The sequence below is a fragment of the Xenorhabdus sp. NBAII XenSa04 genome (genome assembly GCF_963866145.1).
Classification (GTDB): Bacteria; Pseudomonadota; Gammaproteobacteria; order Enterobacterales; family Enterobacteriaceae; genus Xenorhabdus; species Xenorhabdus indica.
This window is the reverse complement of sequence record NZ_CAWMEB010000335.1, coordinates 1-57,671: the sequence shown is the minus strand read 5'-3', so window position 1 is coordinate 57,671 and position 57,671 is coordinate 1. Positions and strand designations below refer to the sequence as shown.

General features: G+C 42.8%; 43 protein-coding genes and 1 pseudogene. 28 read left to right on the top strand and 16 right to left on the bottom strand.

From position 1 onward, the window contains the following. Positions 1 to 47: 47 nt before the first annotated feature. Together dksA and sfsA are read right to left on the bottom strand one after the other, a co-directional pair. Positions 48 to 503 carry an RNA polymerase-binding protein DksA gene (dksA, locus tag AAC147_RS11995; RefSeq protein WP_038269417.1) on the bottom strand — a complete coding sequence of 152 codons (456 nt, stop codon included), beginning with the start codon at positions 501 to 503 and terminating at the stop codon, positions 48 to 50. Between the two features lie 194 nt (positions 504 to 697). Beyond that, positions 698 to 1,408, bottom strand: a complete 711-nt coding sequence (gene sfsA, locus AAC147_RS11990; RefSeq protein WP_047681322.1) for a DNA/RNA nuclease SfsA — start codon at positions 1,406 to 1,408, stop codon at positions 698 to 700. Positions 1,409 to 1,574: 166 nt separating this feature from the next. On the opposite strand from sfsA, the gene hrpB reads away from it, so the two are divergent. From hrpB to AAC147_RS11975, 3 genes are all read left to right on the top strand, one after another. Further along, the gene (hrpB, locus tag AAC147_RS11985) at positions 1,575 to 4,076 is read left to right on the top strand and encodes an ATP-dependent helicase HrpB (protein WP_047681320.1); all 2,502 of its coding nucleotides are present in this window, start codon (positions 1,575 to 1,577) and stop codon (positions 4,074 to 4,076) included. Positions 4,077 to 4,108: 32 nt separating this feature from the next. After that, entirely contained in the window at positions 4,109 to 6,574 is a 2,466-nt protein-coding gene (gene mrcB, locus AAC147_RS11980) for a bifunctional glycosyl transferase/transpeptidase (RefSeq protein ID WP_047681318.1), read from the top strand. Between the two features lie 143 nt (positions 6,575 to 6,717). Beyond that, positions 6,718 to 7,458, top strand: a complete 741-nt coding sequence (locus tag AAC147_RS11975) for a sulfite exporter TauE/SafE family protein (RefSeq protein WP_047681316.1) — start codon at positions 6,718 to 6,720, stop codon at positions 7,456 to 7,458. Between the two features lie 51 nt (positions 7,459 to 7,509). Here the strand turns inward: AAC147_RS11975 and hemL are convergent, their stop codons facing one another. Next, positions 7,510 to 8,793: a glutamate-1-semialdehyde 2,1-aminomutase gene (gene hemL / locus AAC147_RS11970; protein WP_047681314.1), complete on the bottom strand. Its 1,284-nt coding sequence runs from the start codon at positions 8,791 to 8,793 to the stop codon at positions 7,510 to 7,512. Positions 8,794 to 9,073: 280 nt separating this feature from the next. Between hemL and erpA the strand changes: the two genes are divergently transcribed. Continuing rightward, on the top strand, positions 9,074 to 9,418 hold the full coding sequence (erpA, locus tag AAC147_RS11965; RefSeq protein ID WP_047681311.1) for an iron-sulfur cluster insertion protein ErpA: 345 nt from the start codon (positions 9,074 to 9,076) through the stop codon (positions 9,416 to 9,418). Between the two features lie 107 nt (positions 9,419 to 9,525). On the opposite strand, the gene btuF is transcribed toward erpA, so the two are convergent. From btuF to AAC147_RS11950, 3 genes are all read right to left on the bottom strand, one after another. Continuing rightward, on the bottom strand, positions 9,526 to 10,377 hold the full coding sequence (btuF, locus tag AAC147_RS11960; RefSeq protein WP_081989006.1) for a vitamin B12 ABC transporter substrate-binding protein BtuF: 852 nt from the start codon (positions 10,375 to 10,377) through the stop codon (positions 9,526 to 9,528). Positions 10,378 to 10,851: 474 nt separating this feature from the next. Continuing rightward, positions 10,852 to 11,160, bottom strand: coding sequence for a hypothetical protein (locus tag AAC147_RS11955; RefSeq protein ID WP_047681309.1), 309 nt, complete (start codon positions 11,158 to 11,160; stop codon positions 10,852 to 10,854). 84 nt (positions 11,161 to 11,244) lie between these two features. Continuing rightward, a complete protein-coding gene (locus tag AAC147_RS11950) occupies positions 11,245 to 11,553 on the bottom strand; it encodes a hypothetical protein (RefSeq protein ID WP_047681306.1) in 309 nt (102 codons plus the stop codon). Between the two features lie 637 nt (positions 11,554 to 12,190). On the opposite strand from AAC147_RS11950, the gene AAC147_RS11945 reads away from it, so the two are divergent. Continuing rightward, on the top strand, positions 12,191 to 13,294 hold the full coding sequence (locus AAC147_RS11945) for a hypothetical protein (RefSeq protein ID WP_047681304.1): 1,104 nt from the start codon (positions 12,191 to 12,193) through the stop codon (positions 13,292 to 13,294). Between the two features lie 318 nt (positions 13,295 to 13,612). Here AAC147_RS11945 and mtnN read toward each other — a convergent pair whose 3' ends face one another. Then, the gene (gene mtnN, locus AAC147_RS11940; protein ID WP_047681301.1) at positions 13,613 to 14,311 is read right to left on the bottom strand and encodes a 5'-methylthioadenosine/S-adenosylhomocysteine nucleosidase; all 699 of its coding nucleotides are present in this window, start codon (positions 14,309 to 14,311) and stop codon (positions 13,613 to 13,615) included. A gap of 137 nt (positions 14,312 to 14,448) precedes the next feature. Between mtnN and dgt the strand changes: the two genes are divergently transcribed. Beyond that, a complete protein-coding gene (gene dgt, locus AAC147_RS11935; RefSeq protein WP_047681299.1) occupies positions 14,449 to 15,984 on the top strand; it encodes a dGTPase in 1,536 nt (511 codons plus the stop codon). Here dgt and AAC147_RS11930 read toward each other — a convergent pair. Continuing rightward, entirely contained in the window at positions 15,977 to 18,325 is a 2,349-nt protein-coding gene (locus AAC147_RS11930; protein ID WP_047681296.1) for an ATP-binding protein, read from the bottom strand. The genes dgt and AAC147_RS11930 overlap by 8 nt on opposite strands. A 53-nt stretch (positions 18,326 to 18,378) precedes the next feature. On the opposite strand from AAC147_RS11930, the gene rlmD reads away from it, so the two are divergent. The 6 genes from rlmD to AAC147_RS11900 all read left to right on the top strand — a co-directional run bounded on the left by rlmD (position 18,379) and on the right by AAC147_RS11900 (position 27,775). After that, positions 18,379 to 19,746, top strand: a complete 1,368-nt coding sequence (gene rlmD / locus AAC147_RS11925) for a 23S rRNA (uracil(1939)-C(5))-methyltransferase RlmD (RefSeq protein ID WP_047681293.1) — start codon at positions 18,379 to 18,381, stop codon at positions 19,744 to 19,746. Between the two features lie 9 nt (positions 19,747 to 19,755). Then, positions 19,756 to 21,996, top strand: a complete 2,241-nt coding sequence (relA, locus tag AAC147_RS11920; RefSeq protein WP_047681291.1) for a GTP diphosphokinase — start codon at positions 19,756 to 19,758, stop codon at positions 21,994 to 21,996. Between the two features lie 6 nt (positions 21,997 to 22,002). Continuing rightward, the gene (mazG, locus tag AAC147_RS11915) at positions 22,003 to 22,803 is read left to right on the top strand and encodes a nucleoside triphosphate pyrophosphohydrolase (RefSeq protein WP_047681289.1); all 801 of its coding nucleotides are present in this window, start codon (positions 22,003 to 22,005) and stop codon (positions 22,801 to 22,803) included. 180 nt (positions 22,804 to 22,983) lie between these two features. Next, positions 22,984 to 24,615: a glutamine hydrolyzing CTP synthase gene (gene pyrG, locus AAC147_RS11910; RefSeq protein WP_047681287.1), complete on the top strand. Its 1,632-nt coding sequence runs from the start codon at positions 22,984 to 22,986 to the stop codon at positions 24,613 to 24,615. Positions 24,616 to 24,705: 90 nt separating this feature from the next. Further along, complete coding sequence (gene eno, locus AAC147_RS11905; RefSeq protein WP_047681285.1) at positions 24,706 to 26,007, top strand: phosphopyruvate hydratase; 1,302 nt, start codon at positions 24,706 to 24,708, stop codon at positions 26,005 to 26,007. Between the two features lie 382 nt (positions 26,008 to 26,389). Then, on the top strand, positions 26,390 to 27,775 hold the full coding sequence (locus AAC147_RS11900) for an SLC13 family permease (protein ID WP_047681282.1): 1,386 nt from the start codon (positions 26,390 to 26,392) through the stop codon (positions 27,773 to 27,775). A gap of 84 nt (positions 27,776 to 27,859) precedes the next feature. Here AAC147_RS11900 and AAC147_RS11895 read toward each other — a convergent pair whose 3' ends face one another. Then, positions 27,860 to 29,341: an aldehyde dehydrogenase family protein gene (locus AAC147_RS11895; RefSeq protein WP_047681280.1), complete on the bottom strand. Its 1,482-nt coding sequence runs from the start codon at positions 29,339 to 29,341 to the stop codon at positions 27,860 to 27,862. Between the two features lie 401 nt (positions 29,342 to 29,742). Between AAC147_RS11895 and AAC147_RS11890 the strand changes: the two genes are divergently transcribed. Further along, entirely contained in the window at positions 29,743 to 30,093 is a 351-nt protein-coding gene (locus tag AAC147_RS11890; RefSeq protein WP_047681277.1) for a DUF6694 family lipoprotein, read from the top strand. A 111-nt stretch (positions 30,094 to 30,204) separates the two neighbouring features. On the opposite strand, the gene AAC147_RS11885 is transcribed toward AAC147_RS11890, so the two are convergent. Then, a complete protein-coding gene (locus tag AAC147_RS11885; RefSeq protein ID WP_047681274.1) occupies positions 30,205 to 30,714 on the bottom strand; it encodes a SprT family zinc-dependent metalloprotease in 510 nt (169 codons plus the stop codon). A gap of 109 nt (positions 30,715 to 30,823) precedes the next feature. Beyond that, positions 30,824 to 31,978, bottom strand: a complete 1,155-nt coding sequence (gene metK, locus AAC147_RS11880) for a methionine adenosyltransferase (protein WP_047681271.1) — start codon at positions 31,976 to 31,978, stop codon at positions 30,824 to 30,826. 369 nt (positions 31,979 to 32,347) lie between these two features. Between metK and AAC147_RS11875 the strand changes: the two genes are divergently transcribed. The 4 genes from AAC147_RS11875 to speB all read left to right on the top strand — a co-directional run bounded on the left by AAC147_RS11875 (position 32,348) and on the right by speB (position 36,846). Further along, on the top strand, positions 32,348 to 32,509 hold the full coding sequence (locus AAC147_RS11875) for a hypothetical protein (protein WP_156115355.1): 162 nt from the start codon (positions 32,348 to 32,350) through the stop codon (positions 32,507 to 32,509). Positions 32,510 to 32,661: 152 nt separating this feature from the next. After that, on the top strand, positions 32,662 to 34,566 hold the full coding sequence (gene speA / locus AAC147_RS11870; protein ID WP_047681268.1) for a biosynthetic arginine decarboxylase: 1,905 nt from the start codon (positions 32,662 to 32,664) through the stop codon (positions 34,564 to 34,566). A gap of 201 nt (positions 34,567 to 34,767) precedes the next feature. Further along, on the top strand, positions 34,768 to 35,355 hold the full coding sequence (locus AAC147_RS11865; protein ID WP_047681265.1) for a GrpB family protein: 588 nt from the start codon (positions 34,768 to 34,770) through the stop codon (positions 35,353 to 35,355). A gap of 564 nt (positions 35,356 to 35,919) precedes the next feature. Further along, a complete protein-coding gene (speB, locus tag AAC147_RS11860) occupies positions 35,920 to 36,846 on the top strand; it encodes an agmatinase (protein WP_047681262.1) in 927 nt (308 codons plus the stop codon). A gap of 386 nt (positions 36,847 to 37,232) precedes the next feature. Here speB and AAC147_RS11855 read toward each other — a convergent pair. The 3 genes and pseudogenes from AAC147_RS11855 to AAC147_RS11845 all read right to left on the bottom strand — a co-directional run. Further along, positions 37,233 to 37,877, bottom strand: a pseudogene (locus tag AAC147_RS11855) (IS110 family transposase); the annotation flags it as partial. 594 nt (positions 37,878 to 38,471) lie between these two features. Beyond that, entirely contained in the window at positions 38,472 to 40,007 is a 1,536-nt protein-coding gene (locus AAC147_RS11850) for an aminotransferase class V-fold PLP-dependent enzyme (protein ID WP_047681255.1), read from the bottom strand. 25 nt (positions 40,008 to 40,032) lie between these two features. After that, positions 40,033 to 41,070: a class I SAM-dependent methyltransferase gene (locus AAC147_RS11845; RefSeq protein WP_052189522.1), complete on the bottom strand. Its 1,038-nt coding sequence runs from the start codon at positions 41,068 to 41,070 to the stop codon at positions 40,033 to 40,035. 426 nt (positions 41,071 to 41,496) lie between these two features. On the opposite strand from AAC147_RS11845, the gene moeB reads away from it, so the two are divergent. From moeB to AAC147_RS11790, 11 genes are read left to right on the top strand one after another with little or no spacing between them, the layout of a single operon-like run. Continuing rightward, positions 41,497 to 42,663: a molybdopterin-synthase adenylyltransferase MoeB gene (gene moeB, locus AAC147_RS11840; protein WP_047681254.1), complete on the top strand. Its 1,167-nt coding sequence runs from the start codon at positions 41,497 to 41,499 to the stop codon at positions 42,661 to 42,663. Positions 42,664 to 42,673: 10 nt separating this feature from the next. Next, positions 42,674 to 43,081, top strand: coding sequence for a Mov34/MPN/PAD-1 family protein (locus AAC147_RS11835; RefSeq protein ID WP_047681251.1), 408 nt, complete (start codon positions 42,674 to 42,676; stop codon positions 43,079 to 43,081). A gap of 13 nt (positions 43,082 to 43,094) precedes the next feature. Next, positions 43,095 to 43,367, top strand: a complete 273-nt coding sequence (locus AAC147_RS11830) for a MoaD/ThiS family protein (protein WP_047681248.1) — start codon at positions 43,095 to 43,097, stop codon at positions 43,365 to 43,367. 45 nt (positions 43,368 to 43,412) lie between these two features. Further along, a complete protein-coding gene (locus AAC147_RS11825; RefSeq protein WP_052189520.1) occupies positions 43,413 to 45,089 on the top strand; it encodes a CoA transferase in 1,677 nt (558 codons plus the stop codon). Next, positions 45,086 to 46,750: a class I adenylate-forming enzyme family protein gene (locus AAC147_RS11820; RefSeq protein WP_052189518.1), complete on the top strand. Its 1,665-nt coding sequence runs from the start codon at positions 45,086 to 45,088 to the stop codon at positions 46,748 to 46,750. Before AAC147_RS11825 ends, AAC147_RS11820 begins: the two co-directional genes overlap by 4 nt. 6 nt (positions 46,751 to 46,756) lie before the next feature. Continuing rightward, positions 46,757 to 47,944, top strand: coding sequence for an MFS transporter (locus tag AAC147_RS11815; protein WP_047681245.1), 1,188 nt, complete (start codon positions 46,757 to 46,759; stop codon positions 47,942 to 47,944). A 16-nt stretch (positions 47,945 to 47,960) separates the two neighbouring features. Next, positions 47,961 to 49,028 carry a hypothetical protein gene (locus AAC147_RS11810; protein WP_047681242.1) on the top strand — a complete coding sequence of 356 codons (1,068 nt, stop codon included), beginning with the start codon at positions 47,961 to 47,963 and terminating at the stop codon, positions 49,026 to 49,028. Between the two features lie 20 nt (positions 49,029 to 49,048). Beyond that, positions 49,049 to 49,888, top strand: a complete 840-nt coding sequence (locus AAC147_RS11805; RefSeq protein WP_052189516.1) for a hypothetical protein — start codon at positions 49,049 to 49,051, stop codon at positions 49,886 to 49,888. Then, complete coding sequence (locus tag AAC147_RS11800) at positions 49,800 to 51,461, top strand: hypothetical protein (protein WP_156115354.1); 1,662 nt, start codon at positions 49,800 to 49,802, stop codon at positions 51,459 to 51,461. The genes AAC147_RS11805 and AAC147_RS11800 overlap by 89 nt, the downstream gene beginning before the upstream one ends. Positions 51,462 to 51,471: 10 nt before the next feature. Then, positions 51,472 to 53,985: an aminotransferase class III-fold pyridoxal phosphate-dependent enzyme gene (locus tag AAC147_RS11795; RefSeq protein ID WP_047681239.1), complete on the top strand. Its 2,514-nt coding sequence runs from the start codon at positions 51,472 to 51,474 to the stop codon at positions 53,983 to 53,985. A 38-nt stretch (positions 53,986 to 54,023) separates the two neighbouring features. Then, positions 54,024 to 55,190: an acyl-CoA dehydrogenase family protein gene (locus tag AAC147_RS11790; protein WP_047681236.1), complete on the top strand. Its 1,167-nt coding sequence runs from the start codon at positions 54,024 to 54,026 to the stop codon at positions 55,188 to 55,190. Between the two features lie 53 nt (positions 55,191 to 55,243). On the opposite strand, the gene AAC147_RS11785 is transcribed toward AAC147_RS11790, so the two are convergent. Both AAC147_RS11785 and AAC147_RS11780 read right to left on the bottom strand, forming a co-directional pair. Beyond that, positions 55,244 to 56,458, bottom strand: a complete 1,215-nt coding sequence (locus AAC147_RS11785) for an MFS transporter (protein WP_047681234.1) — start codon at positions 56,456 to 56,458, stop codon at positions 55,244 to 55,246. Beyond that, positions 56,448 to 57,479: a helix-turn-helix transcriptional regulator gene (locus tag AAC147_RS11780; RefSeq protein ID WP_047681231.1), complete on the bottom strand. Its 1,032-nt coding sequence runs from the start codon at positions 57,477 to 57,479 to the stop codon at positions 56,448 to 56,450. The genes AAC147_RS11785 and AAC147_RS11780 overlap by 11 nt, the downstream gene beginning before the upstream one ends. Between the last annotated feature and the right edge of the window lie 192 nt (positions 57,480 to 57,671).

Here is a 57,671-nt window from a genome sequence, read left to right as displayed (position 1 = left end):
GTTAAGGGAGTATACGGCGCCTTTCAGCGCCGTATTCAACCCATCAGTTAGCCAGCCATTTGCTTTTCGCGAATTTCAGCTAACGTTTTACAGTCAATACATAAATCAGCTGTAGGGCGAGCTTCTAAACGACGAATGCCGATTTCAACCCCACAGGATTCACAATAGCCGAAGTCATCATCTTCGACTTTCTTCAGCGTTTTTTCGATCTTCTTGATCAACTTACGTTCACGATCCCGATTACGTAATTCAAGACTGAATTCTTCTTCTTGCGCCGCACGGTCAACCGGATCAGGGAAGTTCGCTGCCTCATCTTGCATATGAGATACAGTACGGTCTACTTCATCCCTGAGTTGATTGCGCCATGCTTCCAGAATCAGCTTGAAATGCGTTAACTGGGCATCGTTCATGTATTCTTCGCCTGGCTTTTCCTGGTAAGGTTCTACCCCAGCGATGGCGAGAATGCTCAAGGACGAGGTTTTACGTTTTTGCCCTTCTTGCATAATGCTTCTCCTTACACACGCACTATCAAACGACCCCCCAACAGTAGGGGGAAAAAATAGGCCGCTATAAATAGCAGATGACTGCGAGGTTGGCAATTATTCCTACCATTAGTTTTGCAATGGTGTGAAGGCAGCCGTGTTTACTGCCTAAATATGTTGCAAAACTTACCTCATTAGCATGATCTGTTTACAAATCATCCTATTGATACAAAAGGCAATTTGTGACTTAGAACCATCCTGTTTTCTGTCATGCTGGCCCCGTAACAAATTACTTCGACCCCTAAATTGCATGCTTGTTCCAAAAGAAAAGCATAATCGTGGTCAATATGTTTTGCTGCCATCACTTGACTGATACCGGAATGTAAAACAGCAAAGCACAGGACAGCACGTTGTCCCTGTTGCGCTATCAATGATAGTTCACGTAAATGTTTTTGCCCACGAATTGTCACAGCATCAGGGAAATATCCTTTATTGTCTTGCAATAAGGTGACCGATTTTATTTCAATATAGCAATTAACTTTTTGTTTTGACTCTAACAATAAATCTATCCTGCTTTTCTCTTTTCCATAGCTCACTTCGCGGTTGATTTTTTCGTAGCCGGATAATTCTGAAATTAGATTTTTTTCAATAGATTGATAAACCAGATCATTAGCTCGCAGTGTATTCACGCAAATCCAATGCCCGTTTTGAGTTTGTGTCAGCTCCCAGCTATTGGGATATTTACGCTTAGGATTGTCTGATGTGGAATACCACACGGTATCTCCGGGAGTTGCACAGCCTGTCATCGCGCCGGTATTGGCACAGTGTATGGTGAGCGTTTCACCTTCTGGAGTGAGGACATCTGCCAGAAAACGTTTATAGCGACGAATTAATGTCGCAGGCTTCAATGGTGGAGAAAATTCCATAAACTTTCCTTTATAACTAACAGGTTCACTATCATTAAGTCATATGCATGAAGTCACTTGAGCATGAACTAAAATTAAACATGAAGATGAAATTAAACGTGAACTGAAATTAAAATCGCCAATGCTACAATGACAGCCCTTGAAAGTTAATTGCTATGGTGAGCCTTTGTTATTACCTATTTATGACGTTGTAGACTCTGTCATAACGCAGTTGGAGACCTCAAAACAGGTTTTATTACATGCTCCGACAGGCGCAGGAAAATCAACCGGATTACCGCTGGCAATCCTGAATAATACCCGGTTTAGTGGACGCATTATTATGTTGGAACCACGACGTCTTGCAGCGCGTAGTGTTGCTGAACGTCTGGCAGAGCAATTGAATGAACCAGTAGGTATGACGGTAGGTTACCGAATGCGTTCGGAGGCTAAAGTCAGTGCTTCCACACGCCTTGAAGTAGTGACCGAGGGGATCTTGACCCGGATGCTGCAACAAGATCCTGAATTGAGTGATGTCTCTCTCGTCATTCTTGATGAATTTCACGAACGCAGCTTACAGGCCGATCTTGCGCTGGCTCTGTTGCTGGATGTGCAGGAAGGGCTGCGCGATGATTTGCGCATTCTGATTATGTCAGCCACGCTGGATAATCAGCGCCTTTCTTCTCTGTTACCTGAAGCACCTGTGGTTGTATCAGCAGGCCGTAGTTATCCAGTGGTGAGAAGTTACCATCCACTTCCTGCCCATCTGCCTTTTGAACAAGCAGTGGCTTCCTCAGTATTACGTTTATTGCAGCAGGAGACAGGCTCCTTACTGCTATTTTTACCCGGAGCGGGGGAAATTCAGCGTGTATTGGCTCAGTTGGAGGGCAAAGTTAATAACGATACATTATTGTGCCCACTATATGGCGCTTTATCACTAGCAGAACAGCGCAAAGCAATAGCGCCTGCTCCGGCAGGAATGCGTAAGGTGGTACTGGCGACTAATATTGCAGAAACCAGTCTGACGATTGAGGGAATTCGTCTGGTGGTGGATAGTGGTCTGGAACGTACCAGCCGATTTGAACCAAAGAGCGGTTTAACCCGTTTGATTACCCAACGCATCAGTCAGGCATCAATGATTCAACGAGCGGGTCGGGCGGGCAGGTTGGAAGCTGGCGTATGTTGGCATTTATTTAGTCAAGAGCAGGCTGAGCGTGCTACAGAGCACAGTGAACCGGAAATTCTGCATTCAGATTTGAGTAACTTGCTGCTTTCTTTATTGCAGTGGGGATGTCGTGACAGTGGCCAATTACATTGGTTAGACAATCCACCACAAGCTGCCCTGGCTGTAGCCCAATCTCTGCTTACTCGATTGGGAGCATTGGATGATAAGCAACAATTAACTGCCCGTGGTTGGCGAATGACTGAATCCGGTTGTGAGCCTCGTTTGGCCGCTATTTTATGTCTGGCAAGAGAGTGGTGTTCGGATAAAGGATCATGTGCGGAGAAAGAATCGGCAGGAGATGCACTGGCAACAGCAGCGAAACTGGTTGCGATCCTTGAGGAGCCGCCACGATGGGGGCAACCGGATCTCGTCCATTGTCTCACCTCCAATCAGTCTCATTGGCAGCAACGGGCAAAACAGCTATTCAAAAGTCTGGTCAGAAGCCTGGCAGATAATACTGTTGCGGAGACTAACCACATTAATCTGGAGTATGTGCCTGAGTTATTGGTACAGGGTTTTCCTGACCGAATTGCGAAAAATCGTGACAATTTTGGGCGTTTTCAACTTGCTATTGGCTTGGGTGCTGTACTGGAGCGGGAAGAGTCGCTTTCAGGTGAAACATGGCTGATAGCACCGGCATTGCAGCAAGGTAGCAAAACACCGGATGCACGCATTCTGCTTGCCTGTCCGTTGAATATTGAACAAATAATCAGGCAATATCCTGCTTTGTTTACAGAACAGACAGTGATTGAATGGGATGATAATAAGGGAACGCTGCGTGCATGGAAGCGGCTGAAATGTGGACGTTTGACGGTTAAAGCACAGCCTTTGGCAAAACCTTCTGCGACTGAATGGCAGGAAGCCCTGCTGAATTGGGTTCGACAGGAGGGACTGGCAGCTCTGGCTTGGTCACAGGAAGCATCGCAGTTGCGAATTCGTTTGCAACGGGCCGCAGAATGGCTGCCGGAAATTGAATGGCCTGCTGTTGATGATGATGCTTTATTGGATTCTCTTGAACAGTGGCTGCAACCCGCATTGGAAATGGAACATGTGCAAGATTTGAAGAGATTGCGACAAATTGAGCTGTCATCAGCTCTTGTGACTCTTCTTGATTGGCAGCAGCGGCAAACACTGGATAATGAATTGCCTACTAATTACACTGTGCCAACTGGAAGCCGGATCAGCATTGAATATTTCTACGATAAGCCACCCGTATTATCAGTCAGAATGCAGGAAATGTACGGCGAGCAGCAAAATCCGGTTTTGGCGAAAGGGCGAATTCCTGTCGTTGTTGAGTTGTTGTCTCCGGCTCATCGTCCATTGCAGATCACCCAAGATCTCGCGGCATTTTGGCGGGGAGCTTATCGAGAGGTACAAAAAGAGATGAAAGGGCGTTATCCCAAGCACTTATGGCCAGATGATCCTGCTAACACAGCACCGACAAGGCGCGTGAAAAAATATATTTGATCGTTTAAAAACATTTAATTGGAGAATTCGGTATGTCTGATGATGATCGTCAGCCAATCGGACGTAAGGGTAAAAAATCGGGACATCGTCGTGGGCGTCAGGCGAATAAACGTCATCGGCGGGATGATTATGACTATGATGATTTTGAAGGCGAAAATGATAACGACGATGAGGATGGAGTCATGACGAAAAAAGGGAACAAATCCTCGCAGATAAAAAGGCGGGGAAAATGGGTCTGGCTGCTGCTATTGAAAATCTTTATTGTGTTGACAGTACTCATTGTTATATATGGTTTTTATTTGGATAACAAAATTCGCCATCGCATTGATGGCAAAGTTTGGGATCTTCCTGCTGCGGTATATGGCCGTATGGTAAACCTTGAGCCGGGCATGAATTACAGTAAGGCTGAAATGGTTCGGTTATTGGAAGGTATGCAGTATCGGCAGGTGACTAAAATAACCCGCGCAGGTGAGTTTGTGGTCAGGGGCAATGGTATTGAAATGTTGCGTCGGCCTTTTGATTTTCCTGATGGTAAAGAGGGGCAAATTCAGGCTCGTTTAACTTTCAATGACAATCACTTGGCCAGCATTGAAAATATGGAAAACCAGCGTCAGTTTGGTTTCTTCCGTCTTGATCCAAAACTGATCACGATGATGCAATCTGCGAATGGTGAGCAGCGCCTGTTTGTTCCGCGTTCCGGCTTTCCTGATTTACTGGTTCAGACATTATTAGAAACGGAAGATCGTTATTTCTACGAGCATGACGGCATCAGACCCCTTTCGATTGTTCGTGCAGCGCTGGAAAACCTGCTGGCAGGCCGTGCAGTTCAGGGGGGAAGTACCTTAACTCAGCAGTTAGTTAAAAATTTATTTCTGACTAATGAACGTACCTTAAGCCGTAAAGCCAATGAAGCCTTAATGGCATTATTGCTGGATGCACGCTACAGCAAGGATCGCATTCTTGAACTCTACCTGAATGAAGTTAACTTAGGGCAAAGTGGTAATGAGCAGATCCGCGGTTTCCCATTAGCGAGTCTTTATTATTTCGGTCGTCCGATTGATGAACTGAGTCTGGATCAGCAAGCATTATTGGTAGGGATGGTTAAAGGGGCTTCGTGGTATAACCCGTGGCGTAATCCTAAAACCGCACTGAAACGCCGTAATGTTGTATTGAAGATCCTCCAGAATCGAAAAGTGATTGATCAGGAGCTATATGACTTGCTAAGCGCTCGTCCACTCGGTGTAAAACCCAAAAGTGATGTAATAACACCACAGCCTGCATTTATGCAGATGGTGCGTCAGGAATTACAGCAAAAGCTAGGTGATAAAGTTAATGATTTATCCGGTGTAAAAATCTTTACTACATTAGATCCGGTTGCACAGGATGCAGCGGAGAAAGCAATAGAACAAGGTATTGCTGATCTGCGCAAGTCGCGTAATGTGCCTAATTTAGAGGGGGCGATGGTCGTTGTTGACCGTTTCAGTGGCGAAGTCCGGGCGATGGTTGGTGGCTCGCAGCCACAATATGCGGGTTTTAACCGTGCGATGGATGCTCGTCGCTTAATCGGCTCGCTTGCCAAGCCGGCAACTTATCTGACTGCATTGAGTGAACCCGATAAATATCGTCTGAACACTTGGCTGGCGGATGAACCTATCTCAATCCCTCAGGCTGGTGGTAAACCATGGGAACCGAGGAACTTTAGCCGTAATTTCAGCGAACGAGTGATGTTGATAGATGCGTTGGCACGTTCAATCAACATCCCGACAGTCAATTTGGGGCTGGATGTGGGGTTGGATCATATTGCTAATACCTTAGTGTTACTGGGCATTCCGGCTAAAGAAATCCAGAAAGTACCTGCAATGTTGTTGGGAGCTATCAACCTGACTCCGATGGAAATGGCTCAGGAGTTTCAGACCATTGCCAGTGGAGGAAATCGGGCTAAACTCTCCGCACTGCGTTCTATCATTGCTGAGGATGGCACCGTGGTTTACCAAAGTTATCCACAGGCGGAAAGAGCTGTACCTGCCCAAGCCGCTTATTTGACGTTATATGGTATGCAGCAAGTTGTTGCGCGGGGAACGGGCCGTTCACTGACCGGAAAATATGGCAAATATAATCTGGCGGGGAAAACGGGAACGACCAATGATCTGCGTGACACCTGGTTTGCCGGGATTGATGGTAAGGAAGTGGCGATTGTCTGGACTGGTCTTGATAACAACGGCCCGACCAAACTGACGGGAGCAACAGGAGCATTGAAGATTTACGAACGTTATCTGGCAAATGAAACACCATTGGCTCTGAATAACCGTCCACCAGAAGGTATTGTTGATATGACAGTTAATGAAGATGGCGCCTTTAACTGTGCTGGAAATGGTATCAGAATGTTACCGGTTTGGACGGATAACCCACAAGCGTTATGTCAGCAATCTGTGCAGCCGCCAATTGAGGAAGGTAAAGAAGAGGCACTGGGCTGGTTGCGTGAGATGTTTGGGCAATAACCTGTAATTGAGCAGTGTTAAAATGCAATTCCCCACTCTTGAGAAGTGGGGAATTGGAAAAATGAGCATGGTGATGTTGTTTTGTCGAAAAATAGATCTAAGGTTGATAATTGGGCGAGGTGATACTTAGTGGAAGCTAAGCTATGAATATTATTATCCTATCCCTGCTATTTATTACCGCTGCATTATTACATGGTATCAGTGGTATTGGTTTTCCTATTGCCAGTACAACCGCATTAAGTTTATTTATGCCTTTGAAAGAAGCAGTAGTCTTAGCATTATGGCCAACATTGTTGGTTAATGTGTTAAGTGTGATTTCAGGTGGAAAAATTGGCCCAATATTACATAAATACAGTTTACTGGCGCTCTTTTCATTATTAGGTAGTTTTATTGGGGCGAAACTTTTATTTCTGATTAATCCTGCCTATCTTCAATTACTGCTGAGTGGATTCATTGGGTTTTACATTATTAATAATGTACGCAGTGATAATTTTCGTTTACCTGCAAGTCCGATTATTTTGGCGCTATTTGGTTTGGTGGCGGGTGTCATTGGCGGAGCGACAAATGCTATGTCACCCATATTGATCATGTGTCTGCTGGCGATGAGCAATGATCTTCACGAAATTGCACGGGCAGCGAATCTCTGTTTTTTGCTCGGAAAATTCAGCCAATTGGTGGTATTGCGTAATGAGGCATTCGAATTATTTTCTTCGGATTATTTGTGGCCTGTACTGTTACTCATAGGGTTATCTGTCCTTTTTCTCTTTATTGGTACTCGCCTGAGAACACGAATTAGTGCGCAGCATTTCCGCTGGTTGATGCTCATTCTGTTAGGTGTATTGGCAGTAATGTCTGCAATTCAGGCGGTACGGGGTTTGGTGTAAGCAATAATCCATAACACCACAATATTATTGTCATGTTATGGAGGAAGCAGATTACTTCAATTTAGCAAAACAATGAGCTGCTGCATTCACGGTACGCTGGATATCTTCATCTGAGTGAGCGATGGACATAAAGCCCGCTTCAAATGCGGATGGAGCCAGATAGACGCCTTCATCCAGCATTAGATGGAAGAATTTCTTAAAGCGTTCAACATCACATTTCATCACATCTTGATAGCAGGTAACGCTTTCTGCGTCAGTAAAGAAAATACCAAACATACCGCCAACATGATTAATCACCAGAGGAATGCCCGCTTCTGATGCCGCATTTTTCAGGCCAGATGCTAATTTGTCAGTCAGTTCACTCAGACGCTGATGAACACCAACCTGGGCAACTTCTTTCAGGCAAGCCAGACCGGCAGCCATCGCGATAGGGTTACCGGAAAGCGTTCCGGCTTGATAAACCGGGCCGGTTGGTGCCAGTTTTTCCATGATTTCCTGACGGCCACCAAACGCACCTACAGGCATGCCACCCCCGATGATTTTTCCAAGAGAGGTGAGATCTGGTTCAACACTGTAATATTCTTGCGCTCCACCTAAAGCAACACGGAACCCGGTCATAACTTCATCAATAATCAGCAAAGCACCGAATTCATCACACAGTTTACGCAGTCCCGGTAAAAATTCCGGCTGTGGAGGAATACAGTTCATATTTCCGGCGACAGGTTCGACGATAATACAGGCAATTTCTTCCGGGTATTTTTCGAAGGCGGCACGTACTGAATCCAGATCATTGTAGATACAGGTCAGAGTATGTTTGGCAAAATCGGCAGGCACTCCCGGCGAATTGGGTTGCCCGATGGTCAGAGCGCCAGAGCCTGCTTTTACCAGCAAACAGTCTGCGTGACCGTGATAGCAACCTTCGAATTTGATGATCTTATCGCGCTGAGTATAGCCTCGTGCCAGACGAATGGCGCTCATGGTCGCTTCTGTACCTGAATTCACCATGCGAACCATATCCATAGAGGGAACGAGTTCTGTTACTAGTTTGGCCATTTCTACTTCGGCAGCCGTTGGAGCACCAAAGCTCAGGCCATGTCCAGCGGCTTCAATGACGGCATTACGAATGGCAGGATGGTTATGTCCGAGAACCATCGGCCCCCACGAACCAACATAATCGATATAGGTGTTACCATCGACATCATAAAGATAGGCACCATCGGCACGTTGGATAAAAACAGGTGTACCGCCAACGCCGTTAAAAGCACGTACCGGAGAGTTAACACCACCGGGGATGACATGTTTTGCCTGAGAGTAAAGTGTTTCGGACTGGCTCATTAATAAATGCTCCTGAAAGACGATGGGTATATGAAGCCGCCATTTTAAATGACCCCAATAGGTAAGCCAAATCATAAGACTAAATCATAGGAATAGAGTGGGGGGACATCGTGTATACCCTGCATCCTGAAATCCATAGGGTATATATGGCAAAAACTTGAACGAATCAGTCAGGTATTAGATAATCACCGTTAACTGATCAGAAGGTTTATACCTTTTCTATTGGGTATACAACAACTTTCCGAGAACTTTTACCGGAAAACCCGACTGGAGTAAAAATATGAGCGATGATGCTGCACTACCTTTGCAGTTTACTGATGCCGCAGCCAACAAAGTTAAGGTATTGGTTGCAGATGAAGATAACCCGAACCTGCGTTTGCGGGTCTATATTACAGGTGGTGGTTGTAGCGGTTTCCAGTATGGTTTCACTTTCGATGACCAAATCAACGAAGGTGATCTAACAATTCAGAAACAAGGTGTTGAGCTGGTAGTTGACCCGATGAGCCTGCAATATCTGGTAGGTGGTAGCGTCGATTATACCGAAGGATTGGAAGGTTCTCGCTTTATTGTCACCAACCCGAATGCAAAAACCACTTGCGGTTGTGGTTCTTCTTTTAGCATCTGATTTCACTATTTATTCATCAAATTTTATTCATCAAATCCAAAACATGAGGGCAATGTTTTCATTGCCCTCATGTTTATTGTCATTACCCTTGCTCTATTGTTTATCGCTTATCTCCGTTCAACATCGTTTAACTGTTGACATAATTGCTCTGTTGCCAAAATAATCCTCGGCCCGGCTCGGCTGAACCAATCATCGTTAAGAATAATAATTCTGGCGTTTAATTGTGGCTGCCAAAATTCTGCGACTTTCTGTTTTTGCTCTTCGGTTCCACCCATCACAATGACTTCTGGCTTACGGACAAGAACTTGCTCACGATTAACCTGAGGCCACGGAACTGAGCTATCGGCAAATATATTTCTTCCTCCGCATACGGAAACAATTTCACTTTGAATAGAATGGCGGGATGAGGTAAAAATCGGATTCATGCCAAATTGTATAAATGCGGGTTTAGGATTTGAGCCGGCATAAGTCTGTTTTAGTTGGTTAAATTTTTGCCGGATATCCGCAGCAGATTTTTTGGCTATATCAGGCTGTGGGCTGTAGGCTGCCAGGCGCTCTAAATCTGTTGCAACATCTTCTACTTTTTTCACATCAGAATAAAAAATCGGAATGCCTAACGCCGCGAGTTGTTCCAGTGGTCTTTGGGGATTACCCCCTCGCCATGCCAGAATTAAATCAGGTTTCAGGGCAATGATCCTTTCAACATTGATGCCTTGCCAGTCTGCGACTTGCTCCAGTTTTTTCGCAGCTTCAGGATAATCGGAGTAAGCACTGACTGCGACAAGCTGGTCACCCATTCCTGCCGCATAGGCAAGCTCAGTTGTGGAAGGAGCAAGGCTGATAACACGGGATGCCGCCGCATAAAGTGGGGTACTGAAAATGTATAAAAAGCTGTATAGAAGAAATGAAAATGTTATCGAGGTAGAGTGATGAGAGGCATTTTTCCAAAATGATTTCATTATTTATGCTCCATGTTAGTGTTACAGTTCTAATTGTTCTGTAAGCAGATGTTCTCATCGATGGCAATAGCCATATTGCTGTAATCAATGTTACAACTAAAGAAAATGACTATAGATTTCGAGGTGCAACCACTGAATACTGAGATTCATAGGGTATAGGGGATTTCATCAGGCATAAATACTATTTTTAATAAGTAATCTAACTATCTAACACAGAACCTATTTTTAAGTTAATTAGATATTAAATTAAAAAATATTTTTCAAAGGTAGAGGTTTTGGTTAAACGCATAGGAATACATGTAACGGTTCAAACATAGTCTGGCAGTTTCCTGTTTCGTTTGGTAACTACCAGATAACGAATTTTAGGGTGTTGTGGAAATCGTAAACAGGGTAATTGTATCGATATAGCCCCGTTTGCTGGTTTTAAAAAAATAATCCCCGTGACTCAGAGGATTACTTTATTAGATGTTTTTATTAACTTAAATCTCTGATCAACGCTATATGATCTATATAATCTGTTCCTTCATGTATATGTTTCGTTACCTTCACTATTTTATTATGTACTAAAGCTAATTCTAAAATTTTTAATAATTGTTCACCAGGGCTTGAATTTATTCCATAGGTTAGTAGACCATCCTCAAGTAATGTATTGTTATATGCATCAACTATTTTAACAGATATATTACTTGCAACAGGAGATGCAACATGAATGGAAGCAACATACCCACTAACTGAACTTTTTTGCTCTTCAAAATTATTAGAATCTTTTTCATTTTTATTCATTTTTAATTCCTCTACATATTATATCTTTTAACAAGATTAAAATTTATTTTTTATGTAAAAAAGCAGTTAGTTAACTCTAGTTTATCATTTATATATAACTACCGATTCTATAAAGTTACCTCTCTTATCGGCATACCCCATCACTCTCACTTTCTTATCATATACAAAAGCCATTTCTAAAACTGAAAGTAATTTAGATCCAACTACCCCATTTATACCATCGACTAATTGAGCATCATAAATGGCTTTTCTTGTATCTAGATTCTCTATAGTAACATATACATTATCTATATTAGGTGCTGCAACATCTATATAAATAACATTTCCATCTACTGTAAATGGTCCATAATATGGTTCATCAGGGACATTATAATCCATTGTATCTTTATTCATATCGAACCTCTATCAATATCATATATATTAGAGAAATAAAAAGAGTCTTATCATGAAAAAATGATAGAAACACCAATATATAGAAACTTCATTCAAATAGCATGAACTTATCACCTTAATATTTATTACATAAGTAATACATTGATACCTCTCTCCCTTACCCAGGTAAACCTAACAGGTAGCAATAAAAGCAATCAGACGGGCTAATATATACAATAGTAATAATATAACAATAGTAACAGATCGATAAGTGTTAAATAATGAACATCAGAAATAAAATGCTTTCAGCAAAGGTGTCAGATGCTATAAATTCAGTATTGTCTAGTAATGTTAATACGTTACTCTATCCCTATATAGATTTAATAAAGAATTTAATTGTCTTGATCTAAGATAATTTTTATTATCTTTTTTATATGATATTTAATATTTGCCAATTACTGGAGATTTCCTCATAATTAACGTTCGTAATAAAGTGGTTTTTTTGTAAAGTATGTTTTTCATTTTTCTTTGATTAGTTTATCAAAATATAATTAATGTATTATTTAATATGTTCTTAAAAAAGTTGAAACTAATTTCTATTTAAATTAAAAATATTTTCCAAAGGTAGAGGTTTTGGCTAAACAAACAGGAATATATTATGGTTAGTATTGAATATGCTTTACTGGAGCCCCATTTTTCCCGTCGGATATTTTCTGAAAGTATTCACAAAATAACCCCGGATTTTCTTTCTCAAACTATTGATGTTAGCTTAGATTTAGATAGAAATGCACTAAAGCCAGCAAAAGGATTACCAGGTTATTTTACTTATGGATGGAAAAAGGCTGTAGATGAAATTATACGTGTGAGTCATCTGGGCATACAGTACATATCCCTGCGTTTTATCTCTCATGCCGGAGATCTCAATGATATTAATGAGAGCATGACAACGTTTGAAACGATACTTTCGCTGATACAGCAGGAAATAAAACATTTACCGATAAAGCTTATTGTCGATCCTTTCGGTTTAGCTTTAACATCAGATGGTCAGTGGGGGATTTTACGCGATCATAAATCTTTTGATAGAGAAAAGACTTACACTTTATTAGAGCGTGTTGGATACATATTATCTCGTAACCATGTGTATGGAGTAATTACTTTAGGACGTATTCTGGAAGAAGTTAAATTAACAAAAAAAGGAATTGTCGAAGGGGGAAATAATACAAAAATATTTTCGTTCTCACAAAATAGTGAAACAAGCATAGCATATGTTTACCTTGACAGCATAGGTCATAATACTGGACAAAAGATACAACCTGGTAATGTAGAGGAAATGGATCTTTGGTCATTAATGGATATATGGCATGGCACAGATGTCTCAGTTATCAAGCCAATGGAAAGTTATCACTTGATGTCTTCCCTTGATTATCTCATTAAAAATGAAGTATCCAGAAATTCTTTCCTGAATTCCAAAATTGTTGCAGAAATGGCTACACAACATGATTTCATTCGTAAGACATTAAGCGAAATGAGGGAAAGTCCAGATTTACTGGCAGAAAAGTGTGCTCGGTTAAAACTAGCTGGTTATACCGTTTCTGGAACGACTTATATAATGTCACTCCTTGCGCGGGAAAAGGGGGCTAATATGGCAAGAGCACGACTCGAAGAAATGTGGTTGACTGCACTTGGTGTAATGGGTGAGAACTGTGAATGTTTGATTGATCGGAACGCTTCATGTTTTTTGGAGGGAAGTATTCTTTATTAATCAGCCATAATTGAATTCAGGGCAGAACAGAACATGACTGCTTTGTTCTGAAAGAAGAGAAAGATGATTTATGAAAATAAATTTGGTACGTACATAGGGCGCATAGGCATAGTAAGAAAGAAAAACAGCTTTTTTAGCTATCATGATAGTGACTTTCATGATTGGTTTCGATACGACCAGATTTAGCCAGTGACTTTCACGAATACATTAAAATAGGTGGAAAAAACAATAGGTAGAAAAGAGGACAAGTATTATTTGTCATCTGAGTTGGTAGAGCTTTCAGTCGTATTAGAGCCTATTCCATTAGGCTCTAATCGGTTACTGTTTACTGAGTTCAGTCAGCATGGCATTGATCATTCGGGTGGATTCACGTGCAGCAACAACCAGAAACTCATCAAAGCTGATGTGAGATTCCTGATCCGCAACGTCAGAGATAGCGCGAACCACAACGAAAGGTACTTTATATTGGTGACAAACGTGGCCAATGGCTGCGGCTTCCATTTCAACCGCAGCGACTGTCGGGAAAGTAGCCCGGATACGCGCTAATGGCTCTGAGCCATTGATAAAAGCATCGCCACTACACACCAGGCCACGAACTGCGTTCAGATTAAGGGACTGGATACATTTTTCGGCTAAAGAAATTAATTGAATATCAGCAATAAAAGCAGGAGGGCATTGTGCCATTTGACCCGGCTCATAACCAAAGGCGGTGAGATCCGCATCGTGGTAACGTACTTCTTCCGACACTACGATATCGCCCACTTTCAGTTTAGGATCAAGACCGCCTGCGGAACCTGTATTAATCACAATATCCGGCTGGCAGTGTTCAATCAACAAGGTGGTTCCCAGTGCGGCAGAGACTTTACCGATACCGGATTTCAGCAAAGCGACGTCAACACCATTCAGCTTACCGGTATAGATCTCACAGCCACCCCGTGACAATGTTTGCAGACCATCAATCTGGTCGCGTAACAAAGTCACTTCTTGTTCCATTGCACCTATTACACCTACTTTCATTGTGTCATACTCACTTTTGTTATTAATGGGTTGTGCCTACCGGAATAGGCCTGATTTAAACCGAAGTGTATCATTGAATAACCGTTTGCCGGAGATTCCGGCTATAAATAATCGTATTATTCGGTATGGGGGGATTGATGCCTAAGATTGATTTCAAGCAAAAATTGAATTTCCAGCGTAAATACAGACACACTTCCATGCATTCTGCTGACGAGGAGCAGGTAAATCGTCAGTTTGAAAGTGATCGCGGGCGTATCATCAATTCGGCAGCTATTCGGCGCTTGCAGCAGAAAACACAAGTGTTTCCATTGGAACGTAATGCCTCCGTGCGTAGCCGATTAACCCATTCATTGGAAGTCCAGCAGATTGGTCGTTATATCTCAAAAACGATTATTGCAGAATTGGCAAAAAAGAATTTATTGGAAAAATATGGTCTGAATGAGCGTTTGATTGCTTTTGAAAGCCTGATTGAGATGGCCTGTTTGATGCACGATATCGGCAATCCCCCATTTGGTCATTTTGGTGAGGCGGCAATTAAGGATTGGTTTTCCCGTCGGCTCGATCCTGAATTTTTACCTGAGTCCACTGACCATGCCAATCGACAAGATAAATGTCAGGTCGCAGCGTTACGTTTATGTGGTGAAGAGAAAAAAGATCGGTTTCGTCGCCAATTACGTATGGATCTATGCCAGTTTGAAGGTAATGCTCAGGCCATCCGATTGGCGCACAGCCTGCTTAAACTGAATCTGACTTATGCCCAAATTGGTTGTATTCTGAAATACACTTGCCCGGCTTACCGCCTTGAAGAATCTCCGGCAGAATTCAGTTATCTGATGAAGAAAAAAGGTTATTACTGGTCAGAAGACAGTTTTATCGGTGAATTAAAAAAAGAGCTGCAATTAGGGGAATTCTGCCGTTTTCCACTGACATATATTATGGAGGCCGCAGATGATATCTCTTATTGTATCGCAGATCTGGATGATGCTGTTGAAAAGGGGATTTTCAATGTTGAGCAATTGGTGGGGTATTTAAAACAGGAGTGGGAGGAAAATGGCGGTTACAGAAAAGGTGATCTGTTTGAATTGACAGTTACTCAGGCTTATAAAAAAACAACCAATAATGAAGCCCGCCGTAATATTCATGAACAGTTTTTTATGTATCTGCGCGTATTTATTACCGGGCGGCTGGTTCCCTATACGGCTCAACGTTTTATTGATCATCTGCCTGAAATTTACGCAGGAACTTTCAATCATGCTTTGCTGGAAGCTAACGGCGAAGAGCATCGTTTATTGAGTACATTAAAAAGCGTTACGCGGAAGCGGGTATTTAATCACCCGGAAGTGGAAGAGTTGGAGTTGCAGGGCTACCGAATTATTACTGGCTTATTGAATGTATATAGCCCATTGCTGGAATTATCACGACAGGATTTTCTGGAATTACACCGAAATAATTTCCACAAAAAATATTTTATTGAAACGCGCCTGTTGCACAAACTTTCCGCCAAACATCGGCTGGCTTATAACGAGGCTGTAGAGGGGATCGTCACTACTGATGAAGCTGAGAAAGATGTGCTCGAATTTTACTATCGTGCTCGTCTCATTCAGGACTACATCAGTGGCATGACAGACCATTATGCTTACGAGGAATATCGTAAGTTTATGGTATCTAAGTAAGCTCTTTGGCAGTTCTTAATATCTCAGGAGCTGCCGCAATCACGTGGTTTATCTCATCAATGAACTCCAGCAATTCCGGCTCTAAATCGGCCAGAGGAGTCCCCTGTTTCAACTGTTTCTCAATGAGTTCACAAATCGCTTTTAGTTTGGGGACACCGTTGTAGCAGCAGCTACCATGTAATTTATGAACGTGATGGGCAAATTGTTTGCGGTGAGATTCACCTTCTGAAGTTAAAGCTTGCTCAATCATGGCCTTCATTTCTGGCAGAGGCTGCACGAACATCTCTAACATTTCCCGCGCCAATGATTCTTTACCCGCAGTTTGTTGTAATGCCAGTCGCCAATCGATAGCTTGTGGCTTTTTTGTCGGGCTGTATTGATTCAGCAGGGCTTTTAAGCGAACTTCATCCAATGGTTTAGACAGACAGTCGGTAAAAGGTGAATGGTCTCTATTGCGAGTTTCATCACAGAGAAAAGCAGTGACAGCAATAATCGGTGTCTGTTTATGCTCAGGTATTCGGTGGATCTGTTCTGAAGTTTGAATGCCATCCATATCCGCCATTTGAATATCCATCAGAATGAGATCTAATGGGTGTTTCTCCGCTACTTGCAGGGCTTCCATACCACTACTGCATAAAATGGTATTTTCCACTTGTTCATTTAAGAGTGCGCCAATTAATTTCAAATTGGCCGGGTTATCATCTACCGCCATGACTGTCATAGACAAACGGGGGAACGCGGGAGTCTGAGGCAAACGTTCTGGCAAAAAGCCCAACAGGATATCTTCTTTTTCCAGCCAGATATCAAAATAAAATACCGTCCCTTTAGTGGGCTCGCTGGTAAAATCGATTTCTCCGTTCATTTCATTCACCAGCTTTTTGGTGATACTCAATCCTAACCCAGTACCACCATAATGGCGGGTAATACTCGCATCAGCCTGATTGAATGCCTGAAACAGAATAGGGCGATATTCTGATTTAATACCAATGCCGGTATCGGTCACGGTAAAATCAATGTGTACCATATGGTGTCTCTGTTGACGCAGTTTGATTTCCAGCGTAACACTGCCTTTGTCCGTGAATTTAATGGCATTGCCAATTAAGTTAGTGAGTATTTGCTGCAAGCGGATGGGATCACCAATCATCAGATTTGGCAACTTGTCATCAATGTAATGATACAGAGGAAGATTTTTCACATTGGCAGAAGGTGTCAGTAATTCGATAACTTCGTTGACGGTGTCACGCAGCAGAAAGGGAACCTGATCCAGTATCAGTTTATTGGACTCCAGACGTGAAAAATCCAGAATGTCATTGATAATTTTCAGTAGATTATTAGCAGAACGCTCAATGACATAAAGATATTCAGCCTGTTGAGATGTTATTGGTGTTTTCAACATCTGGCGGGTAAACCCAATGACGCCGTTGAGTGGCGTGCGTAATTCGTGGGACATATTCGCCAGAAATTCTGTTTTTATCCTGACAGCTTCTTGTGCCCGTTTCTTGGCAATAGTCAATTCAACATTTTGGATTTCTAACTGCTCCATCGTAATTTGCAGGTCAGAAGTGGCTTGATCGATATGCAGTTGCATCTCATCTTTATACTTTGACAAGGATTTTGCCACCGTATTGATCCCGTTCTGGAGCGCAGATAATTCTCCCGGCATGGCACCTGTGACTCGCGTGTCTAACTGCCCCTGACGGATACGGTTAACCGCTTTCACCATACAATCCAGGGGTTCTGTCACCTTACATACCAAAATATGGGCAGATAGCGCAGTGCCTCCAAGGCAAAGGATCAGCAGGATGATAGAAGTTGCGATTTCTTTGTATTGCTGAAGCTGGGCAGCCCGTAAATCCAGATCAATGGCAATATAACCGATAGGAGTTGCATTGTTGATAGGATTGCGCTCCTCATGAGCAGAATTGGTTTCCGAGATAATCGGCATTTTCAGGACGATACTATTACTATCTTCTTCTTTAGTCAGTGTTGTCGGTATGGGATCATTTGGTCTGAGGCGCAGTAGATCGACATCATATTTATCATTGGAAATTTCGAATAATTTATGATGTTCATCGAAAATCGCAATAGCCATAACGACTTCGGAATTGCGGTGATGAAGGCTATTTATCAATGATTTTACGCGCTTACTGTTATCCAGATTTATCCCCACCTCACTGGCAATGGATAAAGGCTCAATAATGCTGATACCACTACGAACTATCAGGCTCTTCAACTCATAATAGCGGTATGAGATAAATGATATACTCACAAGCGTTCCGACCAGTAGAACAGGAACCAAAATCAGGCTCATCATACGGGTGCGTAGGCTATATTTGGTCATAAGCGTCCATTGTGGGAAAATCAAAACTCAATTTTTCAAAGTCAGTCAGAATCATGGTGCAATTTTACTCTCCAAACCGCCGCTCCGTAAACCCAGGTATTATTTCAGTTACCGCAGATAATCTTGATGCTCAAGGGCAGGGTATTGCCTGTCATCAGGGAAAAACGATTTTTATCCAGGGGCTATTGCCCGGTGAGCAGGCACAAATTCAACTGACAGAAGAAAAACGCCAGTTTGCTAAAGCTAAGGTAGTAAAACGGTTATCAGACAGCCCATTTCGTGTGGAACCGCGTTGCCCGCATTTCAAGGTGTGTGGAGGCTGTCAACAGCAACATGTTGCGGCTGAATTACAAGCTAAAACTAAAGCCGGTGTGCTTGAACATCTGATCCAGCGGGAAACAGGGGTCAGTATCAGTGCTCAGCCCATTATCCACAGCCCGGAATATGGGTATCGGCGTCGGGCAAGGCTCGGCCTGAAATATCAAGTCAAACAGCGTAATTTATTGATGGGCTTTCGTCAGAGCCAAACCAACGATTTGGTGGATGTCAAACATTGTCCGGTAATGCACCCTGAACTGGAAAAATTGTTACAGCCATTATCTCTGTGTTTAAACAGCCTGAAAGCCGTTAAGCGACTGGGACATGTTGAATTAATTCTGGCGAATAATAGCCCATTAGTTGTTTTACGTCATCTTGACCCCATAAAGCATGAAGACAGAGAGACACTGCGCATTTTTTCTGAGCAGTATAAGGTCGCGATTTATCTGGCTGGTGATGAAAAATCCCTTGAGCTGTTGTCTCTTGGAACGTTGTCTCCTGAACATTCAGCGGAAGGACAATCTGAGCCGTGGTATCAGGTGGATGGTTTGAAGCTGGTTTTCAGTCCACGGGATTTTATTCAGATTAATGATGAAGTTAATCAACAAATGGTGGCTCAGGCCTTGTCGTGGCTGGACTTACAGCCAGAAGATCGGGTATTAGATCTTTTCTGCGGAATGGGGAACTTTACGCTGCCGATAGCCACTAAAGTACAGGCAGTTGTCGGTGTGGAAGGCGTTGCGGCATTGGTTGCAAGTGGACAATATAATGCTCGGTTAAATGGACTTAATAACGTCAGTTTTTTCCATGAAAATCTGGAATCAGATATTCATCAGCAGCCTTGGGCAGCGCAGGGGTTCAATAAAGTGTTGTTGGATCCTGCCCGTGCTGGTGCTGCGGGCGTCATGTCACATATAGTAAAACTGGCCCCTGAAAAAGTGGTTTACGTTTCTTGTAATCCCACAACTTTGGCACGGGATAGCAAAGTTTTGCTAGAGGCCGGTTATCATCTTGTTAGTGTGCGGATGCTGGATATGTTTCCGCACACCGGTCATCTGGAGTCCATGGCACTGTACTGCCGTGAGCTGATGACCATCGAGTAGGGAGAAATTATGGTTGCGGTAAGAAGTGCTCATCTCACACCAGCAGGTGAATTTGCTGTCGATAGGTGGATCGCGAGTTTAAACATTGTCAATCCACACTCCAGTAAAAAATTAGCTGAAACATGGCATTACTGTTACGAGAAGGTTCAGGATCAGCCCAATGCAGAGCTACTGTTGTGGCGCGGTGTTGAAATGGTAGAAATCCTGTCTACGTTGAGTATGGATAATGACAGTATGCGTGCAGCACTGCTTTTTCCCTTCCTTGATGCCAAGATAGTCAGCAATGAAATAGTGACAGAAACCTTTGGTAAATCCATCACAGATCTGGTGCACGGTGTGCTGGAAATGGATGCTATCCGCCAGTTGAAAGCGACACATACGGATTCCACTTGCTCAACTCAAGTGGATAATGTACGTCGTATGTTGCTGGCGATGGTAGAAGATTTTCGTTGTGTGGTTATTAAACTGGCAGAACGGATCGCCTATTTGCGGGAAGTAAAAGATGCCAGTGAAGATGAACGGGTATTGGTCGCAAAAGAGTGTTCCAATATCTATGCCCCTCTTGCCAACCGACTGGGTATTGGTCAGTTAAAATGGGAACTGGAAGATTTTTGCTTTCGTTACCTGCATCCTGATGAATATAAAAAAATAGCGAATCTTTTACATGAACGCAGGATTGATCGTGAGCAGTATATAGAAAAATTTATCACGACCTTGCGTCGGTATATGCTCAAAGAAGGGATCTCGGCAGATGTTTACGGGCGTCCCAAACATATTTACAGCATCTGGCGCAAGATGCAGAAAAAATCCCTCTCTTTTGATGAATTGTTCGATGTACGTGCAGTCCGTATTGTCGTTGAACGGTTACAGGATTGTTATGCGGCGTTGGGGATAGTGCATACTCACTATCGCCATCTACCGGATGAATTTGATGATTATGTTGCCAACCCGAAGCCAAACGGCTATCAATCAATCCATACCGTGGTACTGGGGCCAAACGGTAAAACACTTGAAATCCAAATCCGTACCCGTCAGATGCATGATGATGCTGAGCTTGGAGTAGCCGCCCACTGGAAATATAAAGAAGGCACAGCGATTGGTGGCGGTAAATCAGGCAGTTATGAAAGCCGGATTGCATGGTTGCGGAAACTGATCGCATGGCAGGAAGAAATGGCAGATACCGGCGAGATGCTGGATGAAGTCCGCAGTCAGGTATTTGATGATCGTGTTTATGTTTTCACGCCAAAAGGGGATGTGATTGATTTACCGACTGGTTCAACACCGCTGGATTTTGCTTATCATATTCACAGCGATGTCGGTCATCGCTGCATTGGAGCGAAAATTGGCGGGCGGATTGTGCCGTTCAGTTATCAGCTCCAGATGGGAGATCAGATTGAAATCATCACCCAGAAACACCCCAATCCAAGCCGTGACTGGCTGAATCCGAACCTTGGCTATGTCACTACCAGCCGTGGGCGGGCGAAGATCCATAACTGGTTCCGTAAGCAGGATCGCGATAAGAACATTATTGCCGGACGCCAGATGTTGGACAATGAACTGACACATTTAGGTATCACGCTTAAAGAGGCCGAAAAAGAACTGATTGCCCGCTATAACGTGAATTCGTTGGAAGAAGTTCTGGCTGGTATCGGTGTGGGCGATATCCGTATTCACCAACTGGCGAATTTCCTGCAAAACAAATTCAATAAAACCACGGCAGAAGAAGCCGATCGTGAGGCACTCCGTAGTCTGGAGAACAAAACATACTCTCCGCGCAATAATACGCAAAAAGACAATGGCCGGGTTGTCGTAGAGGGGGTTGGTAATCTGATGCATCATATTGCCCGTTGCTGCCAGCCGATTCCGGGAGATGATATCGTTGGGTTTATTACACGTGGACGGGGAATTTCTATCCACAGAGCAAGCTGTGATCAACTGGCTGAGCTGGAAATCAGCGCACCAGAACGGGTTGTGGATGCTGTGTGGGGAGAGAGTTATTCCAGTGGTTATTCCCTTGTAGTGCGGGTAATAGCCAATGATCGTAGCGGATTACTGCGTGATATCACCACGATACTCGCCAATGAGAAAGTCAATGTACTTGGTGTCAGTAGCCGCAGTGATGTGAAGCAACAATTGGCTACGATTGATATGAACATTGAGATTTATAATTTACAGGTGTTGGGACGAGTGCTGGCGAAGCTCAACCAACTGTCTGATGTCATTGAAGCCAGACGTTTGCACGGTGATTAGAAAAATATGGATAAGATAGATACAACCTCAATTGAACGTCTTAAAGGGATTATGGCGCAACTGCGCCATCCCCAAAATGGTTGCCCATGGGATAAAGTACAAACTTCTTCTACTATTGCTCCTTACACATTGGAAGAAACCTATGAAGTCATTGATGCCATTGAGCGCAATGATACCAATGCCCTGAAAGAAGAGTTGGGTGATTTACTGTTTCACATTGTCTTTTATGCCCAGATGGGAAAAGAGCAGCAATTGTTTGATTTCGACGATATCTGCGAAGCGGTTTGCGATAAGCTGGAACGCAGGCATCCCCATATCTTCAATCAACAATCAGGCATCAACAGCGAAGAAGCCATTGGTAGTTGGGAACAACGCAAGGCTGCGGAAAGAGCGGAAAAAGATCAACATTCTGTGCTGGATGATATCCCTGCCAGCCTGCCTGCATTGATGAAAGCGTATAAGATCCAGAAACGCTGTGCTTCTGTTGGCTTTGATTGGGAGACCGTCGGGCCCGTTCTGGATAAGGTTTATGAAGAGATTGACGAGGTGATGGATGAAGCGAAGCAGGCGGTTGTAAATGATGCGCGTGTGGGGGAAGAACTCGGTGATTTACTGTTTGCCGTCGTTAACTTATCCCGTCATTTAGGGCATAAACCTGAAATGACGTTACAAAAAGCTTGTCAGAAATTTGAAAATCGCTTTCGTCATGTTGAGAGACTTCTTCACGATAAAGGATTGTCATTGGAAACTGCCACATTGGACCAAATGGAAGCAATGTGGCAACGGGTGAAAAAACAACAAATTTAGGGATAAATTACATTTGATCTATGTTTTGATTAGTTTCATTTGGGAATTGCTACAATTTGAAATTTCTACAATTGGATAGATAAAAGAGATAGAGTTTGTAGCGCATTTAAGGTTAGGGTATACTGCTTTCCCGTCCTGTTATATTCATCATCCTTTTAAACCTAAACTTTCAGGTTCAGCATGAAAACTAATTATATTTTTGTGACCGGCGGGGTCGTATCCTCTCTGGGTAAAGGCATTGCCGCAGCCTCCTTGGCGGCCATACTCGAAGCCCGTGGACTCAATGTCACCATTATGAAACTGGACCCGTATATCAACGTCGATCCAGGTACAATGAGCCCAACCCAACACGGGGAAGTTTTCGTTACCGAAGATGGCGCTGAAACTGATCTCGATTTAGGCCATTACGAACGTTTCATTCGAACCAAAATGACACGTCGCAATAATTTCACGACAGGTCGTGTTTACTCCGAAGTTCTGCGCAAAGAACGCCGCGGCGATTATCTGGGCGCAACCATTCAGGTTATTCCTCACATCACTAATGAAATCAAAGACCGTATCATCCGTGGCGCGGAAGGTTACGATGTTGTGCTGGTGGAAATTGGCGGTACTGTAGGCGATATCGAATCCCTGCCATTCCTTGAAGCTATCCGTCAGATGGCGGTAGAAGTCGGTCGCGAAAATACTCTGTTTATGCATTTGACTCTGGTGCCTTATATGGCAGCAGCAGGGGAAGTGAAAACTAAACCTACCCAACATTCTGTGAAAGAGCTGCTTTCCATTGGTATTCAGCCGGATGTTTTGATCTGTCGCTCAGATCGCACTATTCCAGCTAATGAGCGGGCAAAAATTGCACTTTTCTGCAACGTACCAGAGAAAGCCGTTATCTCCTTGAAAGATGTTGATTCTATTTATAAAATTCCTGCCCTCTTGAAATCTCAGGGCTTAGATGATTATATTTGTAAACGATTCAGCCTCGAATGCCAGGAAGCTGACCTGTCTGAATGGGAACAGGTCATTTATGAAGAGGCGAATCCATCAGGCGAAGTGACCATCGGTATGGTGGGCAAATATATTGAGCTGCCGGATGCGTATAAATCAGTTATTGAAGCACTGAAACACGGTGGATTGAAAAATCGTCTGACCGTCAACATCAAACTGATTGATTCTCAGGACGTCGAAACCCGTGGTGTTGAAGTATTGAAAAATCTGGATGCGATTCTGGTGCCAGGTGGTTTCGGTGGTCGTGGCATCGAAGGCAAAATTATGACAGCCCGTTACGCCCGTGAAAATAAAGTTCCTTATCTGGGAATTTGTCTGGGTATGCAGGTTGCCCTGATTGAATTCGCACGTAATGTTGCAGGTATGGAAAGGGCTAACTCTACTGAATTTGAGCCTGAATGTAAGTTACCAGTTGTAGGTCTGATCACTGAATGGCGTGATGAGAACGGCAACTTAGAAGTACGCAGTGAAGAGAGCGATCTCGGTGGAACGATGCGTGTTGGTGGCCAACTGTGTCATCTGACTGAAAACAGTCTGGTACGTAAACTTTATGGTCAGGACGATATTATTGAGCGTCACCGCCATCGTTACGAAGTGAACAATCTATTGTTAAAACGCATTGAAGACGCGGGTTTACGTGTTGCTGGCCGCTCAATCGACAATAAATTGGTGGAAATCATTGAGAACCCGAACCATCCATGGTTTGTGGCATGTCAGTTCCACCCTGAATTTACTTCAACGCCTCGCGATGGTCATCCGTTATTTGCCGGTTTTGTTGAAGCCGCACGCAAGTACCAGAAAGGCCAGTGAAATAAGATATGGGGTGATCGATGGGGCTTTACTCGATTCTTTGTGTGACCATCAATTGCCCAAAATTTAACTTGTACTGAGGAAAACCTAATGTCCAAAATCGTTAAAGTGCTCGGCCGTGAAATCATCGACTCCCGTGGTAATCCAACGGTAGAAGCAGAAGTACATTTGGAAGGCGGCTTTGTTGGTTTGGCTGCGGCACCATCAGGTGCATCAACGGGTTCTCGCGAAGCGCTGGAACTGCGTGATGGCGACAAATCCCGTTTTATGGGTAAAGGTGTACTGAAAGCAATTGCGGCGGTTAACGGCCCAATTGCTCAAGCTCTGGTTGGTCAGGATGCGAAAGATCAGGCCAATATCGATAAGATCATGATCGAGTTGGATGGTACTGAGAACAAATCTAACTTCGGCGCTAACGCGATTTTAGCCGTTTCCCTTGCGAACGCCAAAGCGGCGGCAGCGGCAAAAGGTATGCCTCTGTATGAGCACATTGCTGAACTAAACGGTACTCCAGGTAAATTCTCCATGCCTCTGCCAATGATGAACATCATCAATGGGGGTGAACATGCTGACAACAACGTGGATATTCAGGAATTCATGATCCAGCCAGTAGGCGCGGGCACGCTGAAAGAAGCGGTACGTATGGGTTCTGAAGTTTTCCATAATCTGGCAAAAGTACTGAAAGCAAAAGGTATGAGTACTGCGGTGGGCGATGAAGGTGGTTATGCACCAAATTTGGAATCTAACGCAGCCGCACTGGCCGCTATCAAAGAAGCCGTAGAAAAAGCAGGTTATGTACTGGGTAAAGATATCACTCTGGCGATGGACTGTGCCGCTTCTGAATTCTATAACGAAGAAACCGGTAACTATGAACTGAAAGGTGAAGGCAAAACTTTCACTTCTCAGGAATTCACTCACTACCTGGAAGATCTGACTAAAGAATATCCAATTGTTTCTATTGAAGATGGTCTGAATGAATCTGATTGGGACGGTTTTGCTTACCAGACTAAAGTTCTGGGCGATAAAATCCAGTTGGTTGGTGACGATCTGTTCGTAACCAATACTAAGATACTGAAAGAAGGTATCGAAAAAGGGATTGCTAACTCCATCCTGATTAAATTCAACCAGATCGGCTCTTTGACTGAGACGTTGGCTGCAATCAAGATGGCAAAAGATGCAGGTTACACAGCGGTTATCTCTCACCGTTCTGGTGAAACTGAAGACGCAACCATTGCTGACTTAGCAGTAGGTACTGCGGCAGGTCAAATCAAGACGGGTTCTATGAGCCGTTCTGACCGTGTTGCTAAATACAACCAGTTGATTCGTATTGAAGAAGCATTGGGTAATCGTGCTCCTTTCAATGGACTGAGAGAAGTGAAAGGTCAGGCATAATGGCTGACTGGTTTCAATAAAAAAATATTATTTATATTTTGGCGAAAGAGTAATACTCTTTCGCCTTTCTTAAAAAGGCAATTTTAGCGATGTGCTTTTTTCTTTATTGCATAATGGTTGCATAATAGAGGATTATTTAACCATTCGTAAAATAAGAAATGTGATATAACTCCTTAAAATGAATTCTTTTTTTTACGCCTTTAATTAATAAATAAGCAAATATCACGTAGCAGATCCCAAAATCGCATTCCTTGTATTTTATTTATCGTTCAGACTCCTTATTATTTCAGATGTAATGTAATTCATTAACATTTAGGGCAATGATTCATCAATTATTATTTTTACATTACGGAGTTATGTTTCATTGTTACATGGAGTCTTCATGGACGCTTCAGAATCTTTAACCCCTGCGGTTGGGCCAATACCCTCAAGTAAAAGAGGCTTAATTATTCTCGCGCTGGATATCATTTTGTTAATTGCTTTGCTGAAGTTTTTGCCTTATAGCGAAAAAGCAAATGCAGGTTTGGCATTAATGGCATTTATCGGGGTGTTATGGCTGACCGAAGCCATTCACGTCACTATTACTGCACTTTGTGTTCCAATTCTGGCAGTTGGAATGGGATTGATGAATACAGGTGACGCGCTGAAATCTTTTGCAAATCCAATTATCTTTTTGTTCTTTGGTGGCTTTGCATTGGCGACAGCACTGCATATTCAAGGTCTGGACAGACTGATAGCTAACCGTCTTCTGATGATTGCCCGTGGGCGTTTATCAGTGGCGGTCATGCTGATATTTGGTATCACGGCTTTACTTTCGATGTGGATTAGCAATACAGCGACCGCAGCGATGATGTTGCCACTCGTTCTGGGTATTTTGGCTAATCTGGATGTTCGTACTGAACGTAATACATTTGTTTTTGTGTTATTGGGTGTGGCATATAGCGCCAGTATTGGTGGTTTGGGCACGCTGGTAGGTAGCCCACCTAATGCGATTGCAGCAGCGCAGTTAGGTATGGATTTCATTACATGGATGAAGTACGGCGTACCAATGGTGATCATCCTGTTACCTGTTATGGTGATACTGATGTATATCATGTTGCGTCCGAATCTGAATCATAAATTTGATCTGGAGCTGGAGCATCTGGAATGGAATAGTAAACGTGTTATCGCCATGTTTATTTTCCTGCTGGTTGTTGTTTGCTGGATTTTCAGTTCCCTCATCAGTGATGCTCTTGGCGGTATCAAAGACTTAGATACCATCATTGCCGTGAGTGCAGCTATTTTGATTGGTATTACTGGTGTATCAACGTGGTCACAGATCCAAAATAACACTGAATGGGGCGTGTTGATGCTGTTTGGTGGTGGTCTGACACTGAGCGCTGTTCTGAAAAACTCCGGTGCAAGTGAAGTTATGGCGAATGGTATGGCTGCAACATTTGGCTCAAGTTCGTGGTTTGTGATTATTGTTGCTATTGCTACATTCATTATCTTCCTGACCGAATTTACCAGTAATACAGCCAGTGCCGCGTTACTTGTCCCTATTTTTGCCACAGTTGCAGAAGCTCTGGGAATGCCGGTTATCGTGTTGACCATGATTATCGGTATTGGTGCATCTTGTGCATTTATGCTACCTGTAGCTACACCACCGAATGCCATTGTTTATGGCACTGGCTATATCAAGCAGATTGAAATGGTACGTGTGGGTCTTGTGTTGAACTTGGCATGTATTGCGATTATTTCTGTCATTGCCTGGTTCTTCTGGATATAATTTTTTATCAATAAATAAACCATAAATGAACTCGCCACCTCAAAGGTGGCGAGTATTTTTCGGGACGATTTTCTCTTAAAGAGATTATTCTTTGGTGCTGATATAGATATTTTTGACCTGAGTATAAGCATCCAAAGCCATTTTATGTGTTTCTCGTCCAAGTCCTGATTTTTTATAACCACCAAATGGTGTGTGGGCAGGAAGTTCATGATAGGTATTGATCCACATACGGCCAGCCTTAACAGCTTTAGCGACACGCAGAGCGCGATTAATATCCTGTGTCCAGACCGCACCAGCCAGACCATATTCTGAATCATTAGCCATCTCAACGACTTCGTCTTCATTACTGAATGGAATAACACAGAGAACCGGCCCGAAAATTTCTTCTTGTGCCACACGCATATCATTAGTCACATTAGTGAGAATGGTTGGCTGAACAAAGAACCCATCGTCATATCCTGCTCCTGTTATGCGTTTGCCACCAGTAAGAATGGTTGCACCTTCCTGTTTGGCAAGATCAATATAACCTAGGATAGTATTCATTTGCTCTTCACTGACCTGACATCCCATTTCAGTTGCAGGATCCATTGGGTCACCGACTCGAACGGATTCGAAGACGGTTTTCAACGATTGCAGGAATGAATCATAGATATCTTTATGCAGGAATAGACGTGCACCAGATTCACAAGCCTGTCCCTGATTCAGTAAAATAGCGTTAGCGGCATACTTGACAGCTTTTTTCATATTGGCATCAGGGAAAATGATATTGGCTGATTTTCCTCCTAGCTCCAGTGTGGCGGGAATAAGTCTTTTAGCGGCGGCGGTTGCAACGTTGTAACCAACTTCTGTTGAGCCGGTAAAGGCTACTTTGTCAATACCTTCATGATCAAGGATTGCTTGACCGACAATAGAACCACGGCCTGTGACAATATTGACAACGCCCGCAGGAAGAACTTGATTTATGATGCGTCCCAATTCCAGCAAACTCATGGGAGTCAGACTGGCAGGGTTGATAACCACGGTATTACCCGCCGCTAAGGCAGGAGCAAGTTTCCAGGCTGCCATCAGCAGTGGGAAGTTCCAGGGAATGATTTGCCCGATTACACCGATTGGCTCTCTGATCACCAGACTCAGATTATCATCATCAATAACATCCATTGCATCAGAGTGAGAACGGATCACACCTGCAAAATAACGGAAATGATCGATAGCAAAAGGAATGTCAAAATTGCGGCATAAAGTTTGTGTCTTACCACCATCTAATGTTTCAAGGGTGATAAAGCGCTCTGCTTCTGCCTCCAATAAGTCGGCAATTTTCAACAGGATGGTTTGTCTTTCTGTCGCTGAAGTTTTGCTCCAGGCGGGTAAGGCTTTAGTGGCTGCCTGAACAGCAAGTTCAACATCCTGAGCATTTCCTGCCACATATTCAGTGAGTAATTCTCCGGTTGCCGGGTTATAGCTTTTCATTGTTTCTTTTGAAACACTATCAACCCATTCACCGCCAATCAGCATTTTATAAGACTTAGCAGGTAATAGTTCTTTTGCGATATCATGTAACTTCTTCATCATATTCTCCAGGTACTTTTGATTTTTGGGTATGCTAAACCATCTGTTCAAAGAGTATTATTGGATTAATTCTTAAATTCGGATTTAAATATAAAAATCTTGTATCAATAAATAAGGGGGATAACTGATTTTTATAATAAAATAATAAACACATGGAATAAATTTTGATAATTATTATTGGTATGTGATTATATTCTGTGTAGTCTATTTTTTTCTGCTGTCTTTTTTCAAGATGTTATCGGAGGAGTAGTTTTAATGACCATAAACAATTTAATGATACAAGATAATAAGTAAACAAATTATCAATACGTTTATATTTAATGATAATTTTTTTAGTTAAGGTGATTTATTTTCTCAGCACTCTGCTATTATTATACTACCAATCATTGGCGGGGATGATTATGAAAAATTTGTTATTAATTTGTTTGTTAGGTTTTACATTGGCCGGGTGTGATAATCAACTTAAGATTGACGGTAAAAATGAAATGGCAGTAAAAACATCCATCGAAAAAATAAGAGATACTTTATCTGAAGATAAAAAATTAAAATTTGATGATTCATTGAATATTGTCATGCTTAATAGCATCGATTTTGATGAGTTATTTAAAAATAACAAATATGGAAGTATCAAATATGAAGATATGGAAAAGCTGGAACATAAGTTTTATCAATCACTGAATGGAAAAACAGCCGATCAGGTTATTAGCGAAGCAGAAAGAATTAAGTCGAATACGAGTACCATTAACAAATGAATACAATCATCTGCCTGTCATTTTTCAAGTTGTAAACCTTATTGAGTGCGCTCAATGATAACTACTGATTTCTTAAACAGAATGCCCTGATTATGGGGCATTTTGTTACCATTACTTATGATCTTCCAATAGAGTTAATCGCTCTCCGCACTGACGGCAAACATAGCAACTTTTTTCCCTGATCACTTTATTGTGTTGTCTGATGGTTAATTCATGCTGTTGGCAGTGGCAGGAATAAATGAATGTTTTACTGCAAACGGACTGGACTGAAAATTGGTGTGTTCGATTGGCTGGTACTTTAAACACAGTTTCCATGATATAACGCCACTCCTTGCCATGAGGCGCCACTTTGCCAAACTGATGATAAACCAATAAATGAGCCAGTTCGTGGGGGATCACTTCATCAATGAATGATTGTTGATTTTCAATGAGGAGAATTGGGTTAAGGCGAATTTCCCAATCCTGTAGACGAGCACTTCCCGCAATTGTACCTCGTTGTTGATAGGTCACATTGGGTTCGGGAAAGGTTTGTTCAAGGAAATCACTTGCCTGAATTATTTTTTGCCGCAAAGTACGCATGACTGCTTGCTGGAGAGGAAGAGGAACCTTAACGAATTTCATAACAGCAATAATTATATAGTAACTTAGCTAACGAAAACGAGTATGTATGGTTTATGGGTAATACTAAAAAGCCCGCTGGTATAGGCGGGCTTTTTAAGCGTAGCAGAGGTTATTTCAACCCTGCTGCATTACGTAGGATCATGGCCTTATCTGTCGCTTCCCACGGGAACTGCTCACGACCAAAATGGCCGTATGCCGCGGTATCGCTATAGATTGGATGCAACAAATCCAACATCTTGATCAGGCCATAAGGGCGCAGATCAAAGAATTCGCGCACTAATTGGATCAGTGTTGAAGTTGGCACTTTTTCAGTTCCGAACGTTTCAACCATGATGGAAGTGGGTTCAGCAACACCAATCGCATAAGACACCTGGATCTCACAGCGATCAGCCAGACCTGCTGCGACAATATTTTTAGCCACGTAACGTGCAGCATAAGCCGCAGAACGGTCAACTTTAGATGGATCTTTACCTGAGAACGCTCCACCACCGTGACGAGCCATACCACCGTAGGTATCTACAATGATCTTACGACCTGTCAGACCACAGTCACCCATTGGGCCTCCGATCACGAAACGGCCTGTTGGATTGATGAAATATTTAGTCATCGGAGTGAGCCATTCAGCCGGTAGTACAGGTTTGATGATCTCATCCATAACGGCTTCATGCAGCTCTTTCTGGCCGATTTCTTCAGAATGCTGAGTAGAGAGTACGACTGCATCAATACCGACAATTTTACCGTTGTCGTATTGGAATGTAACCTGACTTTTGGCATCGGGACGCAACCACGGCAGCGTTTTGTTTTTACGTACATGCGCCTGACGCTCAACCAGACGGTGAGCATATGTAATAGGTGCTGGCATCAATACGTCGGTTTCGTTGGTTGCATAGCCAAACATCAATCCCTGATCACCCGCTCCTTGCTCCAGAGGATCAGCACGGTCAACTCCCTGATTAATATCAGGTGACTGTTTGCCAATCGCGCTAATTACTGCACAAGAATTAGCATCAAAACCCATGTCTGAGCTGGTATAGCCAATTTCGCGTACAGTACTGCGGGTAATTTCTTCAATATCAACCCAAGCACTGGTGGTAATTTCACCACCAACCATAACCATACCGGTTTTCACATAAGTTTCACACGCTACACGAGCCTTGGGATCTTGTTTTAAGATCGCATCAAGAACGGCGTCGGAAATCTGGTCAGCAATTTTATCTGGATGACCTTCTGAAACGGATTCAGAAGTAAAAAGGTGTGTAGTCATTATATTTCGTTACCTTAAATATAATTTCGGTTTAAGGGTGGATGTTTTACCATCTAGACGGCTAGTCTAAGTTACTATCGCCAAATATACCAGTTTTTTTAGTTTTAAATATCTTTCACAGTATGACATTTTGGGTTTCTTCTCTGTCCTTCTTTAGCTTGAAAATCTATCGAGTAAATCTATCGAAATCTGTTAAGTATAAATAAATTTCGTTTTGCAATTTTGCAGGATTACAGGTATAAAGCGCCCGTAACTGATAGGTTTTTGCACTTCAAGTTATGGGCGTTTGCAGGGTGCGTTTATGCGTGTTCTGCTTCTCAATTGAGAAACGGCTTTCGTGATGATAAGCCATGTGGAGTGAATGGGGTTATGAACCATTATCTGCTGATTGTTAACGGCCAACAGCCACATTATGCCATTGATGTATCCACATCTTGTTCCTCTCTTATCGATATGAATTCAACCCGATGTTATCTGAATCGTTCAGGCAGGCGGGTCATTTTTAACAGAAGTCATATTGCCAAACAGTAAATACATATTGTTTAGTTCCCTCTAAACGTTTCTATAATTTAAGAGCAAGCTGTTCCCTGACATTTATTAATGCGCAAGATACGCACAATAATAGCGTCTTGGGTTATTGACTACAGGTGAAGGCAAACCTCTACTCCATGAAGGAGACTGCCATGAATGATAATATCGCACGTAAAATGCGACAGACCTACAATATTGCATATTGGGGCGGTAACTATTACTACGTCAATGATCTGGGTAATGTCAGTGTTTGTCCAAATCCTGATTTGCCAGAAGCACAAGTTGAGCTTGTCGATCTGGTAAGAAAAGTTCAGGAAGAGAAAAAACAGTTACGGTTGCCTGCATTGTTTTGTTTTCCTCAGATCCTGCAACACCGTTTGCGTTCTATTAATACTGCATTTAAACGTGCACGTGAATCTTATGGTTATAAAGGTGATTATTTTCTGGTTTATCCGATTAAGGTAAACCAGCAGCGCCGTGTGATCGAATCGTTGGCAAATTCTGGCGAACCTGTTGGGTTGGAAGCAGGCTCCAAAGCTGAACTGATGGCCGTGTTGGCTCATGCAGGCATGACGCGGACTGTTATCGTCTGTAATGGCTATAAAGATCGTGAATATATTCGTCTGGCATTGATCGGTGAAAAACTGGGACACAAGGTGTATCTGGTTATCGAGAAAATGTCCGAAATAGAAATGGTACTGGAAGAAGCGGAGCGCATTAATGTCATCCCCCGTCTTGGAGTACGGGCGCGTCTTGCTTCACAGGGAGCCGGTAAATGGCAGTCCAGTGGCGGTGAGAAATCTAAGTTTGGTCTGGCAGCGGCACAAGTGCTGCAATTGGTTGAAACCCTCCGTACGGCCGGAAAACTGGATAGCTTACAACTGCTGCATTTCCATCTGGGTTCTCAACTTGCGAATATTCGGGATGTGGCAACAGGCGTGCGTGAATCCGCCCATTTTTATGTCGAGCTGCATAAACTGGGTGTTAACATTCAGTGTTTTGATGTTGGCGGAGGACTGGGTGTTGATTATGAAGGTACACGTTCCCAGTCAGAATGTTCTGTCAACTACGGCCTGAATGAATATGCGAACAATGTCATTTGGGGTATTGGTGATGCCTGTGAGGAACATAGTCTGCCACATCCAACCGTGATTACTGAATCCGGTCGGGCATTGACGGCTCACCATACTGTTTTGATCTCCAATGTTATTGGGGTTGAACGTAATGAGTTTACCGATACAACGCCACCTGAAGAAGATGCGGCACGTCCTCTGACCAGTTTATGGGATACATGGCTGGAGATGCAGGAGGGAGGCTATAAACGTTCTTTGCGTGAATGGTTGCATGACAGTCAGTTTGACCTGCACGATGTTCATACCCAATATGCGCACGGGATATTAAGCCTTTCAGAAAGAGCCTGGGCAGAAGAATTATATTTAAATATCTGCCGTCATATTCAACAGGATCTTGATCCAAGTAATCGTGCTCACCGGCCGATCATTGATGAACTACAGGAGCGCATGGCGGATAAATTCTATGTGAATTTTTCCCTGTTCCAGTCTATGCCTGATGCTTGGGGAATCGATCAACTGTTCCCGGTTCTGCCACTTGAGGGGTTGGATAAGCCATTAGATCGTCGTGCTGTATTGCTGGATATTACTTGTGACTCTGATGGTATTATTGATCATTATGTTGATGGTGACGGTGTGGCAACAACAATGCCAATGCCAGCCTACGATCCGGAAAACCCTCCATTGATTGGTTTCTTCATGGTCGGGGCATATCAGGAAATTCTGGGCAATATGCATAACCTGTTTGGTGATACAGCGGCCATTGATGTTTACGTTTCAGAAAACGGTGAAGTCACTTATCAGCAGAGTGAAGAGGGTGATACGGTAGCTAATATGCTTCAATATGTGAAACTGGAGCCACAAGTGCTATTGACGCGTTTTCGTGATCAAGTGAAATCGACTGATTTAGGTGAAAATTTGCAAGAGCAATTCCTGCAAGAGTTTGAAAGTGGTCTGTATGGTTACACTTACTTGGAAGATGAATAATTCTGATTAATCATTAACCTCCATTAATAGTCATTCTTAATCATGGGTTTTAAATAATCATTTGATTTGGGATGGCTATTTTATTTAATCAACTACGCGAAGTCGCACTCTTTTTGTGAACTTTTTTTGCGAACTTTTTTTGTGATAAGTTCGAATACAAAAATAGCGGGCGAACTTAACAAAGAAATAAGGAGCGAGTTAGTGATAAATACTAAAGATATTATCTTATTCCCTGAGCCTGATCCTAATGAAAACCCTTGGGTACAGGGTAAACCTGCTGAAGAGGTGATTGACGTTGTAGAATACAATCCTGAATGGTTAGCTACATGGCAACAACTTTCTTCGGTTATCAAAAAAACACTTGGCAGCGTTGTCTTAAATATTGAGCACGTTGGGTCAACGGCAGTTTCTGGGATGGTTGCCAAACCTGTTATTGATATTGATCTCATTGTGGAAGATCCAACTCAAGAAGAAAAATATGTACCGGCATTGGAGCGGCTTGGTTATGATTTAACGGTTCGTGAACCAAGTTTTTATCAACATCGATGCCTTCGTTTGGCAAAACCTAGAGTTAATCTTCATGTTTTTGGCCTTGATTGCCCTGAACATATCCGACATATTTGGTTTCGTGATTGGCTCAGAGAACATCCTGAAGATTGTGAACGATATATAGCTGCGAAGATAACTGCTAAAAATGATGTTAAACAGGTAATGGACTATAATAAGAGAAAAGAACAAGTGGTACATGAAATTTATCAACGTATATTTCAAAGTAAGGGATTGTTGTAATAATGTTTGATAATTATTGTGCGGATAAAAAGTTGTTTTGACTTCGATTGACAGAACACTTTTATATTCTTATTTTTTTATAGTCCTCCTATAAAGTGTTTTACCTTTCAAGCCACACTGTGTGGCTTGTGATAGTAGTAAATCGCCCCCCATTTCGCCTATTTAATGCTAACCGACATTCCATACCTGATTGAGGGTTAATAACTTAGCCTGTTAAGGCTGTTGAAGCTATGAGGGCAGAAAGTGCGGATTAGGTTGATTTTCAAACAACAGAGCTATCCCACGATTGAATAAATCCTCGTTTGTTTTTCATATCATTGTAGCGTTTATTTAATGTAATTCTTCTCAAAATAGTGGTAAGAAAAAAATATGTCTAATACTATAGAAGTAGTTGCCAAGCTAGAGTGCTTGGGGCTTTTTCTGTTAGAGCATGAATAAGGACATACCTGTTCTCTTTAGGCTGTAATTTATTGTTTTTAAATTTAATTTTAAAACTTAGACTCTTTTGAAGTTAGCGTAATCAAGCTTTGTGTTAATTAAACACAGGACTTTTGGGGAAATATCATGAGTATTAGTTCCTTAGGAAACCAAATCGATAACTCCTTGGTTTCAAATGCCTTCGGCTTCCTGCGTTTCCCGTTGAATTTCCAACCTTATTCCAGTGATGCAGAATGGGTGATTACCGGTGTGCCTTTTGATATGGCAACATCCGGACGAGCCGGCAGTCGCCATGGGCCAGCAGCCATTCGTCAAGTATCGACTAATCTGGCTTGGGAAAGTAGCCGTTGGCCATGGAACTTCAGCCTGCGTAAACGCTTGAATATCGTAGATTGTGGTGATCTGGTATTTAATTTTGGCGATGCTCAAGATATGAGCGAAAAATTGCAGGCTCATGCCGAGCAAGTGCTGGAGTCAGGCAAGAAGATGCTTTCTTTTGGTGGTGATCACTTTGTTACATTGCCACTTTTGCGTGCTCATGCGAAACACTTCGGTAAAATGGCACTAGTGCATTTCGATGCTCATACGGATACTTACCCGAATGGCAGCAAGTTTGATCACGGTACGATGTTTTACCATGCACCAAATGAGGGACTAATCGAGCCAGCCCACTCTGTACAAATCGGTATTCGTACTGAGCACGATACTAATAATGATTTCACGGTATTAGATGCTGGACAGGTTAATGATCGTAGCGTTGAAGATATTGTTGAGCAGATCAAAGCGGTTGTTGGTGATCTGCCTGTATATCTGACTTTCGATATTGATTGTCTTGATCCGGCATTTGCCCCCGGTACAGGGACTCCCGTTATCGGTGGTCTGACTTCAGATCGTGCGTTGAAGATCCTGCGTGGTCTGCAACCTTTGAATATCGTTGGCATGGATGTCGTGGAAGTTGCGCCTGCCTATGACCAATCAGAAATTACCGCGCTGGCGGCAGCGACGATTGGATTGGAATTGTTATATTTACAGGCCTCGAAAAAGCGTGTTTAACATATTCAGCTAAATAAGCACTGTTTTTGTAATAGCAAAGTTTTAAAGCCCGTCCAATTGACGGGTTTTTTCTTTTTTACTGCCTTTACTGATCGTTACTGTATCTAGTAGCCATATGAATAAAATCTATGGTCGCCCTCGTTTTTGCAACACTCATTTTGATGAATTTTGGGCTTGCTTAAATCTATCCGGCGTCACTATAGGCAAGGATGCCCGCGCCTCAATGCGTTTCGCACCTGATGAACCTTAAAAGCGACTCGGCTTCAAAAGAGCCATTTTTTATTCTAGGTTTCTCATCAGGCCGATAGACCGCTCATGTCATCAATTATCAGTCTTCGCAAAACCTGGCAGGTAACTGTTTAAATTTACTGATGCGGGTGTCAGAATTAATTTTCAAACACCGTGCAGTGTGTCGCTAACGCCCAGGCTATCCGGGCTAATTTGTTTGCCAGTGCACAAGCCACGATATTAGAGTGTTTTCGTTCAAGCTGTCCTCTGCCCCAATCAGCTCATTTCCCTGGATAACGTTCCAATCGTTGCATAAACACTCGTGCACATTGCACCAGAAGTCTTCGTAAATTCTTATTTCCTCGCTTACTGATGCCCAACAGGGTATTTCTTCCTCCTGTGCTGTATTGCCGAGGAACTAATCCCATTGATGCAGCAAAATCACGGCTTTTTACATACTGTTTGCCATCGCCTAACTGTGAAGAAAGTAAGCTGGCCGTGATGAGACCTACTCCAGGGATCGTCCTGAGACGTTGAGCGATGTCATCCATTGTTATTGTTTATTTTAGTTCAACTTCCAATTCAGCAATTTGCTCAACAAGATAAAGATAATGTGCATGAAGTCGCATCAATAATCGGAGCAGGTAATCGGGAAGTTCATGTTCAGCCAATACTAAAGATAAGCGCTTAATAACAGCCTCTCCCCTCGGTAAGCTAATCCCGAATTCCAGCAAGAAACCGTGCATCTGGTTAGTCGTTTTGACTTTATCCTTGACCAGTGACTCTCTGATCCGATGCAATGATAAAAACAAATAAACCGTGGGATGAATCATTCCACACAGTTTAAAGCGAAAGACAGTTGCTCATTAGTGCCCAAAAACGCACCTATTGTTGCCAAATTGAAACAATCAGGTAAAACCACAGATTAGCTTTGCAACATAATAATTGTCCGAGTGTAACAGTGTTAATTCGGCGTAAGTGGGTTAAAATTCCGGTTGATAGATTACAGGCCGTCAATATTGTTTTACCTTTGCGAGGAGTCCGATAGCTAAGCTTTCCCGATGTTATTTAAATATCGCTGTCGCTTTTCGATGTAAAACGTGCGTTGCTCATCAGAAAGTCACTTTTTATCAAAGTGGCCGAATTCATTAAAGTACAGCTGTGCAAATGTTGATGTATTTATGGTCATATCGATAATTTGTTCTTTAACCCTAGATTGGGTTGTAAGCACAGTAGGTATATTTGAGCTGAAAGACCTTACTACAGGAATCGCGGTGCTAACCTTTGTTTCCTTTGTCATGCCCCTTTACGTCTTCTGATTTTTGGCAATAACGACAATAGATAACAACTTTAAATATGTGCCACCAATAAAAAGGAGGCGGAGTTTACCATAACAACTAACTGTTTAATATATTGACAATTTTCTTACTACTAACATGTGACTTGCTTTTTAACAGGATATTCTTAGCTGATTTCATGGATTCTTCAAGAGATTCCGGGCGGATGTTCCTCTGTTGGCGAGAGAACTCCAGATGATCGAGAGAAACGGTCAGTTGAGGTTGGTATTGTTGGTATAACCAAACACCTTTGTCATTATGGTAATGATACTGCTTTGCTAACCAGTGCCCATAGCGGGCGATGAGTGAAACAGCCTCTAGAATGTAATAAACTGTGGATTGTTCCAGCAGATAATGCAGATTTAACCGTACCCAGCCAGGACGGGCAAGATTGTTTCCCTGTGCTAGTTTTTCTTGGATATTCCGGCTATCGTCTTGGTTGATATCCAATAACTGGTGGGCATAAGGTCCTGCACAAGAACAACCGCCTCTGGCCTGAATTCCGAATAAGTCATTTAGCATGGCAACAACCACACCATAATGTAGTCCTTTAATATTAAATGAGAAGATGGCTAGTCTGGGAAGGGAAGGATTGCCCATTAACTCGAAATTAGGGAGATTCCTCCAATATAAGAGTGTTTGTTCAACCAGATCTTTTTCCCGTTTTTTAATGTAGTCTAGACCAATTTGTTGTTGGATTTTAAATACCAGCCCTGCACGAATTGATTCAATGATGGCAGGAGTGCCACCTTCTTCACGACGTTCGATATTGTCGACATACTGGTGGGTTGATGCATTTACATAAGATACGGTGCCACCGCCATTAAGGCCAGGGATAGTCTGACTAAAACAATTATTTCTAATCACCAACAAGCCCGGTGTACCAGGACCACCTAGAAATTTATGAGGTGAAATAAATATGGCATCCATTGGAATTTCCTGTAAATCAATGGACATATAGGGCGCTGCTGCCGCAAAATCCCAACATGATAGTGCATTAAAGCTTTTGAGTAGGGTAAAGATTCCAGTAATATCGGTTTTAATCCCTGTGACATTCGAAGCAGCAGAGAAAGAGCCGACTTTGAGAGGAACATGTTGATATTTGAGGAGTTGTGTTTTTAATTCTGTTTGATCAAGTATACCTTCTGGAGTGAGTGGAATACGAACCAATTCTACATCCGCTTCCCGCCAAGGCAGATCGTTGGAGTGGTGTTCATAACCGCCTATGAAAACAACAGGTTTTTGTTCCTTATAACGAGGAATATTCAGCATATGAATAAAACGGTTAATAGCACTGGTTGCTCCAGATCCAGTGAAAATAATGTGATACTCCTGAGTGGCGTTTAGCGCTTGGCGGATAATGTGACGGCTTTGCTCACGCAGATATGTTGTTTGGAACCCAGTGATTGAGGTTTCGGTATGTGTGTTTCCATAGAAGGGCATCACTTGTTGCTGAATAAACTGCTCGATAAAACTGAGGCTTCGCCCGGAAGCCGTATAATCTGCATAGATCAATGGCTTGATACCAAACGGGGTTTTAATGGGCCAGCACTCTCCGATAATCGATTGGCGGATAAGATCCATACTTAATGACATTGTTTTTGTTTCCTTTTCCTGATTGTCAAATGCATTTATGGGCAATAATTAGTGTCATTTCTCCAAATGGAGTTGGGATTTTTCGGGTATCTAGACGAGAGGGGTGATTGGCTTTTAACGCCTCTTCAATCTGTTCTGATTCGATAGAAAATGGGCCATTTGCCAGTTCAGCAGGGAGGCGGCCCAATACATGAAACTCAGGTTGAGTGCGTTCTTGGTTCAGTGATTCGTGGAAACTAATCAATGTTCCGCCGGGAAACAATGATGCCCAGAGCCTATTTATACAATCTTGAAGATTGGTAGCAAAATAGAGAGACATTGCAGCTACTATTATTTGGTAAGGTCCGCCAAAAAGGGTGGTGTTCATATCACCAGGAAGAAACTTGATGGACTGAGAGGGATTAGATTCATCAAATCCATCCGAATCTATCAATTGCATTTGTATTGCTGTACAACAGAGAGGCAAATCAAACAATGTGATTTTGCTTTGTGGGTGAATAGCTAAAATATTTTGGGCTAGCTCTGCAGAGCCTGCTCCAACATCAAGGAAATGCAGTCCATCTTGCCAATTATCAAGCGACTGAAGGATAGATAGCAGGATTGGGTTTCTTGTACTTCGGTGAAAAGCTCGTAAACGCGATGTCGCTTTTTGCCAAAAACGTTGGTCATGCATATCCATTTGTTGTTTTGGTTGTGTGTTTTGTACCAGCCATTCAGCGGATTTCGTCAATGTGAGAGATTTGATTTCTGCCAGCGAGCAGAGTGTTTCCCCGAGATAATGTTGTGAATGACTAAGCAAGTAAGGCTGATAATTGGATTTAATAAAAAAACTCTGGGCTTGTTTTTCCATAATCCCCAGGGAGACATAAGAGTTGAGAAGTAATGTTAATCGTGTCGGGCACCAGTTGAATTGTTGGGCCACAGTGGTTGCATCGGCCATAGTGATGAAGTGATCAAACAGTCTGTGATGGAATGCGAATGCGAGTATATTCCAGCGAATTGGGCCTAATAGCATATTAAATAGATATTGTTGCTCGTTAGTTTTGTTTATTGACAAATTCATCTGTGAGTCACTTTTAATAACTTGCGAGAATGAGGAGGTTTTCCTCTAATTTCTATCAGAATACCTGTGGTATTTTGATAATCTGGTTAGAGGTTTCTTCATCGCTCAGGCAGTTCATTGCAAGCATGAACGAGAATAAACTCCGTGAATAACATGTGTTGAAGCCAATTAATTGATAACCGTCCCGTCTTAAGATTGTTTTTCCTGTCCAATATCACTATAGGGATTGTGGTGTCGCCCGATATAAAACACGGAGCAATCTGATATCAAATGACGAACAAACTAGATTTTCGTTCACAGAATGATAAAAATTAGCTCTGCGTTTGATATTCTTTACTACCTACCCTCCTTTTAAATAGCTAACCGTATGTTGAAGTCCCGATTATTTGCACGTGGGACAGATAAAGAGAAAGTGGAGGGATTACAATGAAACTACCACCGCTTGTCGAGCCTGCACCTCACTTAGATAAAGAGGAAAAGGAGAGATACAGCCGTCATTTATTACTGCCAGATATTGGATATATCGGCCAGTGTCGTCTGAAAAACGCCAAAGTGTTAGTGATAGGGGCTGGGGGATTAGGATCACCTATATTATTCTATTTAGCTGCGGCGGGTATTGGAACAATAGGAATTATCGATTTTGATGTGGTTGATGAATCAAATTTACAACGTCAGATAATTCACGGTCAATCCGATATCGGACGCAACAAAGCGGATAGTGCTCGTCAGTCGATACAAGAAACTAACCACCTTACTCATATCATTTGCCATCAACAACGCCTTGAACCAGAGAATGCATTAGAACTGATCCGTCAGTACGATTTGGTACTCGATGGAACGGATAACTTTTCAACCCGTTATCTGGTAAATGATGCTTGTGTGCTGGCTGGCAAGCCTTATGTATGGGGATCTATCTACCGTTTTGAAGGACAGGCGTCCGTGTTTTGGGAAAATGCACCGGGTGAGCTGGGACTGAACTACCGTGATTTATATCCTGTACCTCCACCACCTGAACATGCTCCCTCTTGCTCTGAAGGTGGGGTATTTGGCGTGCTGTGTGCTGCTATTGGTTCTATTATGGCGACTGAAGCCATCAAATTGATTACGGGGGCAGGAACAAGCCTTTTAGGTCGTTTGATGGTCTATGACGCGTTGGATATGACATATCGTACGTTACCGCTTCGCCGTGCTCAAAATCGTATGACGATAACACAATTGACAGATTATCAGATCTTCTGTGGTCTCAAATCACAAACCCCTGATGAAGTTGTTCCCCAAATAACTCCGCAAGAGCTTCAAAAAATGTTGGAGCGGGGAGAAGCTGTTCAATTGGTGGATGTACGAGAACCTGGCGAACGAGCTATCTGTAATATCGAAAACTCTATTGGGATACCTCAACAAGAAATTATAAATGGGATAGGTCTCAAACTGCTTGATCGACAATGTCCGGTAGTTGTGTATTGCAAGATGGGTGGACGCTCCCGAAAAGTACTGCTTGCCATGCAGAGACAGGGATTTAAATCACTATTTAGTTTGGAAGGCGGAATCCTAAATTGGATCCGACAAGTTGATTCCTCACAAGCTACATATTAAGGAGTATCCAATGCTAGTGTTATCTCAAGTCCAATTGGATGAAATTGTGAAACATGCTGAGAAAGAACATCCAATTGAAGCTTGTGGACTCATCGTTGGTCCCTGTGGGAGCGATAAGCCTGAATTGGTTATTCCTATGCACAATAGTGCTGCTTCCGAGGTTTATTTCCGGTTTGATTCGAGACAACAGCTTCAGGTTTGGCGTCAGATGGAAGAAAAAGAACTGGAACCGATAGTTCTTTACCACTCTCATTCTGGCTCACGGGCTTATCCGAGTAGAGAAGACTTAGCTTTTTCTGTTTCACCCCAGATTCACCATGTCATTCTTTCTACTGCGCCAGCATCGCTGCTTGAACTGCGTAGCTACCGATATGTGCAGGGACATGCAATCGAAGAAATCATAAAAATTACTCAATGAGGAAATAATAATTATGTCGGTCATGGTCCATATACCTACTATTTTAAGAACATTCACTAATGACCAGAAAACTGTAACCTCTTCTGGTGAAAGTGTTTGTGAAGTTATTGATAAATTAAATATTGATTTCCCTGGAATTAAAGATCGTTTAGTGAAGGAAGGAGATGTTCACGGGTTTATCAATTTCTATGTAAATGACGATGACATCCGATTTGGAAAAGGGCTGCAAACTACCGTGAAAGCCGACGATGTGATCACCATCCTTCCGGCAGTGGCTGGAGGATAATTCACAACGTTAGAACCGTTATTTATTGTAATCGGGGGCGTATTCATGCCAAGAAAAAAAATATTTCAGTTATTGCGGCTCAGTGGCACATTTAGTCAGGCCGATGCAGCGTTTGCCCCGTTTATCAGGGCATTAAATTCTCAGGCGGAGAAAATCGGTATTGCGGTCAATGAATCTTCAATTAAGGCTTCGAACAACGAATTGGTGTTGATATTACAGGAGCAGGAAGGCTGGCAATTTATGCTGACGGTTACTTCGCCTGTGATCAATGGACAGGTTTGTGATGAAGTCGCATTACAAGCACTGACCGGATTAGTTGCTGTTCACAGTCGCTCATTGGATCGGATTGTTCCGTTAGGTATTGAATATATTTCGGTGATTAGCGCCTCTTTGGTATTGCAACAGCTATTGGCTGGGTTAATAGCGTGGAACCGAGGCAGCAGAATACAGAAAGCTACTTTTGATCTAGTGCAAGCCGGAGTACTAGCTGTCGGACAATATCTAGCAGGTGCTACTGCAGAAACTGGAGCTGAGGTGTTCTCATGTGGCGAAGCAGATGTCTCTCTCAGGCCTCCTTTTGTATCTCTTGATGGTGTCCTGTTTGAATTAGAGTCTCTTTCTCCACTGCTTTGGCAGAAGTTTTGGCTTCAATTAGGGGCAGATATTCAACAGATAGGCAGAGGCTGGCATACCTTTATGCAGCGATATGCTAGAGGGACTGTGTCACTGCCTGGAGAGATAGTGGCACTACTTACCAGTCATGTCTATGCAGATTTGGCTGATCTGGCTCGTCAGACAGGAATTGCAATTACCCCAGTCAGGCGTATTCAGGATCGTAAGATGGATCGAGATTTACAGTCATTACTTGAGTTCGGCCCTTGGTCTATTAAGGCCATTGGTGATGAAGCCAAGAAGCCTGCTCGGATGCTCTCGGACACTGTGAAATCTGGGTTGCCACTTGCAGGAATCTGTCTGGTGGAATCCTGTCGGAGAATTCAAGGACCTATGGCAGGGCATTTGCTCGCCATGCTTGGAGCGACTGTGACGCGCATAGAGCCGCTGGGGGGCGATCCTTTGCGTGATATGCCTCCTCTGGCTGGTGATTCTTCTGCCCGTTTTCAGGCGTTGAACGCTCGTAAGCAGGTGATTGAAGTAGATATCAAATCAGCTGAGGGAAAACAAACCATCGAAAAATTGGTTCATGATGCTGACTTATTTATACACAACTGGGCGCCGGGAAAAGCATCTGAGTTAGCGCTGGATATCTCTGATTTAAGTCTTAATCACCCTGATTTGGTGTATGTCTATGCAGGTGGTTGGGGGATACTAGACAATGAAATGATGATTCCTGGCACGGATTTTATGGCTCAGGCTTATTCCGGTATGGCGGATGTGATTGCCCAAAGTTCGGGTGTTAAAGGTGGTACGTTGTTTACAGCGACTGATGTTTTCGGAGGTATTCTTGCCGCACAGGCAGCGATCATGGCTCTTTACTGTCGGGTTAGAGGCACGTCAGGACTGAGTGTTGGAAGCTCATTGCTGGGGGCTGCAACGATGTTGATAGAACCCATTCTCACCGACAATTCGTCTATCCCAAAAGAGAGCTCCTTACCCGAATGGTGTTGTACCGATTTGGCATCACTCCCTACACATCCACTTGTTGAACCCTATTTGATGAGAGGGAGTTACACACAATTACGTGAATTATGGAGGCCCTTATGAATCCAGCAGGTATTATCAATTTAGTCCCCGAATCAGTTCGCCATGAATGGAAAGCATCAGGTGCTTATCCGGAATCAACTGTATTTGAAGCCTTTCGTAAGCAAGTTGAAAAACAGCCTGATGGGTTAGCGGTTTGTTCCCAGGATGGAAGTTATCGTTATTCTGAAATTTATCAGCAAAGTTTGAGGTTGGCAGCAGGTCTGGCTAATGCAGGGCTTGTGCGTGGTGATGTGATTGTTTATCAGTTGAGTAACAGTTGGCGCTCGATTGTCATTGATATTGCTGCCGCTGCTATAGGCGTCGTGGTGTGTCCTTTTCCACAAGGAAGAGGTCGGTTAGATATTGAGTCGATCCTTAAGCGCAGTCAGGCGCGTGCGATTATTGTTGAAAACCGGCATGATCAGGGTGATGTATGTCAGATTATCGAAGCGTTACGGCCTTTGATATTATCGCTACGTGTATTGATCACAGTGGGAAAAACTCGTGACTATTGGCTATCATTTGAAGCATTACTGGATGGGAAGCCTTTAACACAATTTCCTTTGGTTTCCGCTGATGATCCAGTGCGTTTTCTCATATCTTCCGGTTCTGAATCAGAGCCTAAATTAGTTGCATATTCCCATAACGCCTTGTTAGGAGGACGGGGACGTTTTATGGAGGAACTAAGAGGAAACCATACGAGGTTTGTTCCTTTGTATCTGATGCCCCTAGGCTCGGCATTTGGTTCTACTGCCAGTGCATGTGTTATAGCATGGCTGGGTGGCACTATTGTCATTTTGCCTAAGTTTAGTGTCGATGCGGCATTGGAGGCAATTCATGATTATCGCCCGACTCACATTCTCGGTGTGCCGACCATGTTCCAGAGAATTGTTGCCGATGATCGCCTGAATGACTTGGATCTTCGTGATTTAGTCGCATTAGTCAGTGGAGGAGCTTTGATCGATGAAGCCACAATTAACCGCTGTTATGAAAAATTTGGGTGTCGATTTGTCAGCCTTTACGGATCAGCTGATGGTGTAAACTGTTTTAATGCTTTGACTGATACACGAGAAAAGATTGCTATGACGGTTGGGCGTCCTAACCCTTCCATTTGTGATATCCGAATTGTTGATGAACGTCATCAACCACTGCCTCAGGGACAGATTGGGGAGATTGCGGCTCGTGGACCAATTTCTCCCATGCAGTACGTGAATTCCCCCATGCTGGATGAAAAGTATCGAGATCAAAATGGTTGGGTTTACACTGGTGATTTGGGATGCATTGATGAAAGTGGCTATCTTAATTTGATGGGAAGGAAGAAGGATGTCATTATCCGTGGAGGAGTCAATATTAGCCCTATTCAGATTGAGAAACTGATGACTAATCATCAGGATATTGTCAGTGCTGCATGTATTGCCATTCCTGATAGGGACTTAGGACAAAGAATTTGTCTCTGTTTGTCACTGCGGGAAGGCGTACAACCACTTTCTCTAAATGATGTGGCACAGTTTTTGCTGTCATATGGATTAGAGCAACACAAATTACCAGAATATCTTTGCCATTTCAGTCAATTACCTCTTAGCCCTGCAGGTAAAGTTGATAAACCTACTCTTCATAATATGTTATCAGAATTGGCTCAAACCTATTGTATTGAAAATAAATCAGTGCATCAGAAGAGGTAAGTGTATATGGCGATTCAAAATGAAGCCCATAATAAGAAGACGGAATTATCGCTAGGATTTATTTTAGTACTGGCGATGGCACTGCCTATGCTGATTCTTTATGCTAGTGGAGCATTGGCACCTTTTATGTTACAGGAGGGTGAGATTGACCGCGAACTCCTGGGAGGATTTACGCTAGCAGCATTTGGTGTAGCTGCTATTTTATCCTTTCCCGCGGGAAGATGGGTGAAAAAATTAGGTATCCGTTGGGCAAGTATTACGTTGTTTTTGTTCACTGGTGGAGCATTTGCAGCATTGGTTTTGGCAAATCATCCTTGGCTGATGATACTGGCAATAGCAGTCTGCGGTATTGCGCAGGCTTTGGCAAATCCAATGACCAATCAGGCCATTGCGACTCAGGTGACACCTACACATAAATCGTTCATGGTGGGAGTAAAGCAATCTGGAGTTCAACTCTCCGCATTGGTGGCAGGGACGATTTTGCCATGGATGGCAGCACAATGGGGATGGCGGGTAGCGTTAGGTGCTATTGTTCCAGTGTGTCTATTCATGGCGATTTTAGCTGCGATCTGTAACTGGCAGCCAAAAGTGACTGTTCCACAGATGAAATCCCACAGAACAGAACAATTGAACACAATAAGTATGCTTATGTTAATGCAAGGTTGTGTTGGTATTGTGTTGGCAGCCTTTATTACCCAGGTACCGATGTTTGCTTCTCAATTGGGAATGCCTATTAGTCAGGCTGCATTTCTTGTCACATTATTCGGGTTGATGGGCTGGATCTCTCGTTTGGTGCTGACACCTCTGGCAAGTCGCTTTAAGCAAGAATCCGATTTATTGGCTTTATTGTTTGTATTCGCATTTCTCGCTTTACTTGCGACATTTAATGCCTCCCCACAAAATCTCTGGCTGGTTTATGTCGGGGTGATTGGGATTGGTTGTACGCTTGTAGCAACCAATGCTCTGGCGATGTCTATGATTCTGCATCATGATTGTTTTGGTGAGATACCCATTGCATCTGGACGAGTTTCTTTTGCATTTTTTGGTGGGCTGGCATTGGGATCATTGCTTTTCCAGTGGGTGGTGGCTTATTTTGGATCGACATGGGCAGGAATGGTGTTCATGTTAATACTATTAAGCTTCGGCTTTCTTGCAGTGCTCCGTTTGCGCTGGTCTTTGTCACAGATGATGTAAGCAGAAGGCACTCATTATGCACTTCGATTACCAGAGATTGATTCATAAATTGGCAATGTCTGTGGCTAAGATTGAGAAACAGATTGCTCCCCGTTTTCCTTTATATCGACTTATCGATAGTCCGTCATGGATGACGTCATCTCGTGGCTCTTGGGTTGCTGGATTCTGGATGGGGAGTTGTTGGCTAGCAGGTTATTTCTCAAATCATCCTACTTTGATATCCCGTACCCAATTCCGTTGGGATCAAATCCAATCCGAGAAGTATGTTCAGTCTATATTTCGGGCGATGAATGCTTGGTACGGATTTGGTCCCGCGTTGCGTTTAGTGAATGATGCTCGGGCTGGCGAACTTATCCTCCAATTTCAAGAAAAATTGAGTCAGACCTTTGCTCCTTGGCAGGGCTTTCCTGTTGGGACTGAAATGGGAGGAGGAGAATATGGAAACAACTGCCTATCAATAGATCCTTGTGCCGCATTGGTTGAATTAGGAGTACATCATCATTGGCAGGAGATGCCACAAGCACATGCCCAATTAACTGCCCATCAATTAATTCACCCTTCAGGAAAATTTTATACCCACAGTCATTTTTGTCCGTCAGAGAGTTCAGAAAAATGGAAGCCAGTGGGAGAGGCAGGCAGTTGGCCACGTGGGCAAAGTTGGGGAATGTTAGGAATGGCTTGTGCTGCTTTGTATAATCCAGAAACATTTCTCCACGTAGCGGAATTATCTTGCAGTGTATGGTGGCAAGACTATTCCGTTCATTCTTCCGATGTGCCAAAGACGGGGCATTATAAGCATCCTGTTATTGATCCTTCTGCAACACTGATCAGTGCTGTGGCTTTTTTTAAGCTGGATGAAGCCTGTGGCGGGCATTCTGTCTGGTGGGAAAGAGGAAAAGTTTTACTGCATCAGGTACTCACTTATCCCAGTTTTATCGAAGAGGACGAAACAATCAGGTTTGTTGGATGTTGCTATACCACTTCTGAAAATAACCAAGAAATTATAGAAATGCCTTATGGCTACTTTTTCCTATGTCAGGCTTTGCTTGTCGCTTCAGGTACGATCAAAGCTAGTACATTTTGATGAATAATTATGGAGAGCCTATGCATCATTATATCGGAATTTGTGTGGTCGCTCAGTCTCAAATTGTAAGTCAAGGTGTGAAAGAAGCAATTAACAAGTTGGAATTGTCAATTGGCACTGAATCTGGTGACTGTGGAGTTTGGGAACCCAATTCGGCAGTTTCGGTTGACTTTATTATGACGTACTTGCTTCAGCAAGCCAGAGAATACTTGCTGGCCTATCAGAAAAAACATCAATTTTCTTTCCATGTTATGACCTATGAAACACTGGATGAAGCTCTGGCCGATATGACATTGCATCCAGACAGAACACTCGATCTAGTGATTGCTGATGATCAGTTTTTACAGCATGGGGATTACGAACAGGTCTGTCATCAGTTTTTCCAGTTGTTTGAGTCGAACTCTGGGAAATTTTCTCCCTACTCTTGTTTGTTTTCGTTGTCAGAAATGACGCAGGATAGTGCACAAATACAAATGATGGATTCTGTGACGTTCAATATTAGGCAGTCTGATCCGCTGGTTTGGGAAATACAGGTATTAAAAAATCTGATGGATCATTTGGATAATGTTTATATTAATCCCTTGCTCGTTAGAGCAACGACTTCTAAATTGATGACCTCATCGATGGCACAGTTTATCTATAATTATATGGAGTACCATTTCCAAGAGCGTTGGGACTTTCACTACTATACAGGGTCGATGATCTCTGGGTTTATCGATTCCATGCTTCGTTTATGTGATAATACATCTACCTTGTGTGAAAGTGGGCCGAATGAGCACAGCTTGGCTGTTTCTGCACTTTGGTGGCTGGCAATTTTATCAGCATGGTTACGTGATTGCAGCGACTTCAGGTATGATTGATGAGTTTCGTGGCACATTATACAACCTAAAGCGTGCTCACGCGCCAGGTATCATCATTTGTGCAGATAGTCCTGGCAATAGCTGGTATCCATTTCAAGGTACGATGCACCAAGATTATGATGGCAGGAAATCGATTGAAGCCAAAGGAATTCCGTGTATCTATATTGATGATAGAGCGACCTTACCTGAGCGGTTGAGTGAAATCGGTGCTCTATTACAGTCACAGCCCGGTCCTGTGTTTATTTTGGCAACGCAATCTGCTTTGGAATGCACCCTGAAATCTGAACAGTTGCCCTATCCGAATCAGTGGAATCTTTTGTCTCCACGGATTGAGGATAGTGAAACGTCTGTCATAGATGCCGTGATGTTTCTGATCAATCATGACAAGCGTCGTATACTGTGGCAATGTTGCCATTTGGCAGATCAAGAACGTGAACTGATTTATCAGATTGCTGAAAAAGCAGGAATAGTGTTAGCAGATGCGATGATTTCGCCGGGGGGGATCAGTGATTACCATCAGCAAAAGCTTGTTAATAACTATATCGGAACGTTGTCGAACTACGGCTTCAGCCGCAGAATATTTCGTTATTTACATGAGGGACAGGAGCTTGCTGCACGTGAAAGCCAGAGTATTTTTTTCCTCAAAAGTAAAGTCGATGAAGCATCCTCGCCACTTTCTCCCAGTAAACTTAAAAATAAATGTCATATTGTTCAGGTGAACTGTCGTTCAGAACACATGTCACCTTACACTGATTTGGCTGTACATAGTGATTTACTCCCGTTCTTAAAAACAGTACTCGCCCGGCTTAATGTGGATGAAGAGGTGCTTGCTTATCGTCGTCACGAACTGGCACGAGTCCAGAATTGCCCTGACACAACGCCGATAGATTGGCTGCCACAGATGCCGATGTCACCCAATTACTTTTACGCCCACTTAGGGAAACAGTTGCATAATCTGATTAGTAAGCAGGGATTTGTCTATACAGGTGTTTATGATGTAGGGAGATGTGGAGTCAGTGCGATTCGGAATTTACCGAAAACAGGAAAAGGATTTTCCGGTTGGTATGGTCGGGCACTGATGGGAGATGCGTTGATGTCATTACCCTATTTGGCTCGCACATCATCTCAGAATATTCTGGCATTTATTGGTGATGGTGCCAGAGATTTAACTCCAAACATCGAACATCATATTGAGCGAGCATTGATGCAAAATCCACATCGACAGAAGATTAATATTTCTGTGTTTTATTTGTGTAATGGTATGCTGTCAATGATTCGATCATATATCGATAAGCGAAGTGCAACCAATGAGATAAAACAGTCCTCTCTTGTTGCATCATCGCGTTATCTAGCTCTGGTCACGACTTCTAATATCCAGATTTCCTCTGAGCCACATGGAACAATACAGGTCATTCGTGAGCGCTGGGCAACTTTTGATGCAGCCTATTGCGAAACTGTGTTAACAACTCCTCAAGCTATTTATTTTATCGACGTCATGCTCTCACATAACTCCGATGGGGATGGGCTAAGCCTGCTCTCTGAAGCTGCATGGCAATGTGTCAATATAGTATAAGGAATGTAACGTGAAATTTGGTTTTATTGCACATCCTACATCAATACCACTTAAGCGACATTCAAAGTTGATGGATATGTTTATCCGAACTTGCCGTGATCAAGCTCAAGGATTTCAACCGAATATTTGGCAGCATGAAAACTTAGTTCCTTTTACACGATTTGAAAAAGTGATTAGTGCAACGGGAGCTACCTGTAGTGGGATCATTCATTACATGCCATTAACTGCCGAAGAAATGCTAACACAGCCTAAAGTGATTACTGAGCGTGTAGTTGCAGGAATTAGTCAACTTTGCGAAGAAGGTGCTGAGTTGGTGGGGCTAGGCGGATTCACGGGTATTGTCGGCCAACGTGGTTTACAAACAGCCGAACAAGCTGTAGTTCCAGTGACGACAGGGAATTCTCTGACAGCTTATGTGGCTTACCGGAATGTGCTCGATACACTGGCAAATTTAAATATAAGTGAAGATGAGGCAGAAATAGCCATTGCTGGCTATCCAGGTTCCATTGCCCTCGTGCTTGCCCGCTTATTACTGCCTTTAGGGGTTCGCTTACATCTGGTGCATCGTCACCGTGAAGCGGTTACCGAAAAATTGTTGTCTTATCTGCCCGAAACCTACCACGCTCAGATACGGCTGACAAATGATATTAGCACATGTTATCCAATCGTTTCGTTCTATGTCGCGGCAACCTCCACTGGTGGGGTTATTGATCCTACCAGATTAAAACCTGGTTCAGTGGTGATTGATGTGGCACTTCCCCGGGATGTTTTGCCTCAAGATGAACCAAGGCGAGATATACTCCTGCTTGATGGGGGATTGATTTCTGCCAATGATCAGATCTCTTTTGGCGGAGCTCAGCCTGAGTTTGAGCCAAAAATGTTTATGAATGGATGTCTGGCTGAAACTCTGATTCTTGCTCTTGAAGAACGGGCAGAACTCTATTCTATTGGCAGAGAGTTAGATTGTAATAAAGTTCTCAATATTGGAGAGATTGCCTTGAAACATGGTTTTAGTCCGACCCGGCTTGCCAGTCTGGGGAGGCATGTAAAAGAGCAGGATTGGGTGGCGATCCGACGTTATCATCATCCTCAACCTCCAGCAGAACTGGTTTCTCATCCTGGTATCTCGAATTTCCGGGAGACGGTAGAACGTTTCCGCCAGTACATCAACCCTGAAATGATCGATTTCTATGAATATAATCATCTGGAAAGAGTATTTGTTAAAGGAGAAGGACTCAAACTGACTGATACGCAGGGAATTGAATACTATGACTTTATTTCTGGTTATGGATGTGTAAATGTTGGTCATAACCATCCGGCCATTGTGGCAGCAGTAACAAATTATTTAGCCCATCAACAACCTACTTTTATTCAGTATGTCTCGATTCCATATCAGGCGTCACTATTGGCAGAAAAACTGGCTAATATAGCACCGGGTGCTTTATCACGAGTATTTCTCAGTAATTCAGGGACAGAAGCCGTTGAAGCTGCAATAAAATTGGCATTAGCCGCATCGGATAAAAATACATTGCTATATTGCGAAAATGGGTATCACGGAAAAACCATGGGGGCTCTCTCTGTCACAGGAAGGGAGAAGCACCGTAAGCATTTCGAACCTTTATTGAGTCAGTGTCATGCTATTCCATTTGGGGATGTCGTCGCATTGGAACAGCAATTGAAATTGGGCAATATCGCTGCGTTTATTTTGGAACCTATCCAAGGTGAAGGCGGTGTCATTCTTTCTCCTCCAGGCTACTTGCAAGCTGTGCGCCGTCTTTGTGATCAGTATGACTGTTTGCTGATTTTGGATGAAATCCAGACGGGACTGGGGCGTACTGGAAAAATGTTCTACTGTGAGTGGGAACAGGTGTGTCCTGATATTCTGACTCTATCGAAATCGCTGTCTGGCGGTGTCATTCCTATTGGTGCCACAATTTCGACCCCTAAAGTGTGGGATGCGGCTTATGGCAGTATAGATCGATTTATATTGCATACATCAACATTTGGCGGAGGAAATTTGGCTGCAGCTGTTGCTTTGAGTGCACTTAAGTTGATTGAAGAAGAAAAACTAGCCGAAAATGCTATAGATGTGGGGTCCTATTTGAAAAAATTATTACAGGACGTTGCTGGCGACTATCCGTTTGTGAAATCGGTTCGGGGAAAAGGCCTCATGTTAGCCATTGAGTTCGAGCAACCCTTTGCTGGAAGTGTTGCTGCCACAGTTAATGAGTTGGCTCACCGTTTCAGTTGGGATGCTGTTGGAACCTACTATCTGTTGTCAGATAAGGCTAAATACCATATTGATGAGGCTCTGCATGAGATAGAGCAAGGCATGGAAGACATGTTCGTTTTGCGCATTGTCACTAAATTGGCACAAGAACACCAGATTTTGACATTTATGACCGCAAATAGTAACCGAGTGATGCGGATTCAGCCACCACTAACCCTTACTCACGATGATGCTAAATATTTTGCTGAGGCATTTCGTCAGGTTTGCGAAGATATGTCGACATTTCATTATTAGATCATCTGAATTTACCTGGATGTCAGAAGGAATGAGTAATGACTCAGTTAACACTAGACCAACATGTGCTGGTCGAAAAAGCACGTCGCTTTACTTGGGAACACCTCGTGCCATTGGAGAACACGGTGACTCAACAGGGAGGAATTGAGCCGGAGCAAGCCAGGATTCTGATGAGATTGGGGCAGGAATCAAAGTTGTTTGCGACCAATATTGATTTTCAGTATGGCGGTGTTGGACTGAGTACATTTGAAAATGTACTCATTCAGGAACAATTGGGGGTGACAAAAGATGTTCTAATCAGGCGGGCAACGGGAAATATCTATGAATGTCTGATGCTGGGTACAGCGGCTCAACAGGAACGATACTTATTTCCAGCACTGAAAGGAAAGCGTTGGTGCTCGCTAGCTGTTTCTGAGCTTGAGGCTGGATCTGATGCAGCTTCCATTAAGACCTGTGCAACTAAGAGCGATCAGGGGTGGGTGCTTAATGGCCGGAAAGCGTATATCAGTGATGCCGAGTACTCAGACTATTTTATTGTGGCAGCGAAAACAGCCGCTGAACTGGGGGCGAAAGGGATTTCTCTGTTTTTAGTAGACAAAAATGTGCCTGGCTTCTCTCTCGGTAAGAGTTTTAATATGATGGGATTTATTGGCACTAGCCATAATGAACTGATATTTAATCAAATTCATGTGGAAGAAGACGCCTTACTGGGTGAGATGAATCAAGGATTTAAAATATTATGTCAAACTCTGGGAAGGGCACGGCTTGCGAAAGTTGCTGCACGTGGTTTGGGTAAATGTGTGCGTTTACTTGATCTGATGACAGAACATGCCAAGCAACGTCACCAATTTGGAAAACCTATTGTTGAAACTGGGAATATTCGATACATACTTGCAGATTGTGCTATTGAGATTCGGGCGGCGCGAGCATTGTTGTGGGAAACAGCTAGACGAATGGATAAGGGAGAATCGTGTCGTGAAGAAATTTCGATGCTGAAAGTGTTTGTTACCGAGCTGCTGGGGAGAGTTGCCGATCATGCCGTTCAGATTTTTGGCGCTTCAGGTTGCCATGACGGGCATTTAATAGAAAGTTTTTATCGCGATGCACGGTTATTCAGAATTATCGATGGAACATCTGAAATCCATCGTAATATTATCGCTAACTCTTTAATCAAACAGGGCGCACCTATTATTGTTGATGTGTAGTGTTCTCGGAGGGCTCTATTCCAATCTGTTTCAGAGCCCTCATGATGATTAGTTTATTGTAAAATCAGCCTGTTTTTTCGCTGATAAATCACAATACCTAGTGCTACAAGGAAGAATATCATTGAGAACCAGACAGGTAGGGTCGGTGTATATTGATAAAATACAACTCCCATAACAGGTCCGGCAGCCCATCCTAGTCCCTTACCGATCAAATTAATTGAGGCTGCATAAGCCTGATGTTTTTCACCGACAGTCTGACTCAGCAACGTAAGGTTGGCAGGAATAATCAAACTCATGGCGCCTCCCAGACAAACCATCGCAATCAGCATACAAATATAGGTGCTGCTTATCGCAAGATATATCAGACTCAACAAACCGAAGAAAAATCCAATGATCATGAGTCGGCCTGCGTACTTGGTAGTGAAATTAGTGAATATAATTTGTCCTGCTGCCATACTGATCATAGATGAAGTCAACAGTTCCCCACTTCCTTTTAAAGCCTCTTGAGTAGAAAACCCAAGTTGATCTTGTAATCTGAGACCAGTGGTCTGCTGGAGCATGCCATAAACCAGTAAGACGCAGAATGTTATTAAAGCAAAGGGTAAAATCGAGTTGTGTGGCTGGGGGCATGAAGAACAAGGGAGCATGGGATTCTGTGGTGCATGGGATAGTGGACGTGTTTTCAAAAAACGATGCCCCAAGCTAATGATGAGCATAATTACCCCCAAAATAAACAGCGCTGATGGAAATTGTGTTATGCCGGAACTCATTGCAAGATAGCCACCAATAATGCTACCAAAGCCAAATGTTGCCCCAATCACCCCCATTCCTGAAAGACGATCGTGGTGTGAAGTTTGGTTTACAACATACGCTTGTGCGCTGGGCATAAGTCCTGCAACACCAATAGATTGAGTCAGTTTTAACAGTAAGAACAAGGAAAAAAGCAGCGGGATAGTAAGTTCAAAGGATGTGTGAAATTTGATCATCCCAGCAGTTAATATCAGAAATAATGCAGTGCTCACAATTCCGATAACTACAGGCGCTTTTTGCCCATGTTTATCTGTATAGCGGCCCCAGAAGGGAGCAAAAATCATCATACTGAAAGCCGAGACAGAAAGTAATGTTCCTGTCAACAATTCATTGATTCCCATAGTGCGCCCTATAATTGGGAAACCAATCATAAATAGACTGTGTGCTATAGCGTTCCCAAGAAGCATTATCATCAGAGGAAATAATGAAAGATAATGAGTCGGTAATTTAATCAACATGATACATTTCCTTATTAAGATAATTAGTTCGATAGGTAACAGGGGTGCAACCTTCATGTTGACGAAATGTTTGTATGAAATGGCTAGTGCTGCTGAAACCACATAAATGTGCTATAAAAGTGATACTATATTGTCTATCTTGAAGATACGTTTTTGCAAGCTGCAACCTATATCCTCTTAGCCAGTCAAAAACAGTTTTTCCATAGTTTTTTTTGAAGTTCTGATTGAGTCGAGTGTGACTCATTCCCACTTGTTTTGCCAAATCACATAAGGTCGGAGGATCAGTCAGTTTAGTAATCAGAATCTCTCGTGCTTTTTCTACCGCATTACCTTGATAGCAACATGAGCCTAAATGATTTTTTGAGGTGATGGAAATAGATTGTCCTAGTGGAAGTAACCAGTGTGAAATGAGTTCTAATGTCCTTCCCTCTGCTTTCATCCGATCAAAGGGGGTTCTGAGAGGGTTCTCGATCAGAGGGGCAATCCACTCATCATTATCCTGTTGTACTGCCACATGGGAGACATACAAATTAAAAATTGATAGAAGTTGCTCATCATTAGCTGAAAAGGTGCGTTTTAAACGTTCTGTAGGAAATTTGAGAACGGCCATTTCATGCCGGAGATTCGAAGTGCTAAAGCGGTATAATGCCTGATGGTGATGAAGATTAAATAACCAGATATCTCCTGCACTAATCGTATGATTTAGTTGTGTTTCTGAGAAACCTAGATGGCTTTTTCCTTTCAGTCCAAATATTATAAGTGTGGTGTCATAAGGATAGCTGCTCTTAGAAAACAGAGGTTCTTTTCCATAGTAATAGCTTTTTGTAAAATAAATTTCTTTACCAATATTAAAGCAACGAAAGTTACTTTGTCCCTGTTGTTTTGGGAGGTAAATATTGTACCAACCCATATTCTGGCATTCTGAATCAGAATGCAATTTTTGTGTCACAAGATTGGACTTACAATCAATAGGTTGTTTTTCAATGATTTTTTTAATTGATTTTTTTGAAATCACATTCATCGTTTAGTTCACCATAAATGATAATAATTATTATTAATATTTTATTCTTATCTAATATTGGACATTCAATTGTCTAGTTTTTTTTAAATGTTATGTGATTCTTGTCAGTATATTTATAATCTTATGAATAAAAATAGTTATAAGTTGTCTAACTTATTTGTTGATTGGAGGTAATATACCAATCATCATTGA

Bases quoted from the DNA above. Each gene is read 5' to 3' on its own strand.
- eno (WP_047681285.1), top strand. From the start codon at position 24,706: ATGTCCAAAATCGTTAAAGTGCTCGGCCGTGAAATCATCGACTCCCGT.
- erpA (WP_047681311.1), top strand. From the start codon at position 9,074: ATGAGCGATGATGCTGCACTACCTTTGCAGTTTACTGATGCCGCAGCC.
- mrcB (WP_047681318.1), top strand. From the start codon at position 4,109: ATGTCTGATGATGATCGTCAGCCAATCGGACGTAAGGGTAAAAAATCG.
- AAC147_RS11830 (WP_047681248.1), top strand. From the start codon at position 43,095: ATGTCGGTCATGGTCCATATACCTACTATTTTAAGAACATTCACTAAT.
- moeB (WP_047681254.1), top strand. From the start codon at position 41,497: ATGAAACTACCACCGCTTGTCGAGCCTGCACCTCACTTAGATAAAGAG.
- AAC147_RS11850 (WP_047681255.1), bottom strand. From the start codon at position 40,007: ATGTCATTAAGTATGGATCTTATCCGCCAATCGATTATCGGAGAGTGC.
- rlmD (WP_047681293.1), top strand. From the start codon at position 18,379: ATGGTGCAATTTTACTCTCCAAACCGCCGCTCCGTAAACCCAGGTATT.
- AAC147_RS11815 (WP_047681245.1), top strand. From the start codon at position 46,757: ATGGCGATTCAAAATGAAGCCCATAATAAGAAGACGGAATTATCGCTA.
- sfsA (WP_047681322.1), bottom strand. From the start codon at position 1,408: ATGGAATTTTCTCCACCATTGAAGCCTGCGACATTAATTCGTCGCTAT.
- dksA (WP_038269417.1), bottom strand. From the start codon at position 503: ATGCAAGAAGGGCAAAAACGTAAAACCTCGTCCTTGAGCATTCTCGCC.
- AAC147_RS11950 (WP_047681306.1), bottom strand. From the start codon at position 11,553: ATGAATAAAGATACAATGGATTATAATGTCCCTGATGAACCATATTAT.
- AAC147_RS11835 (WP_047681251.1), top strand. From the start codon at position 42,674: ATGCTAGTGTTATCTCAAGTCCAATTGGATGAAATTGTGAAACATGCT.
- AAC147_RS11785 (WP_047681234.1), bottom strand. From the start codon at position 56,458: ATGTTGATTAAATTACCGACTCATTATCTTTCATTATTTCCTCTGATG.
- AAC147_RS11790 (WP_047681236.1), top strand. From the start codon at position 54,024: ATGACTCAGTTAACACTAGACCAACATGTGCTGGTCGAAAAAGCACGT.
- AAC147_RS11895 (WP_047681280.1), bottom strand. From the start codon at position 29,341: ATGAAGAAGTTACATGATATCGCAAAAGAACTATTACCTGCTAAGTCT.
- mazG (WP_047681289.1), top strand. From the start codon at position 22,003: ATGGATAAGATAGATACAACCTCAATTGAACGTCTTAAAGGGATTATG.
- mtnN (WP_047681301.1), bottom strand. From the start codon at position 14,311: ATGAAAGTAGGTGTAATAGGTGCAATGGAACAAGAAGTGACTTTGTTA.
- btuF (WP_081989006.1), bottom strand. From the start codon at position 10,377: ATGAAATCATTTTGGAAAAATGCCTCTCATCACTCTACCTCGATAACA.
- AAC147_RS11945 (WP_047681304.1), top strand. From the start codon at position 12,191: ATGGTTAGTATTGAATATGCTTTACTGGAGCCCCATTTTTCCCGTCGG.
- relA (WP_047681291.1), top strand. From the start codon at position 19,756: ATGGTTGCGGTAAGAAGTGCTCATCTCACACCAGCAGGTGAATTTGCT.
- AAC147_RS11780 (WP_047681231.1), bottom strand. From the start codon at position 57,479: ATGAATGTGATTTCAAAAAAATCAATTAAAAAAATCATTGAAAAACAA.
- pyrG (WP_047681287.1), top strand. From the start codon at position 22,984: ATGAAAACTAATTATATTTTTGTGACCGGCGGGGTCGTATCCTCTCTG.
- metK (WP_047681271.1), bottom strand. From the start codon at position 31,978: ATGACTACACACCTTTTTACTTCTGAATCCGTTTCAGAAGGTCATCCA.
- dgt (WP_047681299.1), top strand. From the start codon at position 14,449: ATGCCTAAGATTGATTTCAAGCAAAAATTGAATTTCCAGCGTAAATAC.
- AAC147_RS11900 (WP_047681282.1), top strand. From the start codon at position 26,390: ATGGACGCTTCAGAATCTTTAACCCCTGCGGTTGGGCCAATACCCTCA.
- AAC147_RS11820 (WP_052189518.1), top strand. From the start codon at position 45,086: ATGAATCCAGCAGGTATTATCAATTTAGTCCCCGAATCAGTTCGCCAT.
- AAC147_RS11975 (WP_047681316.1), top strand. From the start codon at position 6,718: ATGAATATTATTATCCTATCCCTGCTATTTATTACCGCTGCATTATTA.
- AAC147_RS11800 (WP_156115354.1), top strand. From the start codon at position 49,800: ATGAGCACAGCTTGGCTGTTTCTGCACTTTGGTGGCTGGCAATTTTAT.
- AAC147_RS11810 (WP_047681242.1), top strand. From the start codon at position 47,961: ATGCACTTCGATTACCAGAGATTGATTCATAAATTGGCAATGTCTGTG.
- AAC147_RS11890 (WP_047681277.1), top strand. From the start codon at position 29,743: ATGAAAAATTTGTTATTAATTTGTTTGTTAGGTTTTACATTGGCCGGG.
- AAC147_RS11875 (WP_156115355.1), top strand. From the start codon at position 32,348: ATGAACCATTATCTGCTGATTGTTAACGGCCAACAGCCACATTATGCC.
- AAC147_RS11845 (WP_052189522.1), bottom strand. From the start codon at position 41,070: ATGAATTTGTCAATAAACAAAACTAACGAGCAACAATATCTATTTAAT.
- AAC147_RS11955 (WP_047681309.1), bottom strand. From the start codon at position 11,160: ATGAATAAAAATGAAAAAGATTCTAATAATTTTGAAGAGCAAAAAAGT.
- AAC147_RS11825 (WP_052189520.1), top strand. From the start codon at position 43,413: ATGCCAAGAAAAAAAATATTTCAGTTATTGCGGCTCAGTGGCACATTT.
- AAC147_RS11885 (WP_047681274.1), bottom strand. From the start codon at position 30,714: ATGAAATTCGTTAAGGTTCCTCTTCCTCTCCAGCAAGCAGTCATGCGT.
- AAC147_RS11805 (WP_052189516.1), top strand. From the start codon at position 49,049: ATGCATCATTATATCGGAATTTGTGTGGTCGCTCAGTCTCAAATTGTA.
- AAC147_RS11930 (WP_047681296.1), bottom strand. From the start codon at position 18,325: ATGACCAAATATAGCCTACGCACCCGTATGATGAGCCTGATTTTGGTT.
- hemL (WP_047681314.1), bottom strand. From the start codon at position 8,793: ATGAGCCAGTCCGAAACACTTTACTCTCAGGCAAAACATGTCATCCCC.
- speB (WP_047681262.1), top strand. From the start codon at position 35,920: ATGAGTATTAGTTCCTTAGGAAACCAAATCGATAACTCCTTGGTTTCA.
- speA (WP_047681268.1), top strand. From the start codon at position 32,662: ATGAATGATAATATCGCACGTAAAATGCGACAGACCTACAATATTGCA.